Consider the following 57,671-nt stretch of genomic DNA (forward strand, 5'->3'; position numbering starts at 1 on the left):
GGCTACAGGAAGAACAATCCTGTTATCGGGAAGCTTCAGCATTTCGTCCATTGGATATTTCTGAATGTCTACAGACAACATAAGGTCAATGCTGACATGAAAATATTTTGATATTTTGATCAAAAGTTCAATAGGAGGTTCTGAAATTCCGTTTTCATATTTGGAATACCTCACTCGGGAGATCAATAGTTCGTCGGCAACATTTTGTTGGGAGAGCTTTCTCTTGGCTCTTAAAAAGCGTATATTATTTGAAAAAATTGACATTGATAGAAATATGTAAGCAAAAATACAAATTTTGACTCCGTTATCAATGCCCAGAATCGGTTTTACCATAAAAAGTGAGGAAATTCGCCTTTTCTCCAATAAAGTTGGCTAAAAATAGCAGCTGAAAAGCTGATTTTCGGAATCTAAACTCCTGATTTTCGGACCAAAACAACTCTTTTTACATAGCGGGGATATTAATCATAATAAAACATCATTTGAGTTAAAAAAATTAACTCTAAAATTCCCAAGTTGAAATATGTTTTTTAACATTTAGAAAATCAAACAGATATAATAAAAAACGGAATATTCATAAAATAACAATTATATTAACGAAATATTAAATTATAAAATTATTTAATTATTTTATTCAAAAAAATATCTACATATGTTTATTTGTCATATATTTGTGATGTATTAATCATATAAAATTTTAATCATGAAAAATTTCAAAAAACTAGACAGAAACGAACTAAAAACTATTTCAGGAAACGGATTACTTGATCCAATCGGAGGACTAATCGGTGGTATCGGAGGTGTAATTGGTGGCGTTGTTGGCGGCCTAGGTGGTGTAGTAGGAGGTGTTGTTGGTGGCGTAGGCGGTGTAGTTGGTGGCGTTATTGGTGGTGTAGGTACCGTTGTAGGTAATGCATTATGCCAAACTCAATGCGTTGTTAACGGTGTAATTCACATCAAGTTACTTGAATGTGGATCTACTTGCTAAGAAAAAAATCGAACAAGCACTTAAAAAGTATACCGCTCTTTTCAGAGCGGTTTTTTTATGGAAATATTTAAATTGTCAGGCCATGGTTATTTTTAACTTCAGCCATTACAAACGTACTGTGTGTACTTCCTATAGAATCCACAGAACCAAGCTTATTAAATACAAAATCCTGATAATGCTTCATATCCCGAACCTGCACTTTCAATAGAAAATCAAAGTCACCGGAGATATTATAGCATTCTGCCACTTCTTCAATTTCAAGAATTTCTTTTACAAAATCATACCCAACAGACCGGTCATGAATTTTTAATTTAATCTGGCAAAAAACCGTAAATCCACGATTGAGTTTCTCAGCATCTAAAACAGCAGCATACCTTTTAATATACCCTTCCTGTTCAAGTCTCTTCACTCTTTCAAAAACAGGAGAAGGAGAAAGGTTTACTTCCTTAGCCAGTTCTTTAACGGTCAATTTTGAATTGTTCTGAAGCAGTCTCAGTAAATTCAGGTCCTTATCATCAAGTTGTTCCACAGAATATTATTCTTTTAATATTAAAATCAATCAAAATTACAGAATTATATTCTTTTAAATATAATTTATAAAGTTTTATTTGCTTAATAAACATCAATCAATTGAATATATATTCTGTATCACTAATTTTACACAAAATTAAAATCTTTTACCATTACTCATTAAAGATTGGTAAAAGCAGTTCTTTATATACTTCATCAAACAGGAAAGGTTTTACGTAAGGTAGATTAATAGGGAATCGTGTGGAAATCACGAACTGTCGCGCAACTGTAAGTAACACACCAAAGGTTTCTGTCCTTGATATCCACTGCAAAAAGCGGGAAGGATGACGGAAACTGTTACAAGTCAGGAGACCTGCCTTTACTGAATTGACAATGCTTTCGCGGACTGAAGCTTTTGAGTCATACAGATGATATAGAGTAGTGCATTTTTCTAAGGATCAATGGCACAGGTTACCTATATCGTTTATGCCTGGATCTTCTTATCCGTAAAAGTATTACGAAGCATTCAAAGAGCTTTTAACAAAAAAGTTTAATTAAAAGTTTAAAAATGCAAACACACATTCTGGGCTATCCGCGTATTGGTAGCAAAAGAGAACTCAAAAAAGCCTGCGAGCAATATTGGTCAGGCAAAATTGTTTTGGAGGAACTTCTTACTGTAGGAAGAAATATCTGTAACCAAAACTGGAATATTCAGAAAGAAGCAGGAATAGACTTAATCCCTTGTAATGATTTTTCCTATTACGATCAGGTATTGGATATGAGCCTTATTGTGGGAGCTATTCCGGCACGTTATCATGAAGTTGCCCTTAAAAGAAACAACTCAGAGCTGGATCTTTACTTTGCAATGGCGAGAGGATATCAAAAAGACGGGCTGGACATCACCGCTATGGAAATGACAAAATGGTTTGATACCAATTATCATTATATTGTTCCTGAATTCTATAAAAATCAACAATTTAAGCTTACCTCAAGTAAAATATTCAATGAATTTGCAGGTGCTAAACAGGCGGGAATCAATGCTAAACCTGTGATTATCGGATTAGTTTCTTATTTACTTTTAGGAAAAGAAAAGGAAGAAGGATTTGATAAACTGGATCTTGCCCAAAATATCCTACCTGTCTACGTCGAGATTTTATCAAAACTTCAGGAACAGGGCGCAGAATGGATTCAGTTTGATGAGCCGTTCCTTTCTCTGGATATTACAGAAAAAGCTAAGGAAACTTATATTACTGTTTACTCAGAACTTAGAAAGCAATTTCCAACATTAAAATTCATTGTTGCGACCTATTTTGATGGGTTAAAAGACAATTTGTCTCTTGCTGCTTCCCTGCCTGTAAATGTTTTACATATTGATTTGGTAAGAAACCCTGAGCAATTAGAAGAGGTAATCAATTCAATTCCGGAAAACCTGAGCCTATCACTGGGACTTGTAGATGGAAGAAATATCTGGAAAAATGATTTTGAAAAATCTTTGGCTTTTATCAATAAAGCCGTTGAGAAATTAGGTTCAGAAAGAGTTCTTATCGCTCCATCATGTTCATTGCTTCATTCTCCATGTGATTTAGACTTTGAAACCAATCTGAACCCTGAAATTAAAAACTGGCTGGCCTTTGCCAAACAAAAGGTAAAAGAAGTTGTTAACCTTAAAGAATTAGCTTCCGGAACAGAAAATCAGGATATAATTAATGATTTTGAGGAAAATAAAAAAGCCGTTTCAAGCAGAAAAACCTCTTCTCTAATCCATAATAATATCGTAAAGCAAAGAGCAGAAGCTGTAACGGAAGAAGATTCACAACGAAAGAATTCATTTCAAATTCGTAGAGAAGAACAGCAAAAAGCATTACAATTGCCATTATTTCCTACCACGACCATTGGATCATTCCCACAAACTGCCGAAGTAAGAAGCTGGAGAGCCAAGTTCAAGAAAGGAGAATTAACCGCAGCGCAGTATGATACCTTATTGAAAGAAGAAACCCAGAGAACCATTCGCTGGCAGGAAGAAATTGGAATAGATGTTCTGGTTCATGGGGAATTTGAACGTAATGATATGGTAGAATACTTCGGTGAGCAACTTGAGGGATTTGTATTTACCAAAAATGGTTGGGTACAAAGTTATGGAAGCCGATGTGTGAAACCTCCGGTCATTTTCGGGGATGTCTCCCGTCCTGCACCAATGACGGTTTACTGGTCTCAATATGCTCAGTCACAAACCAATCAGTGGGTAAAAGGGATGTTAACAGGTCCTGTTACCATTCTGCAATGGTCCTTTGTACGTGATGACCAGCCTCGTTCTGAAACATGTAAACAAATTGCGTTAGCCATTCGTGATGAAGTAGTAGACCTTGAAAAAGCAGGAATCAGAATCATTCAAATTGATGAGCCTGCTATACGAGAGGGTCTTCCCTTAAGAAAAGCAGAATGGCAAAATTACCTAAAATGGGCTGTAGAAGCTTTTAGGATATCAGCAAGTGGAGTAGACGACGCTACCCAGATTCATACCCATATGTGCTATTCGGAATTTAATGATATTATTAAAAATATCGCTGATATGGATGCAGACGTCATTACCATAGAATGTTCCCGTTCACAAATGGAACTTTTAAATGCTTTTGCAGATTTTAAATATCCTAATGAAATTGGTCCGGGTGTCTATGATATTCATTCGCCGAGAGTTCCATCAAAAGAAGAAATGATAGAACTTCTGAAAAAAGCTCAGGATGTAATTCCTGCTCATCAACTTTGGGTAAACCCTGACTGTGGATTGAAAACCAGACATTGGGAAGAAACTGAAAAGGCTTTAATTGCTATGGTTGCCGCTGCAAAGGAGGCTGCTGTTGAATATTCAATTTAAAAGTAAATTTCTCAATTTTATACAAATCAAAAAGCATCCAATCCGGATGCTTTTTGACTTTATTACTTTTAAATATTATAATTTTATATATAACAGATTTATATTCCTCCCATCACATACATGTTTTCCATAGTAGGAACTGGGCTTCCTCCCTCTTTTTCAAGAGTAATGGCAAAAGCCTGTGCATTTGGAATATTGGCCAATGCAATCAAACTATCTTTATCCTGAGTATACATCCCTGCACTTACGGGTTTTCCATCTGCAATTGCCCAAAGTTGATACTGCATTCCTTCTGGTGCTTTAGGAAGATTCTCAGCATTAAGGTACACTTCTTTTGTTTTTTTGTCCCAGAAAACCATCGCTTTTGCATCTTCATGTTTTTCCACTCCTTTTAACATCACCATTTGCATATCAGGATTGGAAAACATTGCCATTTTCTGATTCATTTTTTGCATCGCAATATCCTGAGACTGTTTCTCAGTTTTCATTTTTGCAATTTCTTTCTGATTTTCAGTTTGTTTACTGACCCAGAAAAGATTTCCTGCAATACTTCCTAAAAATAAAACAGAGGCAGCAATACCTAAAGTTTTCCAGTTGTTGTTACTTTTAACTCTAATATTTTCTTCCAAAGGTTCAATAACAGGAGACGAAATAGAAATGGAAGGTTTTTCCTCTTCAATAATCTGTTCCTGCTGAATTTTATTCCAAATTTTAGACTTCAAATCACTTGGAGGTGTTACAGCCTGAGCTGTAGCAAGATTTTCCAAAGTTTTTTGCGCTTCTTCAAAAGCAGCTTTTACTTCAGCATTATTCTTCATCACACACTCCAAAATACCTGCTTCCTCTGGAGAAGCATGGCCTAGAATATAAGATTCTATAATTCCGGATGATATGTATTCTTTAGTGTTCAATTTATTGATAATCTTTTAACAAATCTTTTAATTTCATCAGTGCATTCCGCATTTTCGTTTTCACGGTTCCCAGCGGTATCTTCAGTTTTTCGGATATTTCATGTTGGGTATATCCCTGATAATAAGCCATATTGATAAGTTCCTGCTTATCAACCTCCAAACTTTCAAGCACGTTATTAAACCCGATATAATCGGATGAATCATTGACTGTTGAAAGTTCTGTAGTATTATATACGAAATCTGGAAGCGATTGGTTTTTAAGTTCATTCTGAAATCCTTTCGATTTTAAATAATCTATTGCCGTGTTTCGGGCAATGTTGATCATCCAGGTATAAAACCTCCCTTTAGAAACATCATATTGATGGATAGAATTCCAGATTTTAACAAAAACATCCTGAATTATTTCTTCTGTATATTCCTTAGACTGAACAATTCGAAGAATTACTCCATACAACGCACCAGAATAGTGGTCATACAGGTAATGAAAACCGTTTTCGTTTTTTTCTTTTAGTAAAACGATAAGTTCTTCTTCAGAATAGGTTGTTTTAATAGCTTTTATTTTTCAATCCAAATGTAATAAAATAAAACATATTTACAATAAAATCCAGATCATCTTTTATTTCGTACATGATTATTGGGAAATAATTAAAAAATAGTAAATATGAAAAATATAACATCAAAAGCAATATTCATCTTCTGTATTGCTTTATCTGCCGGAGTATGTAAGGCACAAAACCATCTTTTTAAAACTTCAAATCCGTACTACTCACATACAGCCCAAAACTCCTTGAAAGTAAGTAATTCTGAATGGAAAAAAATTTTAAAACCCGAACTCTATCAGGTTGCAAGAGAAGGAGCCACAGAAACAGCTTTTACCGGAAAGTATGATGAATTCGATGAAAAAGGCATGTACTATTGCGCCGTTTGTGGCAATGCTCTTTTCCTTTCTACTTCAAAATTTGCCACAACCTGCGGCTGGCCTTCTTTTTATCAGCCAATCCGTAAAAACAGTGTCAGATACAGAAAAGATACTTCTCATCATATGGAACGTACTGAAGTTCTATGTGGAAGATGTGACTCACATCTTGGACATATGTTTGATGATGGTCCAAAACCAACAGGAAAGCGATTTTGCATGAACTCTATTTGCCTTGAGTTTGTTTCAAATAAAAAATAACATCCACCAAATCAGTGATTTATAAAATATTTTATTTTTTTTCAATCTAAAATAGAACCAACCTCGTAAATGACATTAAAAGCACAATTAACTATAATAAATAAAAAAAAATTCAACACAATGAACACACAATCAAAACTCACAGTTCTAGCAATGGTAGTTTTATCATTTGCTTTTAGCGGGAAGGTAACAGCACAAACGATGAAAGAAAAAACAGTAATGGTAGGAGGGGCTCCTATGTACCCATCCAAAAATATTATTGAAAACGCTGTAAATTCTAAAGATCACAAAACTCTTGTAGCAGCCGTAAAAGCTGCAGGACTTGTAGAAACATTACAGAGCGCCGGACCTTTTACCGTGCTGGCTCCCACGGATGCAGCATTTGCAAAGCTTCCGAAAGGCACAGTAGAAAACCTTGTAAAGCCTGAAAATAAGGCTACATTAACCACCATATTAACGTATCATGTTCTGCCTGGAAGATACAGTGCTAAAGAAATATGGGCTGCTGTAAAAGCAGGAAACGGCAAAAGCATGATGAAAACAGTACAAGGTGAAGACCTTACGTTCTGGACAAAAGGTAAAGATCTGTATGTAAAAGACGCTAAAGGAAACAGTGCAAAAGTAACCATCGCTGATGTGAACCAATCTAACGGTGTGATTCATGTAATTGATACAGTTTTGATGCCTTAATACCCTGAGATTAAAAAAACAGCATATCACAATATGCTGTTTTCTCTTCTTAACATTAACCTAACACTAAAAATTAATATTATGAAAAAAACGATTCATGTTTCTAATCAAGGAGCAACTCTTGATACAAGCAGAAGAAACTTTTTAAAATTGAGTGGAGTAGGATTAGCCATTGCCGGCCTTACCTTAGTAGGATGTGATAACAACGATGATTTTCAGATTATAAATGATGAAATCTATGATTTGGGAACCGGTGATGTAGGTATATTAAACTATGCATATGCTCTGGAACAGCTGGAAGCTGACTTTTATACGAAAGTGGTCAATAATTTTTATACCGGTATTTCCAGTATTGAAAAAGAAGTATTTACAGACCTTTACCACCATGAAGTTATTCACCGTGACTTTTTCAAGGCAGCCATTAGCGGTGCTACAGATCACGTGCTGCCTAAGCTTGAATTCCAGTATCCTAATGTAAATTTTAATGATCGAAATTCAGTACTGGCTACAGCAAAAGCGTTGGAAGATACAGGAGTAGCCGCATACAACGGGGCAGGAAAATACATTTCAAATCCTGCATACCTTGTTATTGCTGGCAAAATAGTTTCGGTGGAAGCCAGACATGCTTCAGCTATTAGAAATTTAATCAACCCCGGATCTGCTGATTTTTCAGGAGATGATGTTATAGATGCTAACGGGCTAGATCTTGCTAAAGAGCCAAAAGATATTGTAATGGCAGCCGGTGGGTTTATAAAAACTCGCTTTACCTGGAAAGAAAGAGGCATAAACTAATCATTCACCCTTAAAAATTACATTATGAATATTCTTAGATTACTAGATAAGCTTTCTCACGATAAATTCTTTACCACAGAAGCTTCAAGACTGGAAACGATAACGGATATATCATTATTCGGAAAAAAAGCAGCTATAGCAGCTGTACCACTTGGGTTAGGGAGTCTAATGGCAACTACCAAAGCCGAAACAACAAAAATGAATATAACAGGAGCTGCTTTAAAAAGCACCTTAACAGATGCTTTACAACTTGCTCTGGTACTGGAATATCTTGAAAATGAATACTACAGTATAGGATTATCTACACCCGCACTGATCCCTAATGCAGACAGAGCAGTATTTATGCAGATCTCAAAACATGAATCAGCCCATGTCAATTTTCTGAAAAGTACCCTTACCTCTTTAGGTACAACACCGGGAGCTAAGCCTACTTTCGATTTTACAGCCAGTGGAAATTTTTCTCCTTTTACAGATTACAGCCAATTTCTTGTATTGGCTCAGGCTTTTGAAGATACAGGCGTAAGGGCTTATAAAGGGCAGGCTGGAAACGTAATGTCCAATAAGGTTGTCCTTCAGGCAGCATTACAAATTCACTCTGTAGAAGCAAGACATGCTTCACAAGTGAGAAGAATGAGAGCCAATAAAGGTTGGATTGAGCTTGCCAATGGAGGAAATATGCCATCAGCAACGAATCCTGTCTATGCCGGAGAAGACAATATTAACCAAGCAGGTTACAATACAAGTATCTTATTTGGAGCAGCAGCCGGTTCTGCTGCGTACGACGAAATATTAAGTGGCAGTGATGCACAGACAATTGCGTCTCTGTTTATAGTATAGTTCATTATGTTTAATAGAGGTTTTACAGAAAGCCTCATGATCAAGTTTTCCACCGCTCTGAAAAGGGCGGTTTTTTATTTTTCTACAGAACATATATATAAGTTTAAAAATCAAACCATTACATCTATTTGTGCTGCTAAAACAACAATCATATTCAAAATCAATAAAGCAACAAAGTTGCATTAAAGAATTAAATTATATAGCTTTGCCTGATTATTAAAGTATATGCACATGAAGAAAACTATGTTTTTTTTGATGGGGAGTTCTCTTATTTATTGCCCTTCAATCTTAAAAGCACAAAAAAATGATCCGGAAAAAAAAGTAATAAAAGACATTGAATCTGTTCAGGTACAGGGAAAATTGAATCACAATTCGGTAAACATTTCCAGAAAGACTCTGGATTTTATTCAGTCTAATACGCTGGGTGAAACATTAAGTAAAATTCCAGGCATTCAAAATTCAGGATATGGGCCTAATTCAGGGGCTCCCGTCATTCGAAGCTTAAGTGGAAACAGGGTAAGAATATTGGAAAATGGAACCGCAGTAAATGACCTTTCAGGAATAAGCCCAGACTTCAATACAGATATAGGAATGGGTAACGTACAAAGCATTAATATTTACAAAAACTCTGCTTCAGTTTTGTATGGTGGAAAAGCAATTGGAGGGGCTATTGATATTGAAACAGATTATATAGCCAGACAATTGCCTTCTAAAAACCTAAACTTCCGTGCACTTCTTGAAGGCGGAAGCAATAGCGGGCAAAAACAAGCATTTTCAGCGAGAGGCACCATTGCTAAAAACTGGGTATGGACGGTAGGAGCAGCCAATCAAAAGCAGGAAATTGTCAGAATTTCCGGAAAATCAAAAGACAGCAGATGCTACGATCCAGGCCTTATGGGCTTCAATAGTATTTTGCAGTCATTGTGCCAAGTAGATGTTGATTCAAGACGGGTACTGAACAAAAGTCTTTTTCCTTACATCAGCCAGTTTGCCATAGATCATATGATAGACTATGAATTGTCCGAAGATGATCTTTATACATTCAGTCCAACCTATTATAATCCTTCAGACGGGAAGCATTATCCTAACCCAAAAAATGATCAATTCGTTTCCGGACAAGATCCTGAAAAAGACCGTTATAGAAGTGAGGTCAACAGTATCAGGGATTATGTACAGACAAAAGATGGAGTCATTCCAAATAGTCATTCAGAAAGCAATTCATTTTATGTAGGGACAAGTTATATCGGAAAATCATTTTATGCAGGAGGAGCTTACCAAAATTCATATTCATACTTTGGAGTACCTGGGTATGCGCTTGCTAAAATGCCAGTACATTCTCATGGTAAGCCTCAGCAGAAAATAGAATACCTGCCAATTAATGTAAGAAGTTTATCTCATAAAGCTATGCTGGAATCTGTATATAAATTCAACAATTTTCCAATTGCCAGTATAAAACTTAACTATATGGGAGTATTTTCTAGCAATGCAGAACTTCTTGACCGTTATCGTACCAATCAGTTTAAGGTGAACCAGCATAATGGCCGACTTGAAATTGCACAAAAGAAATTAAAGTTTCTTACCGGAACCACAGGACTTGAAGTGCAATACAGAGGCATGGAAGGCACCGGAACTCAAAGATATCTACCTAACAATATCAGCCGTGAAATTGGAATATTCACTATGCAGCATCTTGATTTTAACAGCATCGAATTTGATTTGGGATATAGAAATGATCATGTGCAACGCAGAGCTGATGCAGATCAAAAATATGTCCGAAGTCGAGGACTTTCCGGTGGAAAACTTTCTGATCGAGATTTTACGCTCAATCAATTCCATGTTGCTTCTCAATGGAATATTTTTAAAAAAGCTTACCTGAAAGTACAATATAATCATTCTGAAAGGGCTCCGGAAATCAATGAGTTATATGCAGGAAACAATCATTTTGCAATTCTGACAGAAGAAAACGGCGATGACAGCCTGGATAAAGAAACGGCAAAAACATTTGAAATCGGAGGAGGAATTAATCTAAAGAATATCCGATTATCTGCCAATTGGTATCACACATCTTATAAAAACTATATTTATCTTGCTCATACCGGAATTTCCAGAGAAGTTTTCTTAGTAAAAGAATGGCGTTCTGACGATACTGAAATCAACGGAATTGAAGCAGAAGCAGCTTACAAGGCAGATCTTCAAAAATTTGGAAAGTGGGAAATAGGAGGTTATTATGATTTGGTAAGAAACATCAGCACCGCTGACAGCTCTATAAGAAAGTGGAGTGACGGAGATTATATGCCCAATATGCCAACCAGTCGTTTTGGTTTCAGCCTTACCGGAACATTACAAAAACTAAGTATTAATGTTGCACTGGATCATTATTTAGAGCAAAAATATCTTGGAAAAAATATCAATCCGGAACTTCCAATGCCTGCATTTTCACTTCTAAATACCCGCATTGCTTATAAGGACAACAGTCTGAATATAGGTGAAATGGAGTATTATATTGTAGGAAATAATCTGCTAAACTCAGAAGCAAGGCTTCAGAACTCACAATTAAAATTTATTAGTCCGCTTCCTGGAATTAATATTTCGGTTGGTGTAAAAGTAACCATATAAAATAATCCGCTGTTATAGAGATTATAACAGCGGATTATTATTTATAAAATTTATCACATAAAGAAAACCTTAGAAAAGACTAGATTCTTTATTGAACCTCAGTTTATAGTCAGTTGGGGATAATCCTGTCTTCTTTTTAAAAACATCCCGAAATGCTCTCTCATCACTATAACCCACTTCATCCATAATTTCAAAAACACTTTTTCTACCTCTTTCGAGTAGGCTTTTGGCAGCTTCAATCTTCACTCGCTGCATATATTCAACCGGAGTAATACCAGTTGCTTTAATGAAACGACGGTCAAAATTCCGACGGCTCACCGCAAGTTTAGACGCTAATTTCTCAAAAGATATCTTTTCACTGAGGTTTTGTTCAATATAGCTTTGTGCTTTCGCAACTAATTCATCATCATGATTTTTCTGAGGCTGAAAAATAGCAAAAGGAGATTGTAAATCTCGGCTCATATCTATTTGAAAAACTTTTGAACAATAAATGGCCGTTTGCCTGTCAAAATATTTCTCAATTAAAAGCAGTATTAAGTTTAAAAATGAGAAAGCACCACCATTTGTATACAACCCCTGCCCAGCAAGAATAAGTTTATCAATTTGAAGATCAATGTTTGGGAAAAGTGTTCTAAAATCGTTTTCAGCCTGCCAATGTGTAGAGCAGGTTTTGTTTTCCAATAGTCCTGTAGCAGCAAGCAAAAATGCTCCGGTACATATACTCGCTATTTCAGCACCATCTTTATACTGTTCCTTGATCCAGTTAATAAGCACTTTATTATCTGTAATCAAATTAGCAAAACCCTTGGCACTAACAATAGAAGGAATAATTACCAGATCATGCTTTTTTATCACAGTAACATCTACCGGATTAAAAGAATAAAAGCTGCTATTTTGTTTCTGTTCTTCCAATACTCCAGCCAATCGTATCTCTATCCCTGTGCTGTTGCCGTTTTTCTTCCAATACTCATTGGCTTCAGTCAGTATTTCCAATGTCCCCACTACACTGCTTAAATTAACATTTCCTGCAGGAACAAGAATCGTTACTTGTTTCATCCTTAATCTTTCTTGCAAAAATACAATAATATCATGTCCAAATCAACACTAAATATTGTCTATTTAACAACACTTAACTACGAAATATAGACAATACCTTTGCCATGTTCATATGAGCATTAAACCAAAAAAAAATAGAATTATGTTATTAGCAAACAAGATTGCCATTATTTATGGAGCCGGCGGAGCGGTCGGAAGTACAGTTGCAGAAACTTTTGCCCGTGAAGGTGCTAAAGTATTCTTAACAGGACGAAACAAATCAAAAGTGGAGGCTGTAGCAGCCAGAATTAAGGCAGCTGGTGGTTACGCAGAAGTTGCAGAAGTTGATGCACTTAATGAATCTCAAATCACAGAGCATTTAAATAATGTTATCGAAAAATCAGGAAATATTGACATTTCATTTAACGCAGTGGGTCTCCGTAATACAAAATTACAGGGAGTTGCATTGGTAGACCTTGATGTTGATGATTTTATGGCTCCTCTTTTATCTCATGTACAGTCTAATTTTTTAACGGCGAGAGTAGCGGGAAGACATATGGGACCAAATGGATCGGGAGTTATTATGACTGTTACTTCTAGTCCCTCAAGGGTAGCAATCCCCCATATGGGTGGAGTAGCTGTTGCTATGGCTGCTGAAGAAGCGCTTATCAGGGATCTTTCTGCAGAATTGGGATCTACAGGTGTAAGGGCAGTAGGCATTCGTCCTGAGGGTATGGCAGATAGTGATACCATGGAAGAAGTATATGGGCTTCACGCTAAAGCCAATGGTCTTACCCGTGAACAGTTTCAAGGTATCATAGAAAGGAATACACATAGCAAGCGTTTACCATTACTTCAGGAAATGGCAGAAGTCGCAGCATTTGTAGCATCAGACCGTGCCAGCGGAATGACCGGTACTATTGTTAATTTGAGTATGGGAACAATTGCAGATTAATAATCTGAATATCTCTGAGCACGGCATATCAAACAGCGCTCAGAGGTATTTGATTCTGAAAACAAAATCAATAAATCAACCAATAAATATTAAAATACCATATTATGAATCAATATCAAATATTTTATGACTTACACCATCAAGCTCAGCCATTACTTATAGCTAATGCATGGAATGTAAAAAGCGCGCAAATTATTGAAAAAGCAGGGTTCAGTGCCATAGCAACTTCAAGTGGTGCTATTGCAAACTCTTTAGGCTATAATGATGGTGAACAGATTCCTTTTGAAGAATTATTTTATATCGTAAAACGTATTAAGGCAAGCACTAATATTCCGCTTACTGTTGATCTTGAGCGTGGCTACACCAATGATCCGGAAGTACTTAATTCACATATTCAGCAAATTATAGATATAGGAGCAGTGGGAATTAATCTTGAAGATAATCAGGGCGAAGATATTTTTCTGAAAAAACTAAAATCAATCACAAAATATCTTACCCAGACCAACCAAAAGTTATTTATTAATGCACGGACAGATGTGTTTGTACAAAACCTGGATAACCCGATAGAAACTGTTATCAATAGAGCAAAACTTTATAAGGATGCAGGAGCTGACAGTTTATTTGTCATTGGTTTAAAAGATCTGGAGACAATTAAAGAAATTATTCAAGCTGTACAGCTGCCTGTAAATGTTATAGGTATTTCCAGCCTTTCCTCTGTTGAGGAGCTTGCCAGCATAGGAGTGAAGCGAATCAGCATGGCCGGCATATTATATTCTGCAGGTTATGAAAAAATAAATTCACTTGTTAAGACCATAAAAGAAGAAAACTCTTTATCTAAATTATATTAAATTTTTAAATCGGAACTCGCTATCATCTTGTTCTATAACTTAACATTATAATAATCCATAAAAAACATATTATGATACCATCTATTAATGGACTGGCTAATATTTTAAAGCTTAATGAAAAGCTTTTTATAAATGCTTTAGAAAACATTACTCATGAGCATACTAATGACCGTCTGAGTGAGCATAATAATCCTGTCAACTGGCTAACCAACCATATTTTATGGGGAAGATATGAGATATTGAACCTGTTGGGAAAATCCAATGAAACAAACCCCTATACAGATTTGTTTAAAAATTTTAAACCGTATGATGAAGAGATAGAATTTAACCAGATAGAATATATAAAAGAGGAATGGAGCAAGATGGTTCTTCTCATCAGTGAAGCTCTTGAAACAGCTACCGAAGAACAACTTGCTGAGGAGCCTAAGTCAGTGACTCCCATGGGAATCCCTACCAAATTTGGAAACTTATCATTTTTAGTATGGCATGAAAATTATCATTTGGGGCAACTGGCATTTCTGAAAAAATATTATACAGAAGAAGCTATGAAGTTTTTCTAAAAGGTATATTTTAATAATAATATTGAGCAATAAAAGCCTTAGATTTTACTAAGGCTTTTTTACTTTTTTAGATGAAAAACTCTTTTCTTATTCGCGTTTTCTATTGAAAATCAGGTCTTATAGTGTTTTATAATAGACTCTGAATAAACTAGGATCTTTCAACGGGGAAACTCCTTTTACCTCTCCAAAAATATCTTTGAATGTAGTACGCAATTCATGAATATGTTTACGATCTCTCATCCAACTGATAAAATCTAATGGATCCGTATTTTTGTAATCATCTAGTGGGTTTAATCCTCCCAGTTCTGTAACATCAGTTCTTGTTGACCAAAAGCCTCTCGAAGATTGAAACTCATGACTCGCTAAAAAAGCAAGGAACAATCTTGCTGCTGCTTTATTTTCAGTTAGTTTAAACATCGCAGCTCTTTGCGGCCAAGTAATGAAAAAATCATCTTCCGGAATAAAAGATTGTGACGGTTGATCCGGATAGGTTGGATAGCCTACGATATTTCCTAAGAAACCCTTCTGCCCAACCAGAGCGGCCGGAGCGGCAGTTCCTCTAACAAATGTTGGATTTTGTTTTTTCAATTCATACAAAAACTCAATGCCATACTTTTTGATGATATGATCAAATACATATAACACCGCATCGTCGTCGTGTGGTGGAGTCAATACTAATTTATCTTTGAAGATAGGGTTTAAAAAATCTTTATAATTTTGGGGAATAAATCCAACTTCTTCTTTAGCATATTGGGGTAAGAAAGCAAAGATAAATGCACCTATAAAATATCCCTCAGGATCAGAATATCCCTCTCTGATATGCGAAAACCCCTCTGACTTAAATGGTTCCAACACCCCCATTTTTGTCCAGTTTTCAAAATCGTTCATTGTCTGAAGCATTACTACATCCGGTTCCAAATATCCATCATTTAATTGTTCATAAATTTTCAGATCATGATATTTAGATAAATCGACAACAATTTCGATATCAATTCCAGGAAATCTTTCCTTGAATTGAGCGTAAAGCTGGTCTTGTTGATTGGGAGCATCACCTCCTGCCCAAACTAAGAAAGGCTTATTATTTACTTTTGTTTCTGCTTTTGCCAAAACATATAATGCTTCTAATTCTGCTGTCTCATTTTGATAGGTCATAATTATGTATATTTAGGTTAAACTCTGATTTTCTTTTACGAAGTTAGGATCTTTTAACGCTTATAAAAAGGTAATTATCAGCCTATAAATGATACTTTTAAGCTAAGAAAATTTATTTCTGAAATCGAGTGGGGTAGTTTCGCACTGCTTTCTAAAAAACTTAATGAAATTAGTTGGTTCATCATATCCCAAATCATAAGCAATCTCTTTGATGCTCTTATTGGTAAAAACAATTTGCCTTTGCGCTTCCAGTACAACCCGATTGATAATTAAATCTTTAGGTGTTTTTCCGGTAATCAGTAGGGTAGACTGAATGAGTTTTTTTTCGGTTATATTTATTTCCTTGGCATAATAATGAACCGTCTTTTCAGATTTAAAATTATTTTCCAGTAGGGAACTGAACATATAAGCATCTTTCAATGCTTTACTTTTAAATAATTTCTTTTCCTCACCCTGCATTCCTCTTTCTATAATGAGTAGGGTATTATGCAAATGATTACGAAGGATTTCAGATTGAAAACTATCATTATGAAAGCTTACTTCTTGAGTCATGAGATCCAAAAATTGAATAAATACATCTTTCTGTTTACAAAGGCTTATTCTGGAAATCGAAAACAAACTATGAAACAAAAAATTACTTTGTAAGTATTCAGCGTCTTCTTTTGATTTTGAAAAGAAACTGTCTGTAAATAGGATAACGGTTCCTTCAACATTTTCATTATCACTAAAACGATGAATGACATTCTTATTAAGAACTAAAATTGTCTCAGGTTCAATTTTAATTTCTTCAAAATCTACGAAATGGACTGTATTTCCTTTTCGAAACCAAATGATATGATAAAAATCTGCCCGATGTATTTTTGTGATCGTCTGTTTATTCTTGGTATACAGCTGGGCCAAGTCAATTATTTCAAATTGCTGATAAAATTCTTTCTTAAACATTACTTCTGAGACTGTTGTTTGAGATAATTTCTTCATTCTAGAATATCATATTTAATTTTTTTACAAAAGTATAATAATAGCTTGTCCAAATCAACACCTAATATTGTCCATTTAACAACAGTATAACACCTTGATTATGAGTCTTTGTACAGTAAAGAATAATGCTCATTTAAAGCGAAGTTTTTCAAAGTGCATAAATAGTCAACATTATTCAATTTAACATAATATAAATTATAGGATTATTATAATTTGCCGAAATAGAGTCTTATCCTACCTGAAATTCTTATTTGTTCAGCTTACTGCCTAAATACTCCTTTACAACATATAGGAACTCATCCTTGGTCATAAATCTATCCAGAAACTCATTTAGACTTCCTTTGTTTTCAATCTCGTCAAAATACATTTCATGGTCTGTACTGTAAACCGTCGGATTAGATTGCTCAGGATCTGCTGTACAAATAAAAAAATGATCCGGATATCCGTATGAGTAAAATATGCAGATAAAATCCGGCTTAGAAACTTTTACAACTTTCTGCACGATATCTTCTTCAATAAGTCCCTCAAATTCCTCCTGATCGTTCGTACTTTCTTTAAATGGCGTAAAAAACCAATCTCTGAAAAAATATTGACCGTACGGCAGTTCATGATCAGAAAAATAATGCTTCAACAAATCCTCATAAAATTTCTTCTCATCATTTATATACAGATCCTTGTGCTTGCTATAGAATTCATCAATCCCATAAACGTCCCAGTCTTTATCATATAGATAATGATTAAAGCTGATGCTCTGCCAGTTTTCAGCAAAACTTTTATCTACACTCACATCATCTGTATTTCCTCCTAAATCATTGATTTTATGTATTATATTTCCCGTCATTGCATTATTTTCTCTATAATTATTCTTTACCAATCATTCCGCCATTCCAAAGACGATCCGTTATTTCTTCCTTGCTATACTCATAATAATTCCCATCTTTATCCTTATGAGACTGAAAAAGCTTGATATTATATCCCTTACAGTTGAGTTTCAAAAACCTTGAATAATAGCCATTTCCAAAACATATGTAACTATAAAACAATGCTTTAAATGATTGATCTTCAGAATCAGGGGTTTCAAAAGTATGCACTCGCCTTACAATTTCTGCCAATTCATCTTTTGTGACCCCATTAACTATCTGAGGATCAGGTAGACTAATATCAAAAGCCAAATGCTCAGCCCCATCACCTTCCCACCATTCCCATAGATTAAACTGAGACATATCTTTCCCTGTCATGCTATGAAGTCTGTTTTCCAATACTTTATATTTACTATTATCCTCGTCTCCCTCTTCATCACATTGATCTGTATATTCTAAAATAAGCCTCAAAACTTCAGGATATCGTTTTTCTGCAGTCTCCATATCCGGCTCTATTTCATGTCTTAGCTCTATCATTATATGTTTATCCTCTCTATATATTATGTTAAGTTGAACTCGTAATAACGACGCTCATCTTTTTATTTGCTATCTTTTTGTTCTGTTCATTAAAAATACAAAATCTTGTCACATGGCAACCTCTATTGCTAAGAAAGACAGTAATTTTATACTAACCAAAAAACGTAATGATATGAAACCTAAAATGATTTGGGCCAATCTGGCAGTAGACAATTTAGAACGTACACAGAAGTTTTATACAGACCTGGGGTTTAAGCCCAATAATCCGAACAGTTCTAATGAATTGGTAAGCTTTTTCGTAGGTGAAAAAGATTTTGTTATTCATTTCTTTTTAAAAAATATACTGGAAACTAATGTAAAGAATGTGAAATTTGGTGATTCTCAAAATGCCAATGAAATTATATTCACTCTTTCAGCAGAAAGCAAGGAACAGACAGATCTATGGGCTGAGGAAGTTGAAAAAGCAGGTGGAAAGCTCATCTCCCCTCCCGAAAGCTTTGGAAACAATTATTACGGCTTTGTCTTTGCTGATCCGGACGGACATAAATTTAACGTATTTCATATGTAAAGATCTCAAATGCCGATTATTAGCTTAAAAAAGCAAAAACGCAATACACCACCCTTATTATCAGTCAGATAGCATAGGTACTGAATGAAAAAAGACCGCTTATTTGAGCTTCTAATGACTTTTCTGTAAAAATGACTTATTATTGAGTTTTTGTACTATTTTTAAGGAAAAATCATGCACTTTTAATCAATTTTAATTTACTATTACTTTTGTTTAATAGCTTTATAAAATCCGAATATTGAAAATCATATGGAATATCAAACATTTCAGCCACATCCTGAACTGGCATCTCTCATCAAGTGCTATTGGACCTTGGACAGCCCGAAAGAAGACGTTCCTCAATCACAGACTATTGTTCCTGACGGATGTATGGAAATGATCTTTCATTATGGTGATCTGTACAAACAATATATTAATGGAGAGGCTATTCTGCAACCCAGAAATTGTGTTTTCGGACAGCTTACCCAGCCTTTACGCATAGAACCTACGGGTATTACAGGTATTTTCTCTGTCCGTTTTCATCATGATGGTTTTATTCCCTTTGCCACCATTCCTATCAAGAATATGGATGACAGGGCTATTCCACTGGAGGAACTATTTGGAAGTGCAGGAACTGAATTGGGACAAAAAGTATTCTTGGCCCAGACAATCGGTGAAAAGATTGAACTGGTGGAAACATTTCTACGGAAAAGACTCAATCCGGAGACCATTGACAAAATTGTTCAGTCAACCATTGATATTCTTTTAAACGGCAACGGACAAATTCCTGTCAACGAACTTTCTAAGCAGATCAGCATCAATAGAAGGCAACTGGAACGCCGGTTTTCTTCAACTATTGGGCTAAGTCCTAAGCAGCTTTCCAAAACGATCAGGCTTCAATCTGTACTTAAGCAACTTCTGAATAAGGAATACACAAGCCTTACTGCCCTTGCACACGAGGCTGAATATTATGATCAGGCCCATTTTATTAAAGATTTTAAGGAATTCACAGGGTATACTCCTAAAGAATTTTACGGTGATAATCTTCAGCTTTCCTATCTATTCTACAGGAAAGAATCCTAATGTCGCATTTTTACAATTTTAAATTATCCTTTATATAGAACTTTGCTGAAATAAAATAATACAGCAATGAAAACAAAACTAATCCGCACCATAATGGGCATCCTGATAATCGGCAGTTGGACTCAAAAGCAAAGTGAAATTAAAAAACTGGAATGGCTCCTCGGAACCTGGGAAACCAAAACACCCAAAGGAAGTCTCTATGAAACCTAGACCCAAAAAAGCACTACAGAACTGCAGGGAAAAAGCTATTACCTGAATAAAAAAGATACTATTCTTTTTGAATCTGTCAGACTGGTAGAAAAAGAAAAAAAACTCCATTATATTGTTTCCGTTAAAGGTCAACATGATGAACAGCCTGTAGATTTTATTTCAAAATCCGGCTCCAATTCCACTTCACTTATCTTTGAAAACCAGCAGAATGACTTTCCTCAAACCATCACCTACAAAAAAATCCGGAAAGATTCTTTATTTGCTGAAATCTCAGGGATAATGAATGGAAAAATGGCAACACAGGCATTTCCTATGAAGAAAATAAAGTAGATTAATCAGCTATCAATTTTACAATCAAAACATAACAGTTCTTAGCTTAAAATAGTGATTTTCGGCCGCCTTTGGCGGCCGAAAATCTGTCTATAATTGCACTTTGAGACAAATTTTTCTGATCTGATAAGCTGATGATTTCATTTTAATTTCATTAAAAATCAACAATTTATCAAAAAAAAACTTGCGTAGCTAAATAACTACACATATATTTGTAGTCAAATAACTACACAATGAATTTAAGAAGAGATGTATTTCAGGCGATAGCAGATCCTACCAGAAGATCCATATTGATGCTGGTGGCAGCTCAATCTATGACTGCAGGGGCTATTGCATCTAATTTCGATACAGCAAGACCTACCGTTTCCAAGCATCTCCAGATCCTTACAGAATGTGAGTTGCTGAGATCTGAACAGAATGGTCGTGAAATTATCTATCACCTAAATCCCAATAAAATGAAAGAAATAGCCGACTTTATAGAACCATTCCGCAAAATGTGGGATGAGAAATTCAACAAACTGGAAAGTGTTATGAAAGCCTTTCAAAGCATGAATAATAAGTAATGAGCAATGAGTAATAATACCCAACAACTCCCACTCTAATGCTCTCCCACACCCAAAACCAAACTCAAAATATGGAACTTAAAACAAAAATCCACGCAGAAGACGGAAAACAGGAAATCTTCATTATCAGAGAATTTGATCTTCCTGTAGAACTGCTTTTCAAAGCGTATACAGAAGCTGAACTTTTCGAGCAATGGATGGGAACCAAAGTGACAAAATTTGAAAATAAACAGCACGGAAGTTACCGATTTGAAACATCAAACCCTCAAGGTGATGTAGTCTTCAGTGCCAACGGAACCATTCACGAAATTATTCAGAATGAGAAAATTACAAGAACTTTTCAGATGGAAAACACTCCTTTTCCTGCACAGTTTGAGTTTTTAGAATTTGAAAAATTAACGGAAACCACCAGCAAAATCACAATCCAAACCATTTATAAATCTGTGGACTTCAGAGATCAGCATTTGAAAATGCCTTTTGCACAGGGTATTAATATGGCACATAATCGTTTGCAGGAACAGCTAGGTAGGATATTCTAATACTCTACGACACCCTCACTCTAAAACTTAAAACACATGAATCCAAAAGTTAATTTTTTCTTTGATAATGCCACGCAATGGAAAGAAGAATTTGAAAAACTAAGAGCGATTGCCCTAAGCACCGAGCTTGTAGAAGATTTAAAATGGGGCTGCCCCTGTTATACCTACGAGGGAAAAAATATTTTCTTAATTCACGGATTTAAAGACTATTGTGCAATTCTCTTTTTTAAAGGAGCCTTGATGAAAGACCCTGACCATATTCTGATCCGGCAATCTGAAAATGTACAGGCTGCAAGACAAATCCGTTTTACAGAGCTGCAACAAATTGTTGATTTGGAAAAAAATCTTCAAGCGTGTATGTTTCAAGCCGTTGAAATTGAAGAATCAGGAGCTAAAGTTGAAATGAAGAAAACCAAAGAATTTGAAATGCCTGAGGAGTTTCAACATCAACTGGACAATAATTCTATATTAAAAGAAGCTTTTGAATCCTTAACACCCGGACGACAAAGAGCTTACCTACTCCATTTTTCTTCTGCCAAACAACCTAAAACACGGGAAGCAAGAATCGAAAAATGCATCCCCAAAATCCTTACCGGAAAAGGACTAAATGACTAATCACAAAAATAAATACCATGGAAACATCAAATAAATCAGAAAAAAGAAAAAGAATCTTCTACTGGATATTCACCCTATGGATGGCCTTAGGAATGGCCTCTACAGCGATTGTTCAAATCATGCAAAGCAAAGATGAACTGGCCAACTTCACTACCCTCGGCTATCCATCCTATCTCATGACAATCCTCGGAATATGGAAACTACTGGGTGTTATAGCAATACTAATCCCAAAATGTTTGCTTCTTAAAGAATGGGCTTATGCAGGCTTTTTCTTTGTGATGTCCGGAGCTGTGATTTCACACCTTATTGTGGGTGATGCTATCGGAAGAACTTTTCCTGCCATATTACTATTCATTTTAGTCATTATTTCATGGTATTTAAGACCTTTAGATAGAAAAATCACTATTATTGATTGATAATTTTTAAGATAAAAAATCAGAAATTTTATTGTAGATAATATCCTTGCGTCTTAAGCAACCCCTCATTCGCGTCTTTACGATTCCAAACCTAACAAAACCAAATAGTAAACAAAACTTGATATGAAAAAGAAACTCACCCAAGAACAAATCAATGAACTTTTAAAAATACTAAAAGTCCGATTTGAAAAAAATATGCACCGCCATAAGGACTTGAAATGGGAAAAAATCCAAGCTAAATTGGAAACCAGCCCTGAAAAACTATGGACTTTGCACGAAATGGAAGAAACTGAAGGCGAACCTGATGTGGTAGATTATGATAAAAGAACAGATGAATATATCTTCTTCGACTGCTCTCCCGAAAGCCCGAAACGTAGAAGCCTTTGTTATGATTACCAAGCCTGGAACTCACGAAAAGCCAATAAACCTGAAAGCAATGTCATCGATAAAGCTTCTGAAATGGGAATTGAACTTTTAACCGAAGAACAATACCGTCAACTTCAGGAACTTGGAAAGTTTGATCAAAAGACATCAAGTTGGGTGCAAACTCCGGCTTCCATCAGAGAACTGGGAGGAGCAATCTTTTGTGACAGACGCTATAATACGGTATTTATGTACCATAATGGCGCAGATTCCTATTATGCTGCAAGAGGATTTAGGGGATTATTAAAAATATAAATCGGAGAAATTCACTGGGATTTTCTTCTCAGAATACATTAGGAATCTCTCAACCAGGGAGATTCCACACTCCAGAATATAATGGTAACTCCCAAATAGCTTTCTGCATATTCAGTAAATTCTTCTTTTGTAAAATTCTTTCCGGTTTTAGGGTTCTTATAGGTAAGTGTGGGCTCCTGAACCGCCATTGCTACAAGAGAAAGTTTTCCTTTGTATTGATTAAAAAAAGGATAAGAATTTTTCATCTGAGCTTTTTTATTCGGAACAATATCTGGCCCGCCCAAACCTATATTATTTTTATAGGCGAAATCAAAAAGTCTGGACATATACTGATGATCATTGTCCCATTCACAAGGAAAAAAATTGACATACTGCAAAACATAGGAATGATGGAAAACACTTCTTGTAAATTTTAGGTTTTCTAATTCAGCCTGAAAATAACGATCGCAGCTAAACCCTGTTTTATCCCCTTTCATTTCAATATCTATTGCCGTTTCCGGAAGATTAATCCCTTGAATCTTTCCATCAAATTTCTTCGCCAGCGCCTCTATCAGCTTTTGAAATCTCTTTTGAACCGCAGAATTCCATTGCTGAGTTACCCAACCGCTTCCAACAGGTTTATTCTCTCCCGGATTATCATATTGAGCAACCAATCCTCCAGTATATTCTTTATCATTCAACACATAATCAGGAATATACCTTGCCTGTGGCTCAAAAAATCTATCCTGAAGCTGGATAAATAACTTTTTATGAATAGAATTTAAATAATCCAGATCTTTTTCAATAACAGAAAAATCATACCCATCTTTCGATTTTTCCAAAGCTTTCCAGTTATAAACAATCTGTACCCCGCCGATATCTTCCCGCATAATCATCTTTTCAATTTTCCGAAGATCTCCTGATGAAGTATAAATATAATTTTGAGGAGATTGCCCCATTAAAAAACATAAGCCAAAAACAAAGAATCCCAGCCCTATTAGTTTAGTTGTAATTTTCATATAAGTGAACAATCATTTTCTATGCCTAAATCATTTTTAAATTTTAGAAAATTATTCTTATTTATAAATAATATTCTTTAATATATAAATAGTATTATTATTTTTGGAATTCAAAATTTGAATATAATAATTAAGGATATGAAAAAATTAATCTTACTGGGCACAGTTTCAGCCTTTTTAATCAATTGTAATAAAAAGGCTGAAGCTCCTGCTCCGAAAGTTGAAACAGATACTATTGCCGTAGCTGAACCTGTGGTGGATACATTAGGTCCAAAATCTTTCTGTTATATCGGAGCTACAGGAAAAGACAGTGTTTTTGCTTCTATTGATGACAATCTGGGAACAATTACAGGAAAATTATCTTACAAAAACAGTGAGAAAGACAGTTCAAAAGGAGATATCACAGGTTTTAAGTCTGGAGATACCCTGAAACTGACCTATGAATTCACTTCTGAAGGTAAAAAAAGCAAAAGAGATATTTACTTCCTTCAAAAGGATAATACCTTAACGGAAGGTATTGGAGATCATAAAGACGAAGACGGACAATCTAAATATGCTGACGAAAAAAAGATCAGCTATAAAGATGGACAAAAACTAAATACAGCAGATTGTAAAGTAGTTACCAAAGCTTTAAAATAATTGCGAACATCTATATAAACAAAAACAGCCTTCATGAAGGCTGTTTTTTATTTTATGGTAATTCTCTTTTTATTACTTCAACAAATTGATTTACTGCAGCATCACCCGTACTCCATGAAGTGATAAGACGAATTGCAGAAAACTCTTCATCCACTTTCTTCCATACATAAAATTCAAAATTTTCTGATAAAACCTTAATCAGATCATTACTTACAATCGGGAAAATCTGATTGGTGTAGGTATCAGAAAGAAATTTTACTCCTTTTTCCTGTAGTGCATGTTTTATCTTCATAGCCTGTTGATTGGCATGTTTGGCCAAATCAAAATACAAATCATCTTTCATCAGTTCCAAAAACTGAATTCCCAGCAGACGTCCTTTTGCTAATAATGCTCCTTTCTGCTTGATATTAAATGCAAAATCCTCTTGAAGTACAGGATTATTAATAACAATAGCTTCTCCTATCAATGCTCCGTTTTTGGTTCCACCAAGGTAGAATACATCAGTAAGTTCCGCTACTCTTTCCAAGGTAAGATCACTTATTTCGGAAGTTAATCCGTGCCCTAATCTTGCTCCATCCATAAATAAATAAAGGCGATTTTGTTTACAAAACTCAGAAAGCTCTTCCAGTTCCTTTGCCTGATAAATGGTACCCAATTCCGTAGAATTTGATATATAAACAAGCTTTGGCATTACCTGATGCGGAACATTACTATGGCCCTCCAAAACCGGAATGATATCGGATGGTCTTAGTTTTCCGTCTTCAGTTTCAATACTTAATATTTTGTGTCCGGTAGCTTCAATCGCTCCGGTTTCATTATTTAAAATATGTCCTGTAGATGCAGAAACCGCACATTGATAAGGCCTTAGAATCGATGAAATCACGATTAAATTGGCTTGTGTTCCTCCGGAAACAAAGTAAACCTCTGAATCTTTCTTTTGTATTCTTTCCTTAATTCGTTCTTTTGCCTGCAAAGAGTACTCATCTTCACCATAACCAGCCTGTTGATCAAGATTAGATTGTAAAAGAGCTTGCAGAATATTGGGGTGACATCCCTCAGAATAGTCGTTTTTGAATGAAAATTTCATACTGTAAAATTAAAAAAAGTTAAAATAACAAGAGTGATCTTTCCATATTATTTTGTTAGTTTTGTATTGAAAATCATCTAACATTTTGAGAACAACCCTAACAGAAGAGAATTACCTGAAAGCTTTGTTTCATTTAGTTGACAATGAAGGAAAGGTGACCATTAATGAACTCAGCAAATTTTTAAATGTGAAAATGCCGAGCGTTAATAATATGATGAAGAAATTTGCAGAGAAAAAGTGGGTCATTTATGAGACCTACAAACCACTTATTGTTACAGAAAACGGAAGACGGGAAGCGGCCCTTGTGGTTCGAAAACACCGACTTACCGAAATGTTTTTGGTCAAAAAAATGAATTTTGGCTGGGAAAATGTGCATGAAATTGCCGAACAACTGGAACATGTACACTCTCAAATTTTCTTTGATAAAATGGATGAAATTCTTAATCATCCTAAATTCGATCCTCATGGTGAACCTATTCCTGATAAGGATGGTAACATCATCGCTCAGGATCTTCAGAAATTAAGCAGCTGTGAAATTGGAGAAAATGTAACTTTTGCTTCAGTTACCCTCTCCGACGATGCTTTCCTTACTTACCTAAATGACAGAAAGCTTCTTCTTAATACCAAAGTAAAGATCATTAAAATTGAAAGTTTTGATAAATCGATGAGCATAGAAATTGATGGTAAAATTGAAATTTTAAGCAAAAAAGCAACTGAGAAGATATTGGTAAAAAAATAAATTTACAAAAGGTGACCACAAGCTATACGGTCACCTTTTGTATTATTTCTTAAAAAGGAACAATAAGCTTTAAAGATATATTTCTTCCCATATTATACATATTCCCTAAATATTTTAACCGGCTAAGGTGAGACTGATAGGACCTATCCAATACATTATTCACCTGAAACTGCAGGACTGCTGAATGGTTTTCAGAATAATGGATTGCGACTGATGTGCCAATATTAAACAATGTATAATCCGGTGTTGCCGTTTCTGTATTATCCAATCCCATGTATCTGTTTTGCGCTGCTGAAAACTCAACTTCTGCTGTAGGAGTAACCGATGAAATCAATTTTGACCGGATAGATATTTTCTGAGACAGGTTTCCTGATAATTTTAATGGTGAAATCAATGGAAGGTATTCTCCCTGAGTCTCTTTATTTTTGAATTTTTTATCACGGTTGAATCCATAAATAACGGATAAGCTGGTTTCAAAATTAAACCCTTTCCATTTTTCAGGATGCAGTGATAGCCATGCTTCCATTCCATAAAGCTGAGCAGAAGCCTGCTGATACTGATAGGTTCTATTTCCCTGTGTATCTACAATAGGTTTTCCCTGTGCGTCCACAAGTAATGACAGATAAATATAATTTTGAATATTATTATTAAACCAGCTTACATCTGCCGAAAAATCTTTGAATCGTGTACTTACTCCCAGATCTTCCTGTAATGAGAACTCAGGATTGAAATCTCTGTTTCCTTTATAAATAATATGAGCTCCGGGATCTAATCCGCTGGAACCAATCTCTGTAATGTTTGGTGCTCTGTAACTTCGTCCAATATTAGCTTTAAGACTAATTTGCTTCGTTAATTGAAAAGCAGATCCAATGCTTGCTGACAGACCACCAAATGTTTTGTTGTAAGAAGCAAACCCAAGTCTGGTATTGGAAGATGGCTGGGCAACATGCTCTTCAAATTGTGTTATCGGATTGGTCTGTATGTAAAAATTTTCCCAACCTATTTTTCGAATATCGTAGCGGGCACCACCGCTTATGTTAAGTCTTTTATATTTCCATTTGATATAAGTATAGATCCCACCCTCACTTAGATCATAATCGGGAATAGGAAAATCTGTTGCTGATTTATTTTGATTGTTCTGAACCATTCCATTAATACCTGCTGAAATTTCTACAGATGAAAATTTAGGAAAATTATATCGTATTCCATAATTTAAAGTATTAAGTCGCACATACATTCCGGGTTGTGAGGGAGCAGTGGGATGGTTATATTCTCTACGGATATTCTGCTGTAAAGCCAGCTGAATATCCAAATCACCATTTCCAATTTGCTGGTGATGCTGTGCATATAACCTATAATGCTGAATTCTCTGATGTAAAGGAGAAAGTGTATAGGAATTAAGGTCTTTTTCTGAAACAACAGGTCTTTTCTCCACATCATCATCATCGCCCTCACCTATCTGATATGTAAATTTTCCGGTATTTGGATCACGGCTTCCGTCAGGAATTCCTTGCAGATTATCATATAGTGTGAAATTAATTTTTGAAAAGCCTGTAGTTGTTTTGCGTCCTAAGAGAAAGGAAAAGTTTTTTTCTTCAAAATTGGTATTATACACTCTCCCATCTATAGCATTTCTATAGTTTTTTGCCATTCTGTAAGAAGCATTTAATGAGGCTATAAGAGAATTCTTTTTGTAGCCCAACTGCATCCCGTTTCCGATAAGATTATTGTTTCCCTGGTATTCACTGGTTATTTTTCCATGCACTGTACCATCATTCTGAGAGGGCAAATAAGGAAAAAGGCTCACTACTCCCGCCAAAGCATCAGAACCATACATCAAACTGGCAGGTCCTTTTATAACCTCTGCTCGTTCAACGATATAGGGAGCCACTTCTATACCATGCTCATCTCCCCATTGCTGGCCTTCCTGACGGATACCATCATAAAGAGTCAGTACCCGGTTATAACCCAGTCCCCGAATAAAAGGTTTGGAAATATTGGGTCCGGTTTCCACAACACTTAATCCCGGAGCAGATTTCACCAATGAACTGATAATGTTTGTAGCCACAGCTCTTTCAATCTGTTTGGAAGAGATACTAAGGATTGCAACAGGTGTTTCTTTAATTAAAGTCTCCCTTGAAACTCCTGTTATCGCTATCTCATCAATGCTGTTACTATTGCGGATGAGTACAATATTGGGTATCAGTGTAGTTTTTTTTTCTACATAAATTTCCTGTTCAAATTCTTCATATCCTTTGGCTTTCACTAAAAGCCTGTAATTTCCGGGAGCCAGATTTTTGATCGTATAATCGCCATTTTTATCAACCGTAGCTTTTGCCGAAGTGTCTTTCAGTATTACTTCAGCAGCAGAACTGCCTCCATTTTCAAAAAGTATTTTGCCTGCCACTTCTGTTTCCTGAGCATTCACCATCGAAACAAATGATATAACAGATACTGCCAGCATCAATCTAAATTTCATATATAGTAAGGTTTTTATTAAGGTCTCTTGAACTTTGAAAAAATGGTTATTAATAAAAATCAAAAGTAGTGAAAAAAACATTATCGCAACAAAGTTGCGTTATTTAATTTAAATTATTATTCTTACTATCTTTTTGAATGGCAGTGACAGAGTAATTGTTAAAAAAGGGTTAAACTCCTATCCTAAAATATCTGAAAAATTTATTTTTAACTAGGTTTGCAAAACTTTCTGGAGACTTTGTCTTTTCTACAAATACAAACTTTAATTATTACTTAAAAAAATTATGAAAAAAAGCATTCCGTTTTTTATTGTTTCAATGTTGCTAAGTCCATTTGCAAATGCTCAGGTAAGAGATTTTGTGATTGAGCCACAGATTCAACCTAACTTCTATATTTACAAAACTTTCGGAGTATTCGGAGGTAAAGAATATTCTACCAATGCTGTTTATCTGGTTACCAAAAAAGGAGTTGTTTTATTTGATGTTCCATGGCAGAAAACACAATATCAAAGCTTGCTGGATACCATTCAAAAACGTCATAATCTTCCTGTAATTGCAGTATTTGCCACCCATTCGCATGAGGACAGAGCCGGAGATTTAAGCTTTTACAACAATAAAGGAATTAAAACCTATGCAACAGCCAAAACTAATGAACTGCTAAAGAAAGACGGAAAAGCCACTTCTACAGAACTTATAAAAACAGGAAAACCTTACCGTATTGGAGGAGAGGAATTTACAGTAGACTTTCTTGGTGAAGGGCATACTGCTGACAATGTAGTGGTATGGTTCCCAAAATATAAAATATTAGATGGCGGATGTCTCGTAAAAAGCAAATCGGCAGTAGATCTTGGATATACCGGAGAAGCCAATGTTGCCCAATGGCCTAAGACCATGGAAAAACTAAAGTCGAAGTACTCTCAAGCTACCCTAGTCATTCCTGGTCATGATGAATGGAAAGGAGGTGGACATGTTGAACACACATTGGAACTACTGAACAAAAAATAATTTGTTTATACTTTTTTTCACAATAAAAAATCCCGAATGAAAATTCGGGATTTATATTTTAATAACAGATTGTATTAGTCTAGTACACTCCAGCCTCTCTTAGGGTTAGAATTGGTAGAAACTTCCTGCTCATTAACAATGATATTTTCTTTTCTCTGACCGATATAATCCAGTTCACTTAGTTTGGCAAAGATGGTTTCTAAGCTTCTCAACATCTGCTGGATATAAAGTAATGGTTCTCCGCAATTGTGGTGGTCATAGTTAGTTTCTGCCACAATAGAAAGCTGGTTCAGTAAAGTATGTGGAGCAATCTCACTCCATTCTAAACTATAGTTAAGCATTTCTTCCAGTTCAGCAGGAACCAGAAGCTGAGTTGAGTTGTATAAATGAAGCGCCAGTCTTGCAAACGATTCGATTAAAAATACAGGCGGTTGCCAAGGCGTAATATTTCTGAATTGGAAATACATATCGCCAAAGTTGTTCACCATTGTGCTGCACAAAAACTTAACGTTCTGTGCCAGTGCTGTATTTTGATTTTTGTGAGATGCTTTTTGAATGATCTTAAAAGCATACTGCTGTAAATTTCCGATTGACTTTGCAAAGCTTCCGTAATAATCCACTAAAGCCGGATGACTCTGGATAGAAGTACATGGCGGGATAAAATTAGAATCTACCTGTGCAATATTAGCTTTTAAATCTACTTTTCCAATAATCAGGTAATTTCCTCCTGAATAACTGCTGTTCAGGGAAGTTACAGGAAGTAACTCAATATGGTGATTAGGCTGTGCATTAGGGTGGCGTGGCGGAATTTCTTCCGGGTCAATATCTCCAAATGGAACTTTATCAAAAGGATTTACAGAGATCAGGATATAATATTCTCCATCTACCTGCTCTTCGTTCATTGACTTCGCCAATGATTTCACGCTTATTCTTCTATCGATCAATTCTATACGATATCCAGCCATAGTAACAGCGCTGCATCTTTTGATCACCAGCTGCACATCATTGGTGGCAGTGTTATGAACATCAAAAATAGTACGGTCTGTAAATTCGGTGGAAATAGGCAGAAGCCCATAGTTATATGTAGTAATCCCAAGTGAATTGGAATCTCTGATGGTATCAATTAAGAAATTATCCTGATCATTAAGGTGTCTTTGGGAAACTTTCATCCCATCCACCCAATTGATTGCAAAATGTTTAATAGGTTGTATCATGCTTAATACTTTTTAATTTTTTTGTGTTTATGATTTTCTTGTGACTCCCTCCTCTTCATGCTGAATAACTCTCTTACAAATAACCACTTCGTTTTCAGAAATGCTATTTGTAGTAATGTCCTGGTCGAAATCTATATATTTTCTAAAGCTGAAAAACGATTTTTTAGTATAAAAGATCCAATAATAAGGCTCTCTTGTTTCATCGGAAAGGTGAATGATAGATCCTGGATTTTTGTGGTTATAATCATCCACTACCCTATAAAACCAGTCACCAAAAGTAATCCCGGTCGGAAGTGTTTTTGCTTTAATTCTGAATCGGTTTGTATCCTCAAGATTTTTACTCAATTCAACATTTAAAACCATTAACCTGTCAAAATCAACTCCATCAAAATCAGGAAGTTTCTGTTCCGGAGAATATCTCCATGTTTTATAAATATCAAAAGGAATACTGATAAACTGGATATAACAGTAATAAAATACCATTGGTACCACAAAGATCAGCATACTGGTGGCAGCCATTACAGCATACCCTGTTCCTTTACTCATCCAGTTAAATAACAATGTAAATAAAAATCCTCCCAGTGCTATACACGTTAATGAAAGTATAGATTCAAATAGAATACTCATTGCAAGAGATTCAATGTGCTTTTTAAAATATCTGTGCAATAAATTCACATGAATAATCCCAAAAATAAGGTAAATAACCTGTGCAATGAGATACCAATAAGGATTAAAAAGATTTCCGGCAAATCCAAAAACACCCGGAATAGCCAGGCATAAACTGCACAGAAGAACGTATATAATAATGACTTTAATTTTTATCGCAGGTTTATTTCTCCTGATGATTCCCAGGATAAACATCATTATAACTGCGATTAAAGGCATTAGGATATACCTTAAAAAAATACCTTTTACTGAAGAGATTTCCATTTTTTTCTTTTCGAATTTATACTTTGTTGGTAGTTGTAAATATAATAAAATAATTTAGAGGAATGTAGAGTATCCAAGGCGGCTGGCATTTCTTTCATCATCCATAAGGCTGAACGAGTATTCTACCTTTTCTGTGACAAAATTTTCCTCTATATCCACCGTTACCGGAAGAAAATAATCATATAAGGCCTGAAGAACATTTCTAAAAGGACTTCCGGGAATATATTTCTTCATATCCTCATAAGGAATCGGGCCAATATTGACCACCCAGTTCCTTTGCCCATCCATATGTCTTCCACTCGGAATATATGTAACTCCCAACCTTGAATTTCCCAACAGCATAGAGTCATTATTTTTCTCTATTCCATCAATAATATTTGGCGAAAAAGTTACCTCTACAGGTACTTGCAGAAATGCGGTCATACATCTTTCAAACCATTTCTTATCTCCACGGATCTGGTGAAAAAATGGCAAAATATGCATAAAAACATAAGCGTTTTTCTTATCCAGCATATTAACCAGTGGCCACAATTCGCTTACTGTCTCCAGCAAAGAATCTGTATTACTGGAAATATCAAACTCAGACTCTTTAAGTAAAGCACTGATCTCTGTAAAAAATACTTCTAACTCAAAAGGACGGAAGAACTTTCGGGCATCATCTTCTACTCTTTTCTGCTTCCGGATTTCCCTTACTACAGTATCTACATTTTTTCTGGAAGCTCCAAGAGATGGCGGATGAAATAGTCCCTCAGGAAGGTAATCGTAAATTCCCTCTCTATAACTCTCTATAGTGAATACTTCCTCATCAAAGCCTAAATAGCTGCTCGAAATGCTTTTAATATCTTTTAAATAGGCACGATCATTCACGCCTACCCTTTCAATAAAGATATTACTTACTGTCCGTTGGTATTTTAAAAGGTTAACAGCCACAGCTTCAGCTTTAAAGTCTGTCTGCAGCTTATTGTAATTCATGTCTACAATATTGTTCTCATGCATAGTGTTTCCTGTGATTATGACTTGTAAAGATAATATATCTCGTAAGTTTGAAAAAATATTTTGGCAATAATTTTATCCTAAAAATACTAATTTATTAACATTAAAAGGAATAATTTAAAGTAAATTCCGTAAAAATACGGTAAAAAGCATATCAGCCCTATGTTTAAAAGTAACAGGTTCCTGTTCAAAATCAGCTATTTAAAAATTTTATCCTAATATTTTATAAAGTCTATTTCTTTTGCAATCCAGCCTCCCTCATTATACATTATACATTATACATTATACATTATACAAAAATAACCTGCTTCCTTAATTTACCCTCCCAAACCTAGTACAATTCCCTACTTTATTTAGATTAAATTTTATTAACACTTTATTACGGAATAAATTCAGGATAATTTATGCACATTCGGAAAGCGGGCCGTATCTTTGCAGCCTGAAAATTGTTATTTAAAATGAAAAGTATTTATTCTAAAATTCTGATTTTAGCATTCATTTCCTCTTCACTTTATTCTTATGCGTGGGGATTAACAGGTCATAGAGTCATTGCTGACATCGCCGAAAACCACCTTTCGAGAAAGGCTAGAAGAGAGATCAAAAAAATAATGGGGAAAGAGCGTTTGGCTTACTGGGCCAACTGGCCGGATTTCATTAAGTCTGATACTACAGGCGTATGGAAGCAGGCTTCATCTTGGCATTATGTAAACATTGATCCACAAACAGATCTTAAGGCTTTTGATCAAAATCTGAAGATGCAGGCAGGTCCAAGTCTTTATACTCAGGTGAACACTTTATCCAGTCAAATTAAGGATAAAAACACTTCTGAAAAGGACATAAAAATTGCTTTGATCTTCCTTATTCATATTATGGGTGATCTTGCTCAACCTCTACACGTAGGAAGAGCTGAAGATTTGGGAGGAAATAAGATCAATGTTACTTACTTTGGCGAAAAAACAAACTTACACTCTGTTTGGGATGGGAAACTAGTTGATTCTCAAAAGTACAGCTATACCGAATATTCCAAGCTTTTAGATATTAAATCTAAAGAAGAAGTAGCACAAATTCAATCCGGAACACTTGAAGACTGGTTGTATGATTCGCATAAAATTGCCAACAAAATCTACGCACAGACTCCAAATGATTCAAAATTATCCTACGATTACCAGTATAAATTCAACGAAACAATGGAGAGACAACTATTGTACGGAGGATTAAGACTGGCGAAAGTATTGAATGAATTATTTTAATTACCGGTTGCTGGTAAACATTTAAGAATACTGGCTACAGTTAAAATATTACTTAATAGTTATAAAACGGAACTTCGGTTTCGTTTTTTTTTGTTTAGAATTTAAGGCTCTTGCACTATTTCAATATTTAAGCTTTAAAAATAATGTTCTTACCCATCTTCTAATGAAATTAACTTCTAAAGTCTTACCTCTTGATTTTCCCTATAATACTACTTTTTTCAAAAAAAATCAAAATAGGTGTAACCTTTTCACTTTGCCAAACGTATATATTATAGTAACTCTTTTTTTGAGGATAAAATAAATGAGACAATTAAAAATCACTAAGCAGGTTACCAACAGGGAAACTGCTTCATTAGACAAGTATTTGCAGGAAATTGGTAAAGTGGAACTAATTACTGCGGACGAGGAAGTAGAATTGGCACAAAGAATACGTGCTGGCGACAGAGCCGCACTAGAGAAATTAATCAAGGCCAACCTTCGTTTCGTGGTTTCTGTATCCAAGCAATACCAAAATCAAGGTCTTTCCTTACCCGATTTGATCAATGAGGGTAACCTAGGATTAATGAAGGCGGCAAAAAGGTACGATGAAACTAGAGGTTTCAAATTTATCTCTTATGCAGTATGGTGGATCCGTCAATCAATTTTACAGGCGTTAGCTGAGCAATCCAGAATTGTAAGACTTCCGTTGAACAAAATTGGTTCCATCAATAAAATTAATAAAGCATATGCTCACCTTGAGCAGGAAAATGAAAGACCACCTTCTCCGGAAGAATTGGCTGAAGTTCTTGACATGAGTGAGGAGGACATTAAAGAATCTATGAAAAACTCCGGAAGACACCTGTCTATGGATGCTCCTTTAGTAGAAGGGGAAGATTCTAACCTTTATGATGTATTACGTTCAGGAGAATCACCAAGTCCTGATAAAGACTTAATGCTTGAGTCTCTACAAATTGAGATTGAAAGAGCATTGAATACTTTAACTCCAAGAGAGGCTGATTTGGTAAGACTATACTTCGGACTGAACGGAAAACACCCAATGACTTTAGAAGAAATTGGTGAGACTTTCGATCTTACAAGAGAGAGAGTTCGTCAGATCAAAGAAAAAGCAATTAAGAGACTAAAACACAATACCAGAAGTAAGATCCTTAAATCTTACCTAGGTAAATAATTTTAGCGCAAACTATTTTATAGGCGGAGTCTGTTTTCAGGCTCCGTTTTTTTATTTTTGTATCTATGGATACTTTTATTTTGATCGGTGGATTAATATTAACTTTTATTTTAATAAATATTATAGCCCATTTCTATTTAAAATATAAAAATAAACTCTTTTTTACCTACATCAAAGACAGAAAATATATTTTAATAAAAAATGTAGAAACTGAAATCGAAGGATATTCAAAATTAGGGTATAAATTCACCTATAGAAAGGCTAATATTATTTTTCTGGAGGGTGAAATTTTTATATTATCATTTAATAATTCAATCATTCAATTAACAAAAAGCAACGAATCTTTTCCAAGTGTCTTTTATAAATATACCTATGATTCAAAATTAAAAGTAAATGACATACTTGAAATAAAAAATACCAACCTTAATATAAAAGTACGTTTGAATTTTAAATATAAAGATGTTGATTTACATTCTATTGATAAGCATTTGTAACAATTTTTTAAATACCTTCAACTAATACCATTATAACATTCAATTCGAAAAGATTAAACATGACTACTCTACCATTTGAAAACAAAATTTCTAAAGATAAAAACGTTTTTGTTGTTTTGCAAAACGACAATACGGTCAATTCTGAGCTTCAATACCTCATCGAGAATTTCTGTGGATTGGTGATCAATAACCTTTCTGATACAGAGATTGACTTTATCAATAAAAAAATATACGTGTGTGGAGACCTCAGCCTACTTACAAAGACCACTCTCTTTCTTAATATTATAGAAGAGTTTTCAGTTAATTATGAAAATTATAACCCGGAAAAATCAAAAATAGTAACACTGGGAGAAGTTCCAGTAGTCATCAGCAATGCCGGTGTTTACTACAGGAAGCTGTTTGTAGATGAACGTAATTTTGATCAAATCAAATCTGAACATGATTTTCAGGAACTTACAGAATCCAATAAGGAAAGCAAGGCTCTAAGAAAAGGGATCTACCTCAGCAAAGTAACCAAAGATACTGCTGAAGACGGAAAAGATGCCTTTCATTATCATCTTTTGAGATGCTCCAGTAATTTAACAGGACCTACAGATAATTTCCGCAGTACGGATACAAAAATTATCAATATATTAAATAATTGTGTGCAGGAAAGTTTCGATAGTAAAACAGAACTTAATCACGCTCTGGTACAGATCTATGAGAATAAAAAGAAAACTGTTGATTCTGAAAAGGAAGTAAAAGCTAAAATCAAGGCACATTCAGATAAAACTAAAGACATGCCCAAGGAAGGACTTATTGCATTTTGTACTTTCTATGATAATTCTAATACTGAACAGCTAAAACCATCAACTACCGATAGATTCGATTGGTGCTATAAACAAACAAGTGCCCTGACAAGATTGCATTTCAAGCTAAAGAAAAATGTGGATGATGATTCTTTGGAAAAGGAATTCAGTGTTACTTTATACCCGAATTCTGCTTTTATAATCCCGCTTTCCACCAACAGGCTCTATACCCATGAAATAAAGCCGTCTGTTTTGGGCGTTGATCAAATTCCTATAAGAATGGGATATGTAGTGCGTTGTTCTGATCTGGAAGCCATGCATACAGATAATCAGACTTATATTAAAGAAAATGACAGCTATATTAAACTTGAAAAAATGACTCCTGAACTTCAGGAAGAACTTCGTAATTCTTATTATGAAGAAAATATCTCTGAAAAGATGATGGAATATGGGAAAATTCATTTCAGCATGAACTCTGGTGATTATGAAAAACCTATTTTTTAAATATGTAAAATAAAGAAAAATGAGCTTTCCTGAATTTTATATCATCACTCTTCCTTTAGAAGAAAATCTTTTCGATCCATTATTCAATTCTGCTGAATTTGAATCTACCGGAAAAGGCAGGATTGGAAACCATCTTGTAAATAGCGACGGTCCGCTTATTCCTATTGTAAGAACCACCACTCGATATGCCATTCCAGCTGTTGTATTTTCAGATATTCATCATAAGCTTGTGGGCAGTATTAATGATACGTTACTTGAAAATCATATTGATGTACCTGTACAGAATTTCAACAACGCTTTAATTGAAGTGTATGATTCTACTTATTCTAAAATGAATTACCATTCTGATCAGGCATTGGACTTGGACAGCGATTCTTTTATAGCACTTTTTACATGCTATGAGAAGCCTGAAGAGCTGGAGGAGTTTCATTTAAGAAAACTCGTTATTAAAGACAAAGTAACCAATGAAGAGGCTGAAATTATACTTCATCATAATTCTGTGGTTTTATTTTCTGTTGAAACCAATAAAAGATTTCAGCATAAAATTATATTGAATTCATCATCAAATACAATATCCAATAATAAGTGGTTGGGAATAACTTTCCGAACTTCAAAAACCTATATTCAGTTCAAAGATGAGCTTCCTTATTTTTCTACTGGTGAGGTATTAACATTGGCAGATAAAGATCAGGAATCAGAGTTTTTCCAGCTGAGGGGTCAGGAAAACAGATCACTGGATTTCGTTTATCCCAATTTATTATACACCATAAGTAATGCGGACCTTATAAAACCTATTACCAAAACATAATTTTAAAATAATCACAATGAAAAAAATACTTTTCGCTTCCGTAATGGCTTTATCCTTGCTTTCATGTAGGGAAAGTAAGACTGAAAACGCTCCGATTGTGGAAAATGCTGTTGACAATGCAAAATCTTCGGTATCAAGTTCCTTAGAATCTTATCGTAGTGAAAACCTGATTGATCAAATCTATTCCGAGGTAATTAAAAATGATAAAAACCTTAAAGCACTTGATGATAAAGTACGAAAAAACATAGAGGAAACCGAAAAGGTTCTGGAGGTATACGACAGAATACTCAGCATGTCTGAATCTTATTATCAGCAGGCAGGATATAAAACAAAGTCGATTACTGATTCTCTGATAAAAAAACAGGTTGAAACAGAGGTTAAAACCAGTGCTGATCAATACAATCTTAAAACCGGAAATATAAAAGCACTTATTGCTCAGATCAATAAAAATAATGAAACTTTAAATAATCTATACGTCGCCTTTAAAATCAGAAAAACACTTCTAGAAATTGAAAAGTATCAAAATGCTCATCCTCTAAAAACAGACAGTCTGGATAATTTTATCAAGAAGCAGAATAGGTTAATGGAAGAATTAAAGAATATAAAATAAACAACATCTTATGAAATATACTACAAAATGGCTTACGGATAAAACACGTGTCCCGGAACTGGTCGACTTTTTTATCGCCCATAAAACAGACTCTTACATCTCCCACAGTGAAATTATGTATGGAAGAGCTTTAGATTCTCATCATTGGAATCCTGATCTTAGAGCTGTATTTACAGAGCAGCTTATGACCGATTATGATTATAATGAGGCTTCAAAATTGAATATTTTAATTGCAGAAAATGACAACGGGGATATTGTAGGGATGCTTGTTTTCAATGTTATTAACAGTCCTTTTAAAAAGTATGCTATTTTGGAAGATATGCTTTTAGATCAAACTGTAAGAGGTCAGTCTCTTGGAAGTAAACTTTTGGAGGAAGTGATTCGGGAATCCAAAAACTGGAACGTCAGTTTTATTATGCTGGAAAGTGGTGTTGATAATCATGGTGCCCATCATTTTTTCGGCAAATATGGTTTTAAAAAAGTATCTGAAAGTTATATGTTAACCCTATAAATTTCATGAACAACTTACAACAGGCTTTACATACAATAAACCCATACTGATGAATTCCATTTCAATCATAGGAGCCGGAATTGGCGGTCTCACCCTTGGAAATATCCTGAAGCAGCATCAATATGATTTTACGCTCTATGAATCTGCTCCTGAAATAAAGCCTGTAGGGGCAGGAATCATGATGGCTGTAAATGCGATGCAGGTTTTTGATCAATTGGGCTTAAAAGAAAAAATTGAAAATGCAGGAAATAAAATCCATAGAATCACCCTATCCAACGAATCAATGAAACCGTTTTCAAAAACGGAGATTCTTGAACTGGAAAAAAAGTATAATTCCTGCAATGTGGCTATTCACAGAGCTGAACTACAGAGAATTCTTGCAGAAAATTTAGATCCTGCGGCTATTCGGCTCAATCATTCTTTAAAGACCATTGAAAAGAAAGAAAACTATATTTTGGATTTTGATAATGGAACCCGGGTAGAAAGTACAATTGTCTTTGGTGCAGATGGTATAAAGTCTCCTATTAGAAATCAAATATTAAAAACAGGAACCATCCGAAGTTCCGGACAAAAATGCTGGCGCGGGCTTGTAGACTTTGAGCTGCCTGAAAAACATCATCATGAGGCCTTTGAAATGTGGGGAAAAGGAAAACGCTTTGGTTTTGTAAAGATCTCCGAGAAAAAAGTATATTGGTATGCCTGCATCAATGAGAGGAGCTTTGGCAGATATTTGGAACTAACAGACATTTTTAAAGAGTATCATTCTCTCGTTTTGAAGCTTATTGAAGCTACAGAAGAAGAAGATATCATCTGTAATGAAATTTCCGACCTCTCACCCATTCCGAAATGGTATTCTGAAAACCTATGCCTGATTGGTGATGCTGCCCATGCTACCACTCCTAATATGGGACAAGGTGCCTGCCAGGCCATTGAGGATGCTTACATTCTTGGGAAGTTACTCGAGAAGCATAAAGACTTTAATTTCATCTTCGAGCAATTTCAAAAAATCAGAAGAAAAAAGGTGGATTATATTGTGAATACAAGCCGTACGATTGGAAAAATCTCGCAATGGGAACAGGGAAATTCACTGCGAAATTTTCTGATGAGTTTAATTCCAGAGCGTATGAATGAGAAAATAGCAAAGAAAATTATTGAATTGGAAATGTAGTTTTCCTTTACAGGGATTGATAACAATTATTCAGATATGCTTTACGAAAATCTACATAATTTTAGAGAGATAACAATCCATAAAAATAAAAAGACTGCCACAAGAGACAGTCTTTTATTTTGTATTAATAGGTTAAGGTAACTCCCGCTCCAAATCCCATTTCATTATCATAGTTTCCTGAAAGAGATAGCCATTTCTGAACAATGTATCTCAGTCCTGTAGAAAACTCTCCATCAGAGTTGACTGCAAAATTTCCTCTTAATCTTCTGGAAATTGGAATATCTTCCCTGCTCAGTTCCAGCAATACTTTCCCGTTTTGGTCTACACTGGCATCAGCGGTTATCAGCATTGGTAATACGTATTGCATCCCGACCATGAAAGCATATCTGCTTTTAGAAGCTTTCTGCTGCCCGAACCAGGTTTTCTTACCATGAAAATCCATTCCCATATCTTCTGCCATCTGTCTTTCCATGATTTCATGATTTTTCTGAACCCTTACCCCTGCATATGGAAGTGCCCATTGGAATTTTCCTAAAAATCTTCCCACTTTTGCGCTTCCCTCAAAATGATCAAAGTTCCAGTTAGAATGAAATTCATTAAGGTTTGCCCATCTTGGTCCAAACATTGTCATGGTTTCTGCATGTATTTTATTGCTTGCAACATCCAGCATAGCCATAGAGCTTACCATTTTGTTATCCTGTAAGAAGTTTTTCCAGGCCAGTTTTCTGTTAGGAAGCTGCGGATTTGGTTTTGAATTTTCATAGCTGAATATTCTTCCCATACCGGCCATCATATGATAAAGGATATGGCAGTGGAAGAACCAGTCTCCATCCTGATTGGCCGCAAATTCAATGATCGTTGTTTCCATAGGCATAATGTCTACTACATTTTTCAAAGGTGAGTATTCTCCTTTTGAATTAATCAGTCTGAAATCGTGCCCATGCAAGTGCATTGGGTGACGCATCATGGAATTATTATACAGTTTGATTCTAAGAATCTCTCCTTTTTTAACCAAAATCTTATCTGTTTCTGTAACCGTTTTATTGTCCAGTGTCCATAGATAGTGGTTCATATTTCCCTCTAACGTAAATTTCATTTCACGGATACTGTCTGTTGGAAGAATTGTTTTTTCCGGAGACTTTAAAATATTGTAAGACAATCTTTTAATAGATTTTTCTTCTTTCATATCCATTCCTGAATGTTGGGAATGATCTTCTTCTTTTTTCTCTTCCTTTGTTTTCACCCCCATCATTTCATTCATGTGCTTCATCGTCGTCTTTCTTTGACTTTCGGGAAGCTCCGGATACATCACCTCATTCATGTCCATCATCTGGTTCCCCATCGTCATGTTCATTGGCTTCATGTTTCCGCTCATTTCCATCATTCCGTTCATCATTTTCATCCCTTCAAAAAGCATTAATCTAGGCAAATTGGGAGCTTCTACTTTATCACCCGAACCTAGCCAAAGTGAAGCATGTCCTATTCTGTCTTCTGAAGTAGCTCTGAACTCAAAGCTTTTGCTTTCAGGAATAGTGACTTCAATGTCATATGTTTCAGAAACACCTACAATCAAGCGGTCTACTTCTACGGGAACCACATCATTTCCGTCATTTCCAACGACCTTTATTTTTCCTCCTCCATAATTGAGCCAGAAATAAGTGGAAGATCCGCCATTGGCTACTCTTAGCCTTACTTTGTCACCTGCTTTTAGATTGGAATAATCAGAACTTGGTGCTCCGTTGATCAGGAATTTATCATAGTAGACATCACTTACGTCCATGGCTTCCATTCTTTTCCACTCATTCAGCGCTTTTGTTCCAAAATTTCCCGACTTTATGGCTTCCCAATAACTCTGAACGGCATTTTTCTTTACCGCATACCAATCTGTATTGGCCATGTGAAGTCTTCGTGCAATCTGCATGGGATCATCATCACTCCAGTCTCCTAATAGTACAGGGATTTCTGCATTATATTCTGTTTTTGGCTCTCCCTCTCTTTTTTTAAAGACCAGAATTCCGTTCATCCCTATTTGTTCCTGAAGGGCTTCGTGAGAGTGATACCAATACGTTCCGTTTTGAGACACTCTGAATTTATACAAATGTGTTTCTCCTGGTTTCACAGGCTTTGTCGTAAGATAAGGAACTCCATCCTGCTCGTTGGGTAAGATAACGCCATGCCAGTGAAGTCCTGTATTTTCCTTAAGCATATTATGCAGATAAATCTCTGCCGTGTCTCCCTCCGTAAAATACATCGTAGGAGCCTGCAGTTTTCCGTTGATAGCAAGGGCTCTTCTATTTTTTCCTGTGAAATTGACAATAGTATCTTTTACATACAGATCATAACGAACAGTCTTCCCTCCAAAAGTAAGTCTTCCGTTTTCAGAATTTCTTTTTAGAACAGGCTGCTCTTCTTTCTGCTCTTCAACGATAGCATGTTGATGATCTTCTTTTTCAACTAAATCCATTCCGCATTTGGGGCATCTCCCCGGTTTATCTGAAGTAACTTCAGGATGCATAGGACAAGTGTAGGTGATTTGAGATTGAGGTTTAGATTGTTGAGGAGAAATCTGACTTTTAGGTTTCAAATCAGGTTTGACTACCTGAGCTTTCTCAACTTTTTTTGACTTTTTAATATCAACTTTTTTATCAATCTTGGTCTTATTGACCTTAACTTCTACTGGTTTTGTTTTGGTCTCTACTTTCTGTATAGGTTTTACTACTGGCTTTGCAACCACTTTGGGTTGTATTACAACTGTTTTCTTTACCAGAGTCATTTTGCACTTTGGGCAGTCTCCTGGTTTTGAGGAAACTACTTCTGGATGCATAGGACATGTATAAAAGGTTTTTGTTGTTTGTGCGAAAGTAAAAACAGAAAATAAAAGTACCAGAAACATTATTAGCTTTTTCATAATATTCCGAGCTTTTTAGAAGCTGCATGACTTCAATTTAATCATAAACTAAATCATGCAACTTATTGTTTTAAAGATTAATACAATATATTATTTAATTTCTGACTTTACACTTCCACAAGTAAGCATAGACTTGCCATAGTATGGGTTTGCGATCTGTTTTTCGTCGCTTAACCAGCTTGCATCAGCCATTGGGCAATATTGCACATACACCGGTTTTTCAGAAAGCTTAAACTCTTTTGTCAGAGCAATCATATTATCGGAAAGGTTGAAGAATGTTTCTCTCTGGGCAGCAACAGTTCTTGCATCAGAAATAGCAGAAGCATCTTTTCTAAGAATATTAAGGTTTCCTTCAGAGACTAATTTATAGTCAATAGTAGAAGCTGTTTTAATGAATTCTGTGGCAGCTTTTGAAGTTTTGTCAGCATCATCTGAAGCTAATGCAGTTTTGATTGCAATATAGTTCTGATACAGTTTTGAAACCTGAGCATCTTTTTTAGATTGTGCTGAAAGTGAAATGATTGAAAATAAAGATAAGGCTGCTGTAATGATATACTTTTTCATTGTTTTAAATTTTAGAATTAATTTTTTTAATAAAGAATAATGGGTGACACATAAGGACATGCGTCAGGACGTGTCGCCTTGAACGATATTATTTTAATACCGAAAACGAAAGACCAATTCTAAATTCTAAAATTACAATGATGGATATAGATAGGTACCGGTTTATATTCCGGAGGCCCGTTGATCTGAATTTGAGTAAATTTTGATGCTGAAAAAGATTTATCTGCAAAGAAAAACGGGTGTGTGGTCGGGATTTCAGAAATCTGTCCTAAAAAGTCAACATTCATCAAATCTGATTTTTGAGAATCATCAACTTTTACAATTTTAATTTCTGTTTTGCAACATCCTTTTTTCTCTTTTACACCACACTTTCCACAGATGTCATCTGTTTTCTGGCTTACAGAAACAAATTCCTGCATACAATAATGAACACTAAAAGCTGCTCCGGAAGAAAATCCGAAGTAGAAAATAGAGAACAATATGGCAAGAATCTTTTTCATTGTTGAGACAAAGTTAAAAATATCCCAGAAACCATTGTTATAAAATTCAGTAATGTTGTTATAAAATTCCGGCAAACAAAAAGCTCCTGAAAAATATTCAGAAGCTTTTTATATTTTTTGTTATCTCTTACCGAGAAACGTTACTATAGTTTAAACTCTAGTTTTACATTAAAGAAACGCCCTGTAAGACGTACCGGAACAGGATACATATAATTGGTATTATAATCCGTGATCCATTGATTGGCAACGGTATTATTGATATTAAATGCATTGAAAACCTGAACTCCTAATGATAATTCCTGGAAGTTCCCCCAGAAACCGTATCTCTTATTTTTATCTTTCGGATCAATGAATACTTTTGTCAATCCGATATCTACCCTTTTATAAGCCGGTAATGTTTGCTGGTAGTTGTATGCCGATGTAAAATCTGGCTGTCCGTTGCTGTTAAACATTACAGGAGAACCTGTTGGTAGCCCCATTGCATACACTAAGGTAAGATTTACCCTCATGGATGGGAACTCTGGCATATAATCCTGATAGAACATAGCAAACCTCAATCTCTGATCGGTAGGTCTTGGAATATTTCCTCTTCCATCAATATTTTCATACACTCTCGCATAACTCGCAGATAACCAAGAATCTACTCCCGGAACAAATTCCCCGAATAATCTTGTATCAATTCCGTATGCATATCCTTTTGAATTATTCTGGCCTGAGTAACGGATTCTTACGTTATCCATATAGTATGGGATCAGATTATCCATTTTTTTGTAATAAAGCTCCGTTGTTAATTTAAACGGTCTGTTATACATATCAAATTCATAGTCATTGGCAAGGATCAACTGCATAGATCTTTGTGACTTTATATTAGAGTTGAAATTTCCGTCCAAATCTTTGATCTCCTTATAAAATGGTGCCTGATAGTAAATTCCTCCAGAAAGTTTGAATAACATATCAGATTCCCAGTCTGGTTTTATGGCAAACTGGAATCTTGGAGAAAATAACGTTTCTTTATTAAAGCTCCAGTTGGAAACTCTTGCTCCGGCATTGATAAATACTTTGCTTGCCCCCCAGTAAAATTTCTGAGAGTATTGAGCATAAGCAGAGAGTCTTGTAGGCTCTATATCATTTTTTCCGGCAATGTGATAAAACATTCTAAGATCTCCTGTAGTTCCTGTCCTCGGATCAATAACCTCCGGTCTTGGAAGACTGTATCCTGCAGAATCTACTAATTTCCATTCGTTGGTAAGGTCTTTCAGGTTTTCCTTTTCATACTTAAATCCAACTTCGATATCTGTATTGATATTAGGGGAAAACTTTGCTCTGAACTGCGTTCCGTAAGTTCTCACGAATAGATCATTTCTGGCATGCTCTGTTTGTCCTCCAATATCATAGGTAGCAACAGGCTCCTTTGTTATCGGGTCAAAAGTTTGCAAGTCATATTCTGATCGGATGGTATAGTATTCTTTTTCTCTGTTTTGATAGGCAAAACTATCCAATGTTAATTTCCATTTATCGGATGGCTTATAGTTTAAGGAGAATGTACCCATCATATTTTTATACTGGTCATTTTCCTTACCACCATAGCCTATGTTTACCTGGATAGGCTGCTGAAGGCTTCCGAAAGTTACACTTTTTGCCTTAGGAATCATTTCATAATCATTCTTGGAGTAATACCCTATGAATGACATGGAAAGCTTATCATTAACATGATAATTGAGATAAGACTGGAAGTCCCAATACGTAGGATTAAAGTCTGTATCTTCCTTTAAGGTATTAAGAACAAGATTGGTATTCCTGTATCTTCCGGAAAATAAAGCGGTAAATTTTTTATTTTTGGATGCCAAACCGGTTGTTAATCGGCCTCCGATTAAACTTGCTTCTCCTGAAAGTTCAAATTTTTCAGGTTCACGGTAATAGATATTTAAAGCAGAAGACATTTTGTCCCCATACTTGGGTTCAAATCCTCCTGCAGAAAAATTCACAGTTGAAACCATATCCGGATTAATGATACTCATCCCTTCCTGCTGAGAGTTTCTGATCAGGAAAGGTCTGTAGATCTCAATATCGTTGATGTAGATAAGGTTTTCGTCATAGTTTCCACCACGTACCATATACTGGGAAGATAGCTCAGTATTGGAGTTTACAGAAGGGAGTGTTTTAAGCAAACCCTCTATTCCACCACTGATGGAGGCTACTGCCTTGGCTTCTTTTGCAGAAATTCTTACATTGGTAAGGTCATTTGTTCTTCCAGTTGTTTTTTTCTGGAATACGACTTCCTCTATATCGGTTACTTTAGTGGTCGCCGTATCTTTTTTCCTTTGTTGGGAGAAAATCAGCATAGGGACCATAAGGCTTAGCGGTAAAACTAGTTTTTTCAAAAGAAATATTTTAGAATTTCTAAAATTAATGTTTTTTTAACAATTACAAAATCGATTCTCTAATTCTTGTTAATTTTTGTAACAAATCTTCTAATAAATCTAATCTTAACATGTTTGCACCATCAGATAAAGCTGTTTCCGGTGTTGGATGGGTCTCGATGAAAATTCCGTCTGCTCCTACAGCAATTCCTGCTTTGGCAACGGTTTCAATAAGATCTGGTCTTCCCCCTGTTACTCCTGAGCTTTGGTTAGGCTGTTGTAAAGAATGGGTAACATCCAGAATGACAGGCGCATATTCTCTCATGGTAGGAATTCCTCTGTAATCAACAATCAGATCTGTATATCCGAATGAGTTTCCTCTTTCAATGATCGCAACTTTCTGATTATCAGAATCTGTAACTTTTTGAACGGCAAATTTCATGGATTCTGGTGAAAGGAACTGTCCTTTTTTCAGGGTAACACATTTTCCTGTTTTTGCTGCAGCTACCAATAAATCGGTCTGGCGGACAAGAAATGCAGGAATCTGAAGTACATCCACATATTGTGCTGCCAATGCTGCATGCTCATTCTCATGAATATCCGTTGTGGTAGGAATATTAAATGTCTCTCCTACTTTTTTAAGGATTTCAAGAGATTTTTCTTCTCCAATGGATGTGAAAGAATCTACACGGCTTCTGTTTGCCTTTTTGAAACTTCCTTTAAAAATATATGGAATATTGTACTTGTCTGTAATGTTAATCACTTTTTCAGCAATTCTTAAAGCCATATCTTCTCCTTCAATAATACAAGGACCTGCAATAAGGAAAAAGTTTTTTGAATCTTTGTGCTGAATATTATCTAAATACTGAATCATTTTGTTGTAATTAAAAGTTCAGTAAAAATACTGAGAAAGTTTCAGACTTGGAAATTATTTGGGACTTAAGAGTAATTAAAAATTTCACGCATTAATACTGCGTAAAAAACGGTAATCAGAAATGAAATAAGTCCAACAGCATTTTAAAACTTTTTTAAAATTTTCTCAAATGTATTGGTATTTCTGCTCGTAAACTGATCTTTAAGGCTTTTCTTTCCCAACACCTTTCCAAAGGTAGAATCCAGAGTATTTCCTTTTGAAACCTGCCAGTAAAATACATCATTAACAATTTCGGCCTTTTCATCTTCAGTCTGAGTAGCTTTCTGAAACTCTTCCATCAGGGTATTTTCCACACCGGGCATGCCTACAAAGGCATAGATATGAAGATTTTCATTCTTTTCAAAAGGAATACTGTTCCAGAACATCTCCGTTTCTTCCTGTGATTTCACAAACAGAAAAGCCTCATAGGAAAAGTATTCTGACATCGCCTTTTCAAGAGTTTTCTTTAAATCATCAACATTTTTATCTGAAGTAAAGACAATATTTCCGGAGGCCAATATAGAACTCACCTCTTTCATTCCGGCATCTTTAAAAACCTGACAGACATCTGCCATTTTCATATTGGTTCCTTTTACATTAACGCCACGGAGAAATGCACAATATTTCATAGATTAGGTATTAGGTGATAGATAATAGGTTACAGGTATTTTTATCTTAAGGCTTTTAAAGTTTTAGCTCCTTTTAATCAACCCTTATATATAAATTATAATCTGTTCCGGAAGGCTTTAGGTTATAGATCTTTTCTAAAATCTTATGATTGCTTTTTAAGTGATCTTTTACCCTGAATTCTTTCAAAACTCTATAATGGATTTGGTAATACTCAGCATCTTTTCCTTCATATAAATTCTGGTAAGAAAGAAGGTATTTAGGTTTCCTTGTCTTTACTGTATTGATCCAGTAATTTGTTTTATCTTTTTTAATTTCTTCCTGAATCTGTTTATCTACAAGCCCAACCTCATCAATGGTTTTTAGGCCTGAGAAGTAAGGAACATAACCAGCAGGCTCCAGCAAGATCCATTGGTTTTTATCTTTTTCATATTTGTTTAGGAATACCCCGATGGTTCTGCGGTAGTTCCATTCCCCGTTTCCTGTTGCAATGGAATGAATGGTCTGGAAAGCCAGCATTGGGGTAATGTAAAATACAATAAGCAATGACAGCCATAGGTTTCTTCTTTCCTTTTGCTCCAATACAAAGATAAGAACCGGAACAAAAAGCAGAATCTGCGGAACCCAATAATACCAATCGAATAAACTCTTTTGGGAGATAAAAGCCATCTGTTTTACCCACCCGAAGAGAAAGATCATCCACAAGAAATAATTTCTCTTTTCTCTCTGTCTGATAAGATAAATGAAGCATAGCAATTCAAAAATAAGAACAATAATGGTGATCGGATTAAAGTTTCCAGGAACCTTTAGCATTCCCCAGAAATTACCAAAACTTACCATGAAATAGTTGATATGCTGTCCTAATGTAAACTGCTGTTCGTACAATAATTTTTTTGCAGTGATGGTATTGTTGACAAGCTCTCCAAAGTAGAACCAGTTAAAGGCAACTGTTGATAAAACGCCTAGAATTCCTCCAAATACATAATTCCATCTGATTTTTTTGTTCCAAAACAGGTCTACAAGAAATACAATCCCTAGAAATATAACAGTATCAATCCTTGTAAACATAATTAAAACGGGAAGAAGCGTCAGAACCCATTTTTTCCCTTTATTGAATCCGTAGTACAATAGAGCCATCTCCAGAAAAAACAGTATTCCGTATTCCATTCCAAGAATCGAAATCTTGATGGCCGGTGGTAAAATACCAATCAAAAATATAAATAGAGCTTTATGCCAAGGATTTTTAAGAACCAGATGAGAAAGAAACAGTGTTCCTATCGTAAAAAGTATAGAATTGAAGATCAAAAGAGGTTCAATAAAGTTTTCTTTACCAAAGACCAGATTGAAAATATAAGACACAAAAACATACAAATGAGTAGTAGAAGCAGATATCTTCGCATCTCCATTGAAACCTATTACTCCATAATCCAGTAAGTTCTGGGCTACTCTCCAGGTGATAAAAGCATCTTCCTGAATGTAATGCGTCAATAAAAAAAGAAGTTTAAAAACAACCGTAGCGATTACGGCGTAGATTGGGAACCTGCTATTTTGTGTTTCTGCCATTATGCATTTTTAGTTCCACAAATATAATCTTAAAATTCAGGAATCCCAATAACAAAAAAACGGAACCGAAGTTCCGTTTTAAAAGTATTTTATTGTGTTGCCTTGATAATCGCTGATGTGATCTGATCTTCTTTTTCTTTTGAATAAGTAGAATCATAAGGCTGCATGACATCAAATAAGTATTGATAGAATGGCGTGATCTTCTGAACCTCTTCCGATTCTTTCATCGCTTTTTCTTTGCCCATCTGCTGAAGTTCCTTTACAAAGGCATTGAATTTTTTATCAATTGGCTCAATGGATTTTACCAGATAAGCATATCCTTTTTCTTTTTGACCAATCTTAGTATAAGCATCTGTAACCGCTGCAACTACTAATGAATATTCCATTGGTTTTGTTCTCATCTGTCTTCTCAGATAGCTTTGATCAGACTTTGAAAGGCTTAAATAGTAATCATACTCTTCAAAGATTCCTTTTTTAAGAACTTCTGCCAGCTGTAGTCCTTTTTGTTCTTGTCCCGCAATAATGTATCCGGATACAATTGAACTTAATGAACGTGGATCATTGTATTTTTCAGCTGGAATTTCTTTCGCAGCAAGATCCAATATTTCTAAAGCTTTCGCTTTTTGTCCGTTTAATGCAAGTGCTGAAGCGGCTCTGCTTGCTGACATTCTGTAGCTGATGATATTAGAAGTAGCGGTCTCATCAAAGTGAGTGTTCAGATTTTTGAAGTTACCCCATCTGAAGTTTTTCACTACATTATAAAGAGAATTCGGATCTACTCTTCCCATATCTCCATCCACTGATGGTGGTGTTTGAACAGGTATCAATCTGTAGCTAAATCCATCAAACTGAAGATAATCATTAAGGTAGAAAATATTTTCGCTGTCATAAATACCTCCTGAAGAGAAGTTAATTGGACGTTTCCAATCGAAGTTTGCCAATAAGTCTAATAAGATCAGGTTATTTTTATAAAGTGTATTTCCTTTATAGGTAATCATTATCTGGTCTACCACATTAGGAAGATCTTCCTTATTAATAATTCCTGCTTTCAGTGCATTTGCCTTATTTACCGGAAGAATGAACTTGTTTACCGGAAGAATGTTATACTTCTCATATTTTTCTTCTCCGAAATACATTTTCAATAATTGATCTTTTTCAGGAGACTTGAACTTGATAAAGTTAATCGCTTCTTTCAGCGTCAATGAATCTTGTGTAAGATACTTTCTGAATGCCTGGAATTCTGTATCCGGAACACCTTGCTCTTTCAACATAGAGAAAACACCCTCCCAATCATCTTTCTTCATCATATAGATCTGATCATTTACCCCATCTCTATAATCTTCGTGCGTCAATTGGCTTGGAATTCCCATTGCATTGTACGTTCTCCTCTTCACCTGATCCAGATTCCATGGTGTTGATGCAAGAGTAAAGTTAACCACTTTTACATCATCCCTGAACCTTTCTGTTTCCTGAATAGCCCAAACCGGGTAAGTATCATTATCACCATACACGAATAAGATATCGTTTTTCGGTAATGATTTTAATACTGAATAAGCATAATCATAAGCAGTATATCTATTACTACGGTCGTGAACATTATAGTTCTGGAAGCCCATCATAAAAGGTACCCCTAATAAGACCACTCCTAGTGCAATATTAGCACCATTTGATTTGATTTTAGATTGTAGGAACCATAAAATTGCTCCGGCTCCCATTCCGATCCAAATCGCAAAAGCATAGAATGAACCTACCATTGCATAATCTCTTTCTCTTGGTTCAAATGGTTTTACTCCTGTATAGAAAACAATCCCAACACTTGTCAGAATAAATAGAGATAATAATGCATAGAATCTTCCAAAGTCTCTGTTCAACTGGAAAAAGAATCCGATTAAACCTAAAATTAATGGTAAGAAGAAGAACTTAACAGTACTTTCATTCTTGAATTTAGCAGGCATTTTATCCTGATTTCCTACGTTTACACTATCAATAAAAGGAATACCCGAAATCCAGTTTCCTTTTGTGCTTTCCATATTTCCTTCAAGGTCATTCTGTCTTCCAACATAGTTCCACATTAGGTATCTTACGAAGTAATATCCATTCTGGAAAGAAATAAAATAATCCATATTCTGAAGCAATGACGGCTTCTGAACATTGATAAGGTTATAAGGTTTTACCTTTAAATAGTCTGATGCCGTAATCGATTTATCTTCATACTTACCTCTCAATTCATCAAAAATCTGCTTAGCCTGAGGATTGTCTGCAACGTCTTCATTAGCATAATTGAATGTAAAATCAGGAGCCCCATACATTGAAATATAGTTCGCCATTACATCCTTATCCTCATTAAACATTCTTGGCATTAAGCTTACCTGAGACTTACTGAAAACATAGTTGAATCGGTCTCCGGTTTTTCTATAAGTTCCGGTTTTTTCATCTTTTTCATAGATTTCTCCGGTCTTTTTTGTTTTAAAGCTTCCATCTTCATTCTTCTCAATTCCATTCGCATCAAGGAAAGCAGTGTAGTTCTGTCCATACATTGTTGGCCAGTCACCATATTGCTCTCTGTTATAATAATCCAACATCCCAATTGCCGTATCCGGATCATTAAGGTTCATTGGTGGATTAGCATTGGCTCTTATTGGAATAACCATCCAACATGAGAATCCTATCATCATAAAAACCACAGATAAAGCAGCGGTCTGATAAATGTTCTTTTTTGCCTTTCTTGCATACTTAATAAGGAAATAACAAATAGCCACCATTAAAATAAAGGCTACAATTGTTCCTGAGTGGAAAGGAAGACCAAGACCGTTTACAAAGAAAATTTCTAATCTTCCGAACATCGTCATGATCAAAGGGAAGATAATTTTGAAAACAACAATCAAAATCCCTAGTGTAATAACATTTGCCAAGATAAAATTCTTCCAGGTAAACTTATAATTTCTTGCATAGTATACCAGGCATACTGCAGGAATTGCCAGCATACACATCATGTGCACCCCAACAGAAAGTCCCAAAACAAAGAAAATAAGGATAATCCATCTTTCACTGTCTGCCGCTTTATACTCATTTTCCCACTTTGTGATCAACCAGACCAAAAGCGCGATAAACATAGAAGCCATTGAGTAAACCTCTCCTTCTACTGCAGAGAACCAAAATGTATCTGAGAACGTGAAGCAAAGTGCTCCAATAGCTCCGGCAAATAAAATAGAGATTTCCTGATGTTTCGTAATTTCTTCAAAGTCCTTGTTGAGAAGCCTTCTCACAAAATGAGTGATCGTCCAAAACAAGAATAAAATAGTCAGCGCACTGAACAATGCAGACATCGCATTAATTACGATGGAATAATTTTCGCCTTTCCCTAATGCAAAAATGGCTGCCACGGCACCCACTATCTGGAATAAAGCTGCTCCGGGAGCATGCGTTACTTCAAGTTTTACTGCAGAAGAAATGTACTCTCCACAATCCCAAAAACTGAAATTGGGTTCTATTGTGGACAAGTACGTGAAAAACGCAATGACGAAAATCACCCATCCTAAAACGGTGTTCCATTGCCTAAAAGTCCAATTTTTCATAGTATTAAATCAATTATGCGAAAATAAGGCTTTTATATTATTTTATATTGTTTTTAACAAATTTTAAAAATTTGGCTTGGTATTTGCGATTAGAGTCCTGTTAAAACTGTAAACAGGAAAATAAGTTTTTAAGGAACAGCCTCTGAGAAATCAAACAAAAGTTTAGTAATTATTTATTTTTTTGTATTTTTGCAGTCAGATTTTTATTGAAAATAACAAATAATGAGTAATGTTTACGATAATATTCTTGGCCTAATAGGACATACTCCGATGGTGAAGCTAAATACTGTTACAAAAGATATTCCAGCAACCGTTTATGCCAAGTTAGAATCATATAATCCTGGACATTCCACCAAAGACCGAATCGCACTTCATATTATAGAGAACGCAGAGGAGAAAGGCTTATTGAAAGAAGATTCCGTAGTTGTAGAAACTACATCAGGAAACACAGGGTTTTCTATTGCAATGGTATGTATCATCAAGGGATATAAATGTATTCTCGCAGTAAGCGACAAAACAAAACCTGAGAAAATTGCTTATCTAAAAGCATTAGGAGCTACTGTCTATATATGTCCTGCCAATGTACCTGCGGATGATCCAAGATCTTATTATGAAGTAGCGAAAAGAATCGCTTTGGAAACTCCCAATTCTATTTACATCAATCAGTACTTTAATGAACTGAATATTGATGCCCATTATCAGACCACAGGTCCTGAAATCTGGGAACAGACAGAAGGTAAGATCACTCACCTTTTTGCCTGCACCGGAACAGGAGGTACCTTATCTGGTTCAGCAAAGTTTTTGAAGGAGAAAAACCCGGATATTAAAATTATTGGGGTGGATGCAGATGGATCTATATTAAAGAGCTATCACGAGACAGGTGAGATTCATAAGGAAGATGTACATCCTTATCAGATTGAAGGAATGGGGAAAAACCTTATCCCTTCTGCTCTACTTTTTGATAAGGTAGATGAATTTGTAAGGGTAAATGATGAAATGGCTGCGTACAGAACCCGCGAAATAGCTTTGAAAGAAGCCATTATGGGAGGTTATACGACAGGAGCTGTAACACAGGGATTGATGCAATATGCACAGTCTCATGAATTAACAGAAAATGACTTGGTTGTTTTAATATACCCAGACCATGGTTCAAGATACATCACTAAGGTATACAGTGATAAGTGGATGGCCGAACAAGGGTTTGTCAACAACTGTGTTCACAACTATGACGAAGTCTTCAAGACAGAGTTTATTAAATAGTAACAAATAAAATCACGATATAATAAAGCCTTTTGCGTGTTCTACAAAAAAGGCTTTTTTACTTAAAAATTACGATACAATGTTGGATATTTTTGAAAGAATAAAAGAAAATCCAGGACCTCTTGGACAATTTGCAGATTATGGAGAAGGTTATTTTATTTTCCCAAGATTAGAGGGACCTATCGGACCTAGAATGCAATTTCAGGGTAGAGAAGTAATTTTCTGGAGTGCCAATGATTATTTAGGATTATGTAATCATCCTGAAGTAATAGAAGCGGATGCAAAAGCGGCTGCAGAATACGGAATGTTCTATCCTATGGGAGCAAGGGCGATGTCTGGAGAAACAGATCAGCACCTTCAGTTGGAAAGAGAATTGGCAGACTTTGTAAAAAAAGAATCAGCATATTTATTGAATTTCGGTTATCAGGGAATGGTTTCTACCATTGATGCCTTGGTGAGCAGAAATGACGTTATTGTGTATGATATGGATTCTCATGCCTGCATCGTGGATGGAGTAAGACTTCATGCCGGTAAGAGATTTACCTACAAGCACAATGACATGGAAAGCCTTGAAAAGAATCTTCAAAGAGCAACTAAAGTTGCCGAAGAAACCGGAGGAGGTATCCTGGTAATTACTGAAGGAGTTTTCGGAATGAGAGGCCAGCAGGGAAAAATCAAGGAAATTTGTGAGCTTAAATCAAAATATCAGTTTAGATTGTTGGTAGATGATGCTCACGGTTTCGGAACATTGGGTAAAACTGGTGCCGGAGTTGGTGAAGAGCAGGATTGTAATGATCAGATTGATGTATATTTCTCTACTTTTGCTAAATCAATGGCTGGTTTCGGAGCATTCCTTGCGGGTGACAAAGAAATCATCAGATATCTTAAGTTTAACCTAAGATCACAAATCTTCGCAAAATCTCTTACAATGCCAATGGTAATCGGAGGTTTGAAAAGATTAGAGCTATTGAGATCAAGACCTGAAATCAAGGCTAAGCTTTGGGAGAATGTTGAAAAATTACAGAGCGGATTAATAAAAAGAGGATTCAATATTGGTGATACCAATACTTGTGTAACTCCGGTAATGATGCAGGGAACTCCTGTAGAAGCTACTCTACTGGTAAAAGACTTAAGAGAAAATTATGGTATTTTCACCTCTGTGGTGGTATATCCTGTAATTCCTAAGGGAATGATTCTTTTAAGGTTAATTCCTACCGCTTCCCATACGGATGCAGAGATTAACGAAACTCTGGCCGCATTTGAAGGGATTCACGATAAATTAGTAAGTGGTTACTATAAAGATCAGGAACAAAAATTACTACAAGAACAAGGATTAAGCTTTAAACCGATTTAATCTTTAGAAAAATAAAGAAAAAAAACCACTGATTGATTCAGTGGTTTTTTATTTTAAAAACTATAAAAGCTATAAAAACAAATGAAACTTAGGGGTTATATGTTGGGCGTTACGTCAGCCGTTTCCTATGGATTGATTCCAATTTTTATTCTGCCTATCAAACAGGCTCATTTTTCAATGGACATTACCCTGTTTTACAGGTTTTTCTTTTCTGCCTTAATGGTGGGGGGATATTTGATGTATTCCAGACAAAATTTTAGGGTCAATAAAAAAGAAGCTTTAATATTAGCGATCTTGGGGATATGCTATGCCCTTTCTTCAGAGTTTCTATTTATAGGATATGATTTTCTTACTGCCGGAATTGCCTCTACTGTTTTATTTATCTATCCGGTTATTGTAGCTTTAATTATGTTTTTCTTCTATAATGAAAAACTTAACCGTTTATCTATAATTTCGTTATTGCTTGCTTTTGCAGGGGTAATTGTTTTATGTCTTAAAGGAAATGGACTTGAGATTAATTTTGCAGGCTTGGGAATTGTAATGCTGAGCGCGCTTTTTTATGCACTTTATATGGTAATTGTCAACAAATCTAACCTTAAGGTATCAGGGTTTAAGCTTACTTTTTATTCTATGCTTTTTACTTCCATGTTCTTTATGACAAAATCTGTGATAGGCAATGAGTCTTTTGTTATTCCATCAACGGCAATCTTTTTAAACTTTCTTATTTTTGCTTTTCTTACTACGGTTATTTCCAGCCTTTGTTTGGTATATGCCATTAAAAATATAGGTTCTACACCGGTTGCCATTTTAGGAGCACTGGAACCGGTGGTTGCTGTAATGGTAAGTGTATTGATATTTCATGAAAATTTCACCACCAACTTATTGATCGGTATTACACTAATTCTGCTGGGAGTTATCTTGAATATTATTTCAGACCGTAAGAAAGTAAGCCATATTTAAAAATGCTATTCTTTAATTATATCAATAGTAGTAAAGCCGGACTAAGGAGTTCCGGCTTTATTATTTTACAATCAAAGAGATCAGTTACTTTTGTTTATTAAACATATATCTGGCTATCTTCCATTTTGTGTCTTCTTTCTGCAGTATAAATAATTCCCGATTTTCTTCCGGAGATGTTTTATGATCTGCATGCAGCATTTGAGTACCTTTTGAAACTGTGCGGGCAATAGCATAATTTTCATTGATTACAGTAACCTCTTCAATCTCAAACTTCACGTTCAGTGTAAGGGTTTTGAATACAAAATCATATGCTTCCTTAAGTTGTTCCTGACCTTTCGCTGTAGGTCCGCCCTGCGGCATGAATATACCATCCTGGGTATACAAAGGAAGTACCTGGGTTGTGGATGA

57 protein-coding genes and 1 riboswitch (2 of these 58 running past the window's edge) are annotated in these 57,671 nt (G+C 35.4%); of the genes, 33 read left to right on the plus strand and 24 right to left on the minus strand.

The window, feature by feature from the left end:
• Positions 1–264: the start of an XRE family transcriptional regulator gene (locus C1638_RS00795; RefSeq protein WP_076351893.1), read on the minus strand. The gene continues 525 nt to the left of window position 1, outside the view; only the first 264 of its 789 coding nucleotides appear in the window; it begins with the start codon at positions 262–264; its stop codon lies beyond the left edge, outside the window.
• Positions 265–700: 436 nt separating this feature from the next.
• Between C1638_RS00795 and C1638_RS00800 the strand changes: the two genes are divergently transcribed.
• A complete protein-coding gene (locus C1638_RS00800) occupies positions 701–985 on the plus strand; it encodes a bacteriocin-like protein (RefSeq protein ID WP_109617314.1) in 285 nt (94 codons plus the stop codon).
• 67 nt (positions 986–1,052) lie between these two features.
• On the opposite strand, the gene C1638_RS00805 is transcribed toward C1638_RS00800, so the two are convergent.
• The gene (locus tag C1638_RS00805) at positions 1,053–1,514 is read right to left on the minus strand and encodes an Lrp/AsnC family transcriptional regulator (protein ID WP_109617317.1); all 462 of its coding nucleotides are present in this window, start codon (positions 1,512–1,514) and stop codon (positions 1,053–1,055) included.
• A gap of 191 nt (positions 1,515–1,705) precedes the next feature.
• A riboswitch (cobalamin riboswitch) is annotated at positions 1,706–1,890 on the plus strand.
• A gap of 173 nt (positions 1,891–2,063) precedes the next feature.
• On the opposite strand from C1638_RS00805, the gene metE reads away from it, so the two are divergent.
• Positions 2,064–4,367, plus strand: coding sequence for a 5-methyltetrahydropteroyltriglutamate--homocysteine S-methyltransferase (gene metE / locus C1638_RS00810; protein ID WP_109617319.1), 2,304 nt, complete (start codon positions 2,064–2,066; stop codon positions 4,365–4,367).
• 98 nt (positions 4,368–4,465) lie between these two features.
• On the opposite strand, the gene C1638_RS00815 is transcribed toward metE, so the two are convergent.
• Positions 4,466–5,278, minus strand: coding sequence for an anti-sigma factor (locus tag C1638_RS00815; RefSeq protein ID WP_109617322.1), 813 nt, complete (start codon positions 5,276–5,278; stop codon positions 4,466–4,468).
• Between the two features lies 1 nt (position 5,279).
• Positions 5,280–5,837, minus strand: a complete 558-nt coding sequence (locus tag C1638_RS00820) for an RNA polymerase sigma factor (protein ID WP_165826502.1) — start codon at positions 5,835–5,837, stop codon at positions 5,280–5,282.
• A gap of 102 nt (positions 5,838–5,939) precedes the next feature.
• Between C1638_RS00820 and msrB the strand changes: the two genes are divergently transcribed.
• The 5 genes from msrB to C1638_RS00850 all read left to right on the plus strand — a co-directional run bounded on the left by msrB (position 5,940) and on the right by C1638_RS00850 (position 11,390).
• Positions 5,940–6,455, plus strand: coding sequence for a peptide-methionine (R)-S-oxide reductase MsrB (msrB, locus tag C1638_RS00825; RefSeq protein WP_109617324.1), 516 nt, complete (start codon positions 5,940–5,942; stop codon positions 6,453–6,455).
• A 120-nt stretch (positions 6,456–6,575) separates the two neighbouring features.
• A complete protein-coding gene (locus C1638_RS00830; protein WP_109619005.1) occupies positions 6,576–7,145 on the plus strand; it encodes a fasciclin domain-containing protein in 570 nt (189 codons plus the stop codon).
• Positions 7,146–7,226: 81 nt separating this feature from the next.
• Positions 7,227–7,937 (plus strand): ferritin-like domain-containing protein, encoded by a 711-nt coding sequence (locus C1638_RS00835; protein WP_109619007.1) that lies wholly within the window; start codon positions 7,227–7,229, stop codon positions 7,935–7,937.
• Between the two features lie 24 nt (positions 7,938–7,961).
• Positions 7,962–8,774 carry a ferritin-like domain-containing protein gene (locus C1638_RS00840; protein ID WP_109617326.1) on the plus strand — a complete coding sequence of 271 codons (813 nt, stop codon included), beginning with the start codon at positions 7,962–7,964 and terminating at the stop codon, positions 8,772–8,774.
• 231 nt (positions 8,775–9,005) lie between these two features.
• Positions 9,006–11,390 carry a TonB-dependent receptor gene (locus C1638_RS00850; RefSeq protein ID WP_109617330.1) on the plus strand — a complete coding sequence of 795 codons (2,385 nt, stop codon included), beginning with the start codon at positions 9,006–9,008 and terminating at the stop codon, positions 11,388–11,390.
• A 69-nt stretch (positions 11,391–11,459) separates the two neighbouring features.
• Here C1638_RS00850 and C1638_RS00855 read toward each other — a convergent pair whose 3' ends face one another.
• The gene (locus tag C1638_RS00855) at positions 11,460–12,446 is read right to left on the minus strand and encodes a GlxA family transcriptional regulator (protein ID WP_109617332.1); all 987 of its coding nucleotides are present in this window, start codon (positions 12,444–12,446) and stop codon (positions 11,460–11,462) included.
• A gap of 142 nt (positions 12,447–12,588) precedes the next feature.
• Between C1638_RS00855 and C1638_RS00860 the strand changes: the two genes are divergently transcribed.
• The 3 genes from C1638_RS00860 (at position 12,589) to C1638_RS00870 (ending at position 14,788) form a co-directional block, all read left to right on the plus strand.
• Positions 12,589–13,380: an SDR family NAD(P)-dependent oxidoreductase gene (locus C1638_RS00860; protein WP_109619009.1), complete on the plus strand. Its 792-nt coding sequence runs from the start codon at positions 12,589–12,591 to the stop codon at positions 13,378–13,380.
• 104 nt (positions 13,381–13,484) lie between these two features.
• Positions 13,485–14,228, plus strand: a complete 744-nt coding sequence (locus C1638_RS00865) for an isocitrate lyase/PEP mutase family protein (protein WP_109617334.1) — start codon at positions 13,485–13,487, stop codon at positions 14,226–14,228.
• 71 nt (positions 14,229–14,299) lie between these two features.
• Positions 14,300–14,788, plus strand: coding sequence for a DinB family protein (locus C1638_RS00870; protein WP_109617336.1), 489 nt, complete (start codon positions 14,300–14,302; stop codon positions 14,786–14,788).
• A 117-nt stretch (positions 14,789–14,905) separates the two neighbouring features.
• On the opposite strand, the gene C1638_RS00875 is transcribed toward C1638_RS00870, so the two are convergent.
• The 4 genes from C1638_RS00875 to C1638_RS00890 all read right to left on the minus strand — a co-directional run bounded on the left by C1638_RS00875 (position 14,906) and on the right by C1638_RS00890 (position 18,315).
• Positions 14,906–15,940 carry an ABC transporter substrate-binding protein gene (locus C1638_RS00875; protein ID WP_109617338.1) on the minus strand — a complete coding sequence of 345 codons (1,035 nt, stop codon included), beginning with the start codon at positions 15,938–15,940 and terminating at the stop codon, positions 14,906–14,908.
• A 102-nt stretch (positions 15,941–16,042) separates the two neighbouring features.
• A complete protein-coding gene (locus C1638_RS00880) occupies positions 16,043–16,918 on the minus strand; it encodes an AraC family transcriptional regulator (RefSeq protein ID WP_109617340.1) in 876 nt (291 codons plus the stop codon).
• A gap of 247 nt (positions 16,919–17,165) precedes the next feature.
• The gene (locus C1638_RS00885) at positions 17,166–17,759 is read right to left on the minus strand and encodes a hypothetical protein (protein ID WP_123838303.1); all 594 of its coding nucleotides are present in this window, start codon (positions 17,757–17,759) and stop codon (positions 17,166–17,168) included.
• A gap of 19 nt (positions 17,760–17,778) precedes the next feature.
• Positions 17,779–18,315 (minus strand): hypothetical protein, encoded by a 537-nt coding sequence (locus C1638_RS00890; RefSeq protein ID WP_228427963.1) that lies wholly within the window; start codon positions 18,313–18,315, stop codon positions 17,779–17,781.
• A gap of 112 nt (positions 18,316–18,427) precedes the next feature.
• Between C1638_RS00890 and C1638_RS00895 the strand changes: the two genes are divergently transcribed.
• The 9 genes from C1638_RS00895 (at position 18,428) to C1638_RS00930 (ending at position 23,296) form a co-directional block, all read left to right on the plus strand.
• Positions 18,428–18,883 (plus strand): VOC family protein, encoded by a 456-nt coding sequence (locus tag C1638_RS00895; protein WP_228427965.1) that lies wholly within the window; start codon positions 18,428–18,430, stop codon positions 18,881–18,883.
• A gap of 249 nt (positions 18,884–19,132) precedes the next feature.
• A complete protein-coding gene (locus C1638_RS00900) occupies positions 19,133–19,945 on the plus strand; it encodes a helix-turn-helix domain-containing protein (protein ID WP_109617344.1) in 813 nt (270 codons plus the stop codon).
• A 66-nt stretch (positions 19,946–20,011) separates the two neighbouring features.
• Positions 20,012–20,155 carry a hypothetical protein gene (locus C1638_RS22215; RefSeq protein WP_165826482.1) on the plus strand — a complete coding sequence of 48 codons (144 nt, stop codon included), beginning with the start codon at positions 20,012–20,014 and terminating at the stop codon, positions 20,153–20,155.
• Positions 20,156–20,197: 42 nt separating this feature from the next.
• Positions 20,198–20,485 carry a DUF6265 family protein gene (locus C1638_RS22740; protein WP_498365963.1) on the plus strand — a complete coding sequence of 96 codons (288 nt, stop codon included), beginning with the start codon at positions 20,198–20,200 and terminating at the stop codon, positions 20,483–20,485.
• Between the two features lie 233 nt (positions 20,486–20,718).
• Positions 20,719–21,048: an ArsR/SmtB family transcription factor gene (locus C1638_RS00910; protein ID WP_076351880.1), complete on the plus strand. Its 330-nt coding sequence runs from the start codon at positions 20,719–20,721 to the stop codon at positions 21,046–21,048.
• A 71-nt stretch (positions 21,049–21,119) separates the two neighbouring features.
• Positions 21,120–21,587, plus strand: a complete 468-nt coding sequence (locus C1638_RS00915) for an SRPBCC family protein (RefSeq protein WP_109617348.1) — start codon at positions 21,120–21,122, stop codon at positions 21,585–21,587.
• Between the two features lie 36 nt (positions 21,588–21,623).
• On the plus strand, positions 21,624–22,202 hold the full coding sequence (locus tag C1638_RS00920) for a YdeI/OmpD-associated family protein (protein ID WP_109617350.1): 579 nt from the start codon (positions 21,624–21,626) through the stop codon (positions 22,200–22,202).
• A gap of 17 nt (positions 22,203–22,219) precedes the next feature.
• Positions 22,220–22,618 carry a DoxX family protein gene (locus tag C1638_RS00925; RefSeq protein WP_109617351.1) on the plus strand — a complete coding sequence of 133 codons (399 nt, stop codon included), beginning with the start codon at positions 22,220–22,222 and terminating at the stop codon, positions 22,616–22,618.
• A gap of 123 nt (positions 22,619–22,741) precedes the next feature.
• Positions 22,742–23,296, plus strand: a complete 555-nt coding sequence (locus tag C1638_RS00930; RefSeq protein ID WP_109617353.1) for a DUF4256 domain-containing protein — start codon at positions 22,742–22,744, stop codon at positions 23,294–23,296.
• 38 nt (positions 23,297–23,334) lie between these two features.
• On the opposite strand, the gene C1638_RS00935 is transcribed toward C1638_RS00930, so the two are convergent.
• Positions 23,335–24,294: a hypothetical protein gene (locus C1638_RS00935; protein WP_109617355.1), complete on the minus strand. Its 960-nt coding sequence runs from the start codon at positions 24,292–24,294 to the stop codon at positions 23,335–23,337.
• Between the two features lie 138 nt (positions 24,295–24,432).
• Here C1638_RS00935 and C1638_RS00940 point away from each other — a divergent pair, with 138 nt between their 5' ends.
• Positions 24,433–24,933: a hypothetical protein gene (locus tag C1638_RS00940; RefSeq protein ID WP_109617357.1), complete on the plus strand. Its 501-nt coding sequence runs from the start codon at positions 24,433–24,435 to the stop codon at positions 24,931–24,933.
• A gap of 52 nt (positions 24,934–24,985) precedes the next feature.
• Here C1638_RS00940 and C1638_RS00945 read toward each other — a convergent pair whose 3' ends face one another.
• A complete protein-coding gene (locus C1638_RS00945) occupies positions 24,986–26,020 on the minus strand; it encodes a threonine aldolase family protein (protein ID WP_109617359.1) in 1,035 nt (344 codons plus the stop codon).
• A gap of 85 nt (positions 26,021–26,105) precedes the next feature.
• Here C1638_RS00945 and C1638_RS00950 point away from each other — a divergent pair, with 85 nt between their 5' ends.
• The gene (locus C1638_RS00950; protein WP_109617361.1) at positions 26,106–26,759 is read left to right on the plus strand and encodes a metal-dependent transcriptional regulator; all 654 of its coding nucleotides are present in this window, start codon (positions 26,106–26,108) and stop codon (positions 26,757–26,759) included.
• A gap of 49 nt (positions 26,760–26,808) precedes the next feature.
• Here C1638_RS00950 and C1638_RS00955 read toward each other — a convergent pair whose 3' ends face one another.
• Positions 26,809–29,238 (minus strand): TonB-dependent receptor, encoded by a 2,430-nt coding sequence (locus tag C1638_RS00955; protein WP_109619015.1) that lies wholly within the window; start codon positions 29,236–29,238, stop codon positions 26,809–26,811.
• 283 nt (positions 29,239–29,521) lie between these two features.
• On the opposite strand from C1638_RS00955, the gene blaIND reads away from it, so the two are divergent.
• Complete coding sequence (blaIND, locus tag C1638_RS00960) at positions 29,522–30,241, plus strand: IND family subclass B1 metallo-beta-lactamase (protein ID WP_109617363.1); 720 nt, start codon at positions 29,522–29,524, stop codon at positions 30,239–30,241.
• A gap of 74 nt (positions 30,242–30,315) precedes the next feature.
• On the opposite strand, the gene C1638_RS00965 is transcribed toward blaIND, so the two are convergent.
• From C1638_RS00965 to C1638_RS00975, 3 genes are read right to left on the minus strand one after another with little or no spacing between them, the layout of a single operon-like run.
• Positions 30,316–31,455, minus strand: a complete 1,140-nt coding sequence (locus C1638_RS00965) for a hypothetical protein (RefSeq protein ID WP_109617365.1) — start codon at positions 31,453–31,455, stop codon at positions 30,316–30,318.
• Between the two features lie 27 nt (positions 31,456–31,482).
• A complete protein-coding gene (locus C1638_RS00970) occupies positions 31,483–32,385 on the minus strand; it encodes a TssN family type VI secretion system protein (protein WP_109617366.1) in 903 nt (300 codons plus the stop codon).
• Between the two features lie 54 nt (positions 32,386–32,439).
• Positions 32,440–33,357: a type VI secretion system baseplate subunit TssG gene (locus C1638_RS00975; RefSeq protein ID WP_228427967.1), complete on the minus strand. Its 918-nt coding sequence runs from the start codon at positions 33,355–33,357 to the stop codon at positions 32,440–32,442.
• A 479-nt stretch (positions 33,358–33,836) separates the two neighbouring features.
• On the opposite strand from C1638_RS00975, the gene C1638_RS00980 reads away from it, so the two are divergent.
• From C1638_RS00980 to C1638_RS01015, 8 genes are all read left to right on the plus strand, one after another.
• A complete protein-coding gene (locus tag C1638_RS00980) occupies positions 33,837–34,628 on the plus strand; it encodes a S1/P1 nuclease (protein ID WP_109617370.1) in 792 nt (263 codons plus the stop codon).
• 301 nt (positions 34,629–34,929) lie between these two features.
• The gene (locus C1638_RS00985) at positions 34,930–35,796 is read left to right on the plus strand and encodes a sigma-70 family RNA polymerase sigma factor (protein ID WP_002979276.1); all 867 of its coding nucleotides are present in this window, start codon (positions 34,930–34,932) and stop codon (positions 35,794–35,796) included.
• Positions 35,797–35,861: 65 nt separating this feature from the next.
• Positions 35,862–36,290, plus strand: coding sequence for a hypothetical protein (locus tag C1638_RS00990; protein ID WP_109617372.1), 429 nt, complete (start codon positions 35,862–35,864; stop codon positions 36,288–36,290).
• 59 nt (positions 36,291–36,349) lie between these two features.
• Positions 36,350–37,582, plus strand: coding sequence for a hypothetical protein (locus tag C1638_RS00995; RefSeq protein WP_109617374.1), 1,233 nt, complete (start codon positions 36,350–36,352; stop codon positions 37,580–37,582).
• Between the two features lie 19 nt (positions 37,583–37,601).
• Positions 37,602–38,390 carry an alpha-ketoglutarate-dependent dioxygenase AlkB gene (locus C1638_RS01000; RefSeq protein ID WP_109617376.1) on the plus strand — a complete coding sequence of 263 codons (789 nt, stop codon included), beginning with the start codon at positions 37,602–37,604 and terminating at the stop codon, positions 38,388–38,390.
• 16 nt (positions 38,391–38,406) lie between these two features.
• Positions 38,407–39,000: a hypothetical protein gene (locus C1638_RS01005; protein WP_109617378.1), complete on the plus strand. Its 594-nt coding sequence runs from the start codon at positions 38,407–38,409 to the stop codon at positions 38,998–39,000.
• Positions 39,001–39,010: 10 nt separating this feature from the next.
• Positions 39,011–39,511 (plus strand): GNAT family N-acetyltransferase, encoded by a 501-nt coding sequence (locus tag C1638_RS01010; protein WP_109617380.1) that lies wholly within the window; start codon positions 39,011–39,013, stop codon positions 39,509–39,511.
• 49 nt (positions 39,512–39,560) lie between these two features.
• Complete coding sequence (locus tag C1638_RS01015; protein ID WP_109617382.1) at positions 39,561–40,679, plus strand: FAD-dependent monooxygenase; 1,119 nt, start codon at positions 39,561–39,563, stop codon at positions 40,677–40,679.
• Between the two features lie 124 nt (positions 40,680–40,803).
• Here the strand turns inward: C1638_RS01015 and C1638_RS01020 are convergent, their stop codons facing one another.
• From C1638_RS01020 to C1638_RS01055, 8 genes are all read right to left on the minus strand, one after another.
• The gene (locus tag C1638_RS01020) at positions 40,804–43,572 is read right to left on the minus strand and encodes a multicopper oxidase domain-containing protein (protein WP_109619017.1); all 2,769 of its coding nucleotides are present in this window, start codon (positions 43,570–43,572) and stop codon (positions 40,804–40,806) included.
• A gap of 105 nt (positions 43,573–43,677) precedes the next feature.
• Entirely contained in the window at positions 43,678–44,151 is a 474-nt protein-coding gene (locus tag C1638_RS01025) for a DUF3347 domain-containing protein (protein WP_109617384.1), read from the minus strand.
• 119 nt (positions 44,152–44,270) lie between these two features.
• Entirely contained in the window at positions 44,271–44,651 is a 381-nt protein-coding gene (locus C1638_RS01030; RefSeq protein ID WP_228427971.1) for an HYC_CC_PP family protein, read from the minus strand.
• 143 nt (positions 44,652–44,794) lie between these two features.
• Positions 44,795–47,032, minus strand: a complete 2,238-nt coding sequence (locus C1638_RS01035; protein ID WP_109617386.1) for a TonB-dependent receptor plug domain-containing protein — start codon at positions 47,030–47,032, stop codon at positions 44,795–44,797.
• Positions 47,033–47,075: 43 nt separating this feature from the next.
• Positions 47,076–47,885 (minus strand): 3-deoxy-8-phosphooctulonate synthase, encoded by an 810-nt coding sequence (gene kdsA, locus C1638_RS01040; RefSeq protein ID WP_076351837.1) that lies wholly within the window; start codon positions 47,883–47,885, stop codon positions 47,076–47,078.
• A 143-nt stretch (positions 47,886–48,028) separates the two neighbouring features.
• The gene (locus C1638_RS01045; protein WP_109617387.1) at positions 48,029–48,553 is read right to left on the minus strand and encodes a DUF1697 domain-containing protein; all 525 of its coding nucleotides are present in this window, start codon (positions 48,551–48,553) and stop codon (positions 48,029–48,031) included.
• 73 nt (positions 48,554–48,626) lie between these two features.
• Complete coding sequence (locus tag C1638_RS01050) at positions 48,627–50,114, minus strand: DUF8728 domain-containing protein (protein ID WP_109617389.1); 1,488 nt, start codon at positions 50,112–50,114, stop codon at positions 48,627–48,629.
• Positions 50,115–50,203: 89 nt separating this feature from the next.
• Complete coding sequence (locus C1638_RS01055; RefSeq protein WP_109617392.1) at positions 50,204–53,689, minus strand: glycosyltransferase family 117 protein; 3,486 nt, start codon at positions 53,687–53,689, stop codon at positions 50,204–50,206.
• Between the two features lie 222 nt (positions 53,690–53,911).
• Between C1638_RS01055 and C1638_RS01060 the strand changes: the two genes are divergently transcribed.
• From C1638_RS01060 to C1638_RS01070, 3 genes are all read left to right on the plus strand, one after another.
• Positions 53,912–54,949 (plus strand): PLP-dependent cysteine synthase family protein, encoded by a 1,038-nt coding sequence (locus tag C1638_RS01060; RefSeq protein ID WP_109617394.1) that lies wholly within the window; start codon positions 53,912–53,914, stop codon positions 54,947–54,949.
• Between the two features lie 82 nt (positions 54,950–55,031).
• The gene (locus C1638_RS01065) at positions 55,032–56,303 is read left to right on the plus strand and encodes an aminotransferase class I/II-fold pyridoxal phosphate-dependent enzyme (protein ID WP_185140409.1); all 1,272 of its coding nucleotides are present in this window, start codon (positions 55,032–55,034) and stop codon (positions 56,301–56,303) included.
• A gap of 81 nt (positions 56,304–56,384) precedes the next feature.
• Positions 56,385–57,263, plus strand: coding sequence for a DMT family transporter (locus C1638_RS01070; protein WP_109617397.1), 879 nt, complete (start codon positions 56,385–56,387; stop codon positions 57,261–57,263).
• A gap of 84 nt (positions 57,264–57,347) precedes the next feature.
• Here C1638_RS01070 and C1638_RS01075 read toward each other — a convergent pair whose 3' ends face one another.
• A protein-coding gene (locus C1638_RS01075; RefSeq protein ID WP_165826483.1) for a YybH family protein crosses the window boundary here: on the minus strand, positions 57,348–57,671 show its 3' portion. 171 nt of this gene lie beyond the right edge of the window; only the last 324 of its 495 coding nucleotides appear in the window; the start codon falls outside the window, past its right edge; it ends in the stop codon at positions 57,348–57,350.

Source organism: Chryseobacterium oncorhynchi (genome assembly GCF_002899895.1).
GTDB lineage: Bacteria > Bacteroidota > Bacteroidia > Flavobacteriales > Weeksellaceae > Chryseobacterium > Chryseobacterium oncorhynchi.

What these genes read in the sequence shown, in the direction of transcription:
- C1638_RS00870 (WP_109617336.1), top strand. Translation starts at nt 14,300, where the DNA reads ATGATACCATCTATTAATGGACTGGCTAATATTTTAAAGCTTAATGAA.
- C1638_RS00930 (WP_109617353.1), top strand. Translation starts at nt 22,742, where the DNA reads ATGAAAAAGAAACTCACCCAAGAACAAATCAATGAACTTTTAAAAATA.
- msrB (WP_109617324.1), top strand. Translation starts at nt 5,940, where the DNA reads ATGAAAAATATAACATCAAAAGCAATATTCATCTTCTGTATTGCTTTA.
- C1638_RS00955 (WP_109619015.1), bottom strand. Translation starts at nt 29,238, where the DNA reads ATGAAATTTAGATTGATGCTGGCAGTATCTGTTATATCATTTGTTTCG.
- C1638_RS00895 (WP_228427965.1), top strand. Translation starts at nt 18,428, where the DNA reads ATGGCAACCTCTATTGCTAAGAAAGACAGTAATTTTATACTAACCAAA.
- C1638_RS00940 (WP_109617357.1), top strand. Translation starts at nt 24,433, where the DNA reads ATGAAAAAATTAATCTTACTGGGCACAGTTTCAGCCTTTTTAATCAAT.
- C1638_RS00970 (WP_109617366.1), bottom strand. Translation starts at nt 32,385, where the DNA reads ATGGAAATCTCTTCAGTAAAAGGTATTTTTTTAAGGTATATCCTAATG.
- C1638_RS00875 (WP_109617338.1), bottom strand. Translation starts at nt 15,940, where the DNA reads ATGACCTATCAAAATGAGACAGCAGAATTAGAAGCATTATATGTTTTG.
- C1638_RS00910 (WP_076351880.1), top strand. Translation starts at nt 20,719, where the DNA reads ATGAATTTAAGAAGAGATGTATTTCAGGCGATAGCAGATCCTACCAGA.
- C1638_RS00915 (WP_109617348.1), top strand. Translation starts at nt 21,120, where the DNA reads ATGGAACTTAAAACAAAAATCCACGCAGAAGACGGAAAACAGGAAATC.
- C1638_RS00800 (WP_109617314.1), top strand. Translation starts at nt 701, where the DNA reads ATGAAAAATTTCAAAAAACTAGACAGAAACGAACTAAAAACTATTTCA.
- C1638_RS01050 (WP_109617389.1), bottom strand. Translation starts at nt 50,114, where the DNA reads ATGGCAGAAACACAAAATAGCAGGTTCCCAATCTACGCCGTAATCGCT.
- C1638_RS00835 (WP_109619007.1), top strand. Translation starts at nt 7,227, where the DNA reads ATGAAAAAAACGATTCATGTTTCTAATCAAGGAGCAACTCTTGATACA.
- C1638_RS01025 (WP_109617384.1), bottom strand. Translation starts at nt 44,151, where the DNA reads ATGAAAAAGTATATCATTACAGCAGCCTTATCTTTATTTTCAATCATT.
- C1638_RS00830 (WP_109619005.1), top strand. Translation starts at nt 6,576, where the DNA reads ATGAACACACAATCAAAACTCACAGTTCTAGCAATGGTAGTTTTATCA.
- C1638_RS01015 (WP_109617382.1), top strand. Translation starts at nt 39,561, where the DNA reads ATGAATTCCATTTCAATCATAGGAGCCGGAATTGGCGGTCTCACCCTT.
- C1638_RS00980 (WP_109617370.1), top strand. Translation starts at nt 33,837, where the DNA reads ATGAAAAGTATTTATTCTAAAATTCTGATTTTAGCATTCATTTCCTCT.
- C1638_RS00840 (WP_109617326.1), top strand. Translation starts at nt 7,962, where the DNA reads ATGAATATTCTTAGATTACTAGATAAGCTTTCTCACGATAAATTCTTT.
- C1638_RS00935 (WP_109617355.1), bottom strand. Translation starts at nt 24,294, where the DNA reads ATGAAAATTACAACTAAACTAATAGGGCTGGGATTCTTTGTTTTTGGC.
- blaIND (WP_109617363.1), top strand. Translation starts at nt 29,522, where the DNA reads ATGAAAAAAAGCATTCCGTTTTTTATTGTTTCAATGTTGCTAAGTCCA.
- C1638_RS01045 (WP_109617387.1), bottom strand. Translation starts at nt 48,553, where the DNA reads ATGAAATATTGTGCATTTCTCCGTGGCGTTAATGTAAAAGGAACCAAT.
- C1638_RS00885 (WP_123838303.1), bottom strand. Translation starts at nt 17,759, where the DNA reads ATGACGGGAAATATAATACATAAAATCAATGATTTAGGAGGAAATACA.
- C1638_RS22215 (WP_165826482.1), top strand. Translation starts at nt 20,012, where the DNA reads ATGAAAACAAAACTAATCCGCACCATAATGGGCATCCTGATAATCGGC.
- C1638_RS00880 (WP_109617340.1), bottom strand. Translation starts at nt 16,918, where the DNA reads ATGAAGAAATTATCTCAAACAACAGTCTCAGAAGTAATGTTTAAGAAA.
- C1638_RS00925 (WP_109617351.1), top strand. Translation starts at nt 22,220, where the DNA reads ATGGAAACATCAAATAAATCAGAAAAAAGAAAAAGAATCTTCTACTGG.
- C1638_RS01070 (WP_109617397.1), top strand. Translation starts at nt 56,385, where the DNA reads ATGAAACTTAGGGGTTATATGTTGGGCGTTACGTCAGCCGTTTCCTAT.
- C1638_RS00995 (WP_109617374.1), top strand. Translation starts at nt 36,350, where the DNA reads ATGACTACTCTACCATTTGAAAACAAAATTTCTAAAGATAAAAACGTT.
- C1638_RS00900 (WP_109617344.1), top strand. Translation starts at nt 19,133, where the DNA reads ATGGAATATCAAACATTTCAGCCACATCCTGAACTGGCATCTCTCATC.
- C1638_RS01020 (WP_109619017.1), bottom strand. Translation starts at nt 43,572, where the DNA reads ATGTTTCTGGTACTTTTATTTTCTGTTTTTACTTTCGCACAAACAACA.
- C1638_RS01010 (WP_109617380.1), top strand. Translation starts at nt 39,011, where the DNA reads ATGAAATATACTACAAAATGGCTTACGGATAAAACACGTGTCCCGGAA.
- C1638_RS01000 (WP_109617376.1), top strand. Translation starts at nt 37,602, where the DNA reads ATGAGCTTTCCTGAATTTTATATCATCACTCTTCCTTTAGAAGAAAAT.
- C1638_RS00855 (WP_109617332.1), bottom strand. Translation starts at nt 12,446, where the DNA reads ATGAAACAAGTAACGATTCTTGTTCCTGCAGGAAATGTTAATTTAAGC.
- C1638_RS00945 (WP_109617359.1), bottom strand. Translation starts at nt 26,020, where the DNA reads ATGAAATTTTCATTCAAAAACGACTATTCTGAGGGATGTCACCCCAAT.
- C1638_RS00920 (WP_109617350.1), top strand. Translation starts at nt 21,624, where the DNA reads ATGAATCCAAAAGTTAATTTTTTCTTTGATAATGCCACGCAATGGAAA.
- C1638_RS01005 (WP_109617378.1), top strand. Translation starts at nt 38,407, where the DNA reads ATGAAAAAAATACTTTTCGCTTCCGTAATGGCTTTATCCTTGCTTTCA.
- C1638_RS00990 (WP_109617372.1), top strand. Translation starts at nt 35,862, where the DNA reads ATGGATACTTTTATTTTGATCGGTGGATTAATATTAACTTTTATTTTA.
- C1638_RS01030 (WP_228427971.1), bottom strand. Translation starts at nt 44,651, where the DNA reads ATGAAAAAGATTCTTGCCATATTGTTCTCTATTTTCTACTTCGGATTT.
- kdsA (WP_076351837.1), bottom strand. Translation starts at nt 47,885, where the DNA reads ATGATTCAGTATTTAGATAATATTCAGCACAAAGATTCAAAAAACTTT.
- metE (WP_109617319.1), top strand. Translation starts at nt 2,064, where the DNA reads ATGCAAACACACATTCTGGGCTATCCGCGTATTGGTAGCAAAAGAGAA.
- C1638_RS00965 (WP_109617365.1), bottom strand. Translation starts at nt 31,455, where the DNA reads ATGATACAACCTATTAAACATTTTGCAATCAATTGGGTGGATGGGATG.
- C1638_RS00890 (WP_228427963.1), bottom strand. Translation starts at nt 18,315, where the DNA reads ATGATAGAGCTAAGACATGAAATAGAGCCGGATATGGAGACTGCAGAA.
- C1638_RS00860 (WP_109619009.1), top strand. Translation starts at nt 12,589, where the DNA reads ATGTTATTAGCAAACAAGATTGCCATTATTTATGGAGCCGGCGGAGCG.
- C1638_RS00865 (WP_109617334.1), top strand. Translation starts at nt 13,485, where the DNA reads ATGAATCAATATCAAATATTTTATGACTTACACCATCAAGCTCAGCCA.
- C1638_RS01060 (WP_109617394.1), top strand. Translation starts at nt 53,912, where the DNA reads ATGAGTAATGTTTACGATAATATTCTTGGCCTAATAGGACATACTCCG.
- C1638_RS01055 (WP_109617392.1), bottom strand. Translation starts at nt 53,689, where the DNA reads ATGAAAAATTGGACTTTTAGGCAATGGAACACCGTTTTAGGATGGGTG.
- C1638_RS00985 (WP_002979276.1), top strand. Translation starts at nt 34,930, where the DNA reads ATGAGACAATTAAAAATCACTAAGCAGGTTACCAACAGGGAAACTGCT.
- C1638_RS00850 (WP_109617330.1), top strand. Translation starts at nt 9,006, where the DNA reads ATGAAGAAAACTATGTTTTTTTTGATGGGGAGTTCTCTTATTTATTGC.
- C1638_RS00975 (WP_228427967.1), bottom strand. Translation starts at nt 33,357, where the DNA reads ATGAATTACAATAAGCTGCAGACAGACTTTAAAGCTGAAGCTGTGGCT.